At 34.5% G+C, this 56,749-nt stretch carries 60 protein-coding genes (1 of these 60 cut by a window edge); 33 read left to right on the forward strand and 27 right to left on the reverse strand.

Going from position 1 to position 56,749, the window contains the following annotated elements; genetic code table 11:
* Nucleotides 1-52: 52 nt before the first annotated feature.
* Together Q4500_RS09395 and Q4500_RS09400 are read right to left on the reverse strand one after the other, a co-directional pair.
* Nucleotides 53-1,522 (reverse strand): S41 family peptidase, encoded by a 1,470-nt coding sequence (locus Q4500_RS09395; protein ID WP_303599429.1) that lies wholly within the window; start codon nucleotides 1,520-1,522, stop codon nucleotides 53-55.
* 27 nt (nucleotides 1,523-1,549) lie between these two features.
* Nucleotides 1,550-3,067, reverse strand: a complete 1,518-nt coding sequence (locus Q4500_RS09400; protein WP_303599430.1) for a S41 family peptidase — start codon at nucleotides 3,065-3,067, stop codon at nucleotides 1,550-1,552.
* Nucleotides 3,068-3,287: 220 nt separating this feature from the next.
* On the opposite strand from Q4500_RS09400, the gene Q4500_RS09405 reads away from it, so the two are divergent.
* The 6 genes from Q4500_RS09405 to Q4500_RS09430 all read left to right on the forward strand — a co-directional run bounded on the left by Q4500_RS09405 (nucleotide 3,288) and on the right by Q4500_RS09430 (nucleotide 7,000).
* Complete coding sequence (locus Q4500_RS09405) at nucleotides 3,288-3,797, forward strand: RNA polymerase sigma factor (protein ID WP_303599431.1); 510 nt, start codon at nucleotides 3,288-3,290, stop codon at nucleotides 3,795-3,797.
* A complete protein-coding gene (locus Q4500_RS09410) occupies nucleotides 3,784-4,221 on the forward strand; it encodes a hypothetical protein (RefSeq protein ID WP_303599432.1) in 438 nt (145 codons plus the stop codon). Before Q4500_RS09405 ends, Q4500_RS09410 begins: the two co-directional genes overlap by 14 nt.
* 1 nt (nucleotide 4,222) lies before the next feature.
* Nucleotides 4,223-4,777, forward strand: a complete 555-nt coding sequence (locus Q4500_RS09415) for a DUF4252 domain-containing protein (protein WP_299799997.1) — start codon at nucleotides 4,223-4,225, stop codon at nucleotides 4,775-4,777.
* Nucleotides 4,778-4,882: 105 nt separating this feature from the next.
* On the forward strand, nucleotides 4,883-5,425 hold the full coding sequence (locus tag Q4500_RS09420; protein ID WP_303599433.1) for a DUF4252 domain-containing protein: 543 nt from the start codon (nucleotides 4,883-4,885) through the stop codon (nucleotides 5,423-5,425).
* A gap of 63 nt (nucleotides 5,426-5,488) precedes the next feature.
* The gene (locus tag Q4500_RS09425; RefSeq protein WP_303599434.1) at nucleotides 5,489-6,028 is read left to right on the forward strand and encodes a DUF4252 domain-containing protein; all 540 of its coding nucleotides are present in this window, start codon (nucleotides 5,489-5,491) and stop codon (nucleotides 6,026-6,028) included.
* Nucleotides 6,029-6,190: 162 nt separating this feature from the next.
* The gene (locus Q4500_RS09430) at nucleotides 6,191-7,000 is read left to right on the forward strand and encodes a mechanosensitive ion channel family protein (RefSeq protein ID WP_303599435.1); all 810 of its coding nucleotides are present in this window, start codon (nucleotides 6,191-6,193) and stop codon (nucleotides 6,998-7,000) included.
* Nucleotides 7,001-7,246: 246 nt separating this feature from the next.
* On the opposite strand, the gene Q4500_RS18670 is transcribed toward Q4500_RS09430, so the two are convergent.
* The 4 genes from Q4500_RS18670 to Q4500_RS09445 all read right to left on the reverse strand — a co-directional run bounded on the left by Q4500_RS18670 (nucleotide 7,247) and on the right by Q4500_RS09445 (nucleotide 10,164).
* A complete protein-coding gene (locus Q4500_RS18670; RefSeq protein WP_368389744.1) occupies nucleotides 7,247-7,456 on the reverse strand; it encodes a hypothetical protein in 210 nt (69 codons plus the stop codon).
* 66 nt (nucleotides 7,457-7,522) lie between these two features.
* The gene (locus Q4500_RS18675) at nucleotides 7,523-8,002 is read right to left on the reverse strand and encodes a mechanosensitive ion channel family protein (RefSeq protein ID WP_368389745.1); all 480 of its coding nucleotides are present in this window, start codon (nucleotides 8,000-8,002) and stop codon (nucleotides 7,523-7,525) included.
* A gap of 126 nt (nucleotides 8,003-8,128) precedes the next feature.
* Nucleotides 8,129-9,472, reverse strand: a complete 1,344-nt coding sequence (gene purB, locus Q4500_RS09440) for an adenylosuccinate lyase (RefSeq protein WP_303599436.1) — start codon at nucleotides 9,470-9,472, stop codon at nucleotides 8,129-8,131.
* Between the two features lie 116 nt (nucleotides 9,473-9,588).
* Nucleotides 9,589-10,164 (reverse strand): adenylosuccinate lyase, encoded by a 576-nt coding sequence (locus Q4500_RS09445; RefSeq protein ID WP_303599437.1) that lies wholly within the window; start codon nucleotides 10,162-10,164, stop codon nucleotides 9,589-9,591.
* A gap of 34 nt (nucleotides 10,165-10,198) precedes the next feature.
* Here Q4500_RS09445 and Q4500_RS09450 point away from each other — a divergent pair, with 34 nt between their 5' ends.
* Nucleotides 10,199-10,672, forward strand: coding sequence for a heme-binding domain-containing protein (locus Q4500_RS09450; protein ID WP_303599438.1), 474 nt, complete (start codon nucleotides 10,199-10,201; stop codon nucleotides 10,670-10,672).
* Here Q4500_RS09450 and Q4500_RS09455 read toward each other — a convergent pair.
* A complete protein-coding gene (locus tag Q4500_RS09455) occupies nucleotides 10,641-11,327 on the reverse strand; it encodes an NAD-dependent deacylase (protein ID WP_303599439.1) in 687 nt (228 codons plus the stop codon). The genes Q4500_RS09450 and Q4500_RS09455 overlap by 32 nt on opposite strands.
* Before the next feature lie 48 nt (nucleotides 11,328-11,375).
* Here Q4500_RS09455 and Q4500_RS09460 point away from each other — a divergent pair, with 48 nt between their 5' ends.
* The 3 genes from Q4500_RS09460 to Q4500_RS09470 are packed head-to-tail and all read left to right on the forward strand — an operon-like array spanning nucleotide 11,376 to nucleotide 12,969.
* The gene (locus tag Q4500_RS09460) at nucleotides 11,376-12,032 is read left to right on the forward strand and encodes an RNA methyltransferase (RefSeq protein ID WP_303599440.1); all 657 of its coding nucleotides are present in this window, start codon (nucleotides 11,376-11,378) and stop codon (nucleotides 12,030-12,032) included.
* A 41-nt stretch (nucleotides 12,033-12,073) separates the two neighbouring features.
* Nucleotides 12,074-12,601 (forward strand): SRPBCC family protein, encoded by a 528-nt coding sequence (locus Q4500_RS09465; protein ID WP_303599441.1) that lies wholly within the window; start codon nucleotides 12,074-12,076, stop codon nucleotides 12,599-12,601.
* A 2-nt stretch (nucleotides 12,602-12,603) separates the two neighbouring features.
* Nucleotides 12,604-12,969, forward strand: coding sequence for a VOC family protein (locus Q4500_RS09470; RefSeq protein ID WP_303599442.1), 366 nt, complete (start codon nucleotides 12,604-12,606; stop codon nucleotides 12,967-12,969).
* Nucleotides 12,970-12,983: 14 nt separating this feature from the next.
* On the opposite strand, the gene Q4500_RS09475 is transcribed toward Q4500_RS09470, so the two are convergent.
* The 5 genes from Q4500_RS09475 to Q4500_RS09495 all read right to left on the reverse strand — a co-directional run bounded on the left by Q4500_RS09475 (nucleotide 12,984) and on the right by Q4500_RS09495 (nucleotide 18,775).
* Entirely contained in the window at nucleotides 12,984-14,675 is a 1,692-nt protein-coding gene (locus tag Q4500_RS09475) for an alpha-amylase family glycosyl hydrolase (RefSeq protein ID WP_303599443.1), read from the reverse strand.
* A 51-nt stretch (nucleotides 14,676-14,726) separates the two neighbouring features.
* Complete coding sequence (locus tag Q4500_RS09480; RefSeq protein WP_303599444.1) at nucleotides 14,727-15,497, reverse strand: carboxypeptidase-like regulatory domain-containing protein; 771 nt, start codon at nucleotides 15,495-15,497, stop codon at nucleotides 14,727-14,729.
* A gap of 74 nt (nucleotides 15,498-15,571) precedes the next feature.
* Entirely contained in the window at nucleotides 15,572-17,398 is a 1,827-nt protein-coding gene (locus tag Q4500_RS09485; RefSeq protein ID WP_303599445.1) for a DEAD/DEAH box helicase, read from the reverse strand.
* A 158-nt stretch (nucleotides 17,399-17,556) separates the two neighbouring features.
* Nucleotides 17,557-18,201 carry a DUF4337 domain-containing protein gene (locus Q4500_RS09490; protein ID WP_303599446.1) on the reverse strand — a complete coding sequence of 215 codons (645 nt, stop codon included), beginning with the start codon at nucleotides 18,199-18,201 and terminating at the stop codon, nucleotides 17,557-17,559.
* On the reverse strand, nucleotides 18,191-18,775 hold the full coding sequence (locus tag Q4500_RS09495) for a non-canonical purine NTP diphosphatase (RefSeq protein ID WP_303599447.1): 585 nt from the start codon (nucleotides 18,773-18,775) through the stop codon (nucleotides 18,191-18,193). Before Q4500_RS09495 ends, Q4500_RS09490 begins: the two co-directional genes overlap by 11 nt.
* Nucleotides 18,776-18,834: 59 nt before the next feature.
* Here Q4500_RS09495 and Q4500_RS09500 point away from each other — a divergent pair, with 59 nt between their 5' ends.
* From Q4500_RS09500 to Q4500_RS09525, 6 genes are all read left to right on the forward strand, one after another.
* Nucleotides 18,835-19,287, forward strand: a complete 453-nt coding sequence (locus tag Q4500_RS09500; RefSeq protein WP_303599448.1) for an isoprenylcysteine carboxylmethyltransferase family protein — start codon at nucleotides 18,835-18,837, stop codon at nucleotides 19,285-19,287.
* Nucleotides 19,288-19,384: 97 nt separating this feature from the next.
* The gene (locus Q4500_RS09505) at nucleotides 19,385-19,990 is read left to right on the forward strand and encodes a SatD family protein (protein WP_303599449.1); all 606 of its coding nucleotides are present in this window, start codon (nucleotides 19,385-19,387) and stop codon (nucleotides 19,988-19,990) included.
* A 2-nt stretch (nucleotides 19,991-19,992) separates the two neighbouring features.
* Nucleotides 19,993-20,688 (forward strand): DUF3307 domain-containing protein, encoded by a 696-nt coding sequence (locus Q4500_RS09510; protein WP_303599450.1) that lies wholly within the window; start codon nucleotides 19,993-19,995, stop codon nucleotides 20,686-20,688.
* 11 nt (nucleotides 20,689-20,699) lie between these two features.
* Nucleotides 20,700-21,488, forward strand: a complete 789-nt coding sequence (locus Q4500_RS09515; RefSeq protein ID WP_303599451.1) for an alpha/beta fold hydrolase — start codon at nucleotides 20,700-20,702, stop codon at nucleotides 21,486-21,488.
* A gap of 140 nt (nucleotides 21,489-21,628) precedes the next feature.
* Nucleotides 21,629-23,521: a phosphoglycerate dehydrogenase gene (gene serA / locus Q4500_RS09520; protein WP_303599452.1), complete on the forward strand. Its 1,893-nt coding sequence runs from the start codon at nucleotides 21,629-21,631 to the stop codon at nucleotides 23,519-23,521.
* 172 nt (nucleotides 23,522-23,693) lie between these two features.
* A complete protein-coding gene (locus tag Q4500_RS09525; RefSeq protein WP_303599453.1) occupies nucleotides 23,694-24,512 on the forward strand; it encodes a type IV pili methyl-accepting chemotaxis transducer N-terminal domain-containing protein in 819 nt (272 codons plus the stop codon).
* Nucleotides 24,513-24,536: 24 nt separating this feature from the next.
* Here Q4500_RS09525 and rlmH read toward each other — a convergent pair whose 3' ends face one another.
* A complete protein-coding gene (gene rlmH, locus Q4500_RS09530) occupies nucleotides 24,537-25,010 on the reverse strand; it encodes a 23S rRNA (pseudouridine(1915)-N(3))-methyltransferase RlmH (RefSeq protein ID WP_303599454.1) in 474 nt (157 codons plus the stop codon).
* 65 nt (nucleotides 25,011-25,075) lie between these two features.
* Here rlmH and nadC point away from each other — a divergent pair, with 65 nt between their 5' ends.
* The 4 genes from nadC to priA are packed head-to-tail and all read left to right on the forward strand — an operon-like array spanning nucleotide 25,076 to nucleotide 29,797.
* Nucleotides 25,076-25,933, forward strand: a complete 858-nt coding sequence (gene nadC / locus Q4500_RS09535) for a carboxylating nicotinate-nucleotide diphosphorylase (protein WP_303599455.1) — start codon at nucleotides 25,076-25,078, stop codon at nucleotides 25,931-25,933.
* On the forward strand, nucleotides 25,934-26,908 hold the full coding sequence (locus Q4500_RS09540; protein ID WP_303599456.1) for a YihY/virulence factor BrkB family protein: 975 nt from the start codon (nucleotides 25,934-25,936) through the stop codon (nucleotides 26,906-26,908).
* Nucleotides 26,898-27,338 (forward strand): DUF2147 domain-containing protein, encoded by a 441-nt coding sequence (locus tag Q4500_RS09545; protein ID WP_303599457.1) that lies wholly within the window; start codon nucleotides 26,898-26,900, stop codon nucleotides 27,336-27,338. Before Q4500_RS09540 ends, Q4500_RS09545 begins: the two co-directional genes overlap by 11 nt.
* A gap of 2 nt (nucleotides 27,339-27,340) precedes the next feature.
* Nucleotides 27,341-29,797 carry a primosomal protein N' gene (gene priA / locus Q4500_RS09550; RefSeq protein ID WP_303599609.1) on the forward strand — a complete coding sequence of 819 codons (2,457 nt, stop codon included), beginning with the start codon at nucleotides 27,341-27,343 and terminating at the stop codon, nucleotides 29,795-29,797.
* Nucleotides 29,798-29,852: 55 nt separating this feature from the next.
* Here the strand turns inward: priA and Q4500_RS09555 are convergent, their stop codons facing one another.
* Entirely contained in the window at nucleotides 29,853-30,545 is a 693-nt protein-coding gene (locus Q4500_RS09555; protein ID WP_027067302.1) for a LytTR family DNA-binding domain-containing protein, read from the reverse strand.
* Between the two features lie 230 nt (nucleotides 30,546-30,775).
* Between Q4500_RS09555 and rpsF the strand changes: the two genes are divergently transcribed.
* The 8 genes from rpsF to Q4500_RS09595 all read left to right on the forward strand — a co-directional run bounded on the left by rpsF (nucleotide 30,776) and on the right by Q4500_RS09595 (nucleotide 38,516).
* Nucleotides 30,776-31,117, forward strand: a complete 342-nt coding sequence (gene rpsF / locus Q4500_RS09560) for a 30S ribosomal protein S6 (protein ID WP_073244828.1) — start codon at nucleotides 30,776-30,778, stop codon at nucleotides 31,115-31,117.
* A 5-nt stretch (nucleotides 31,118-31,122) separates the two neighbouring features.
* Nucleotides 31,123-31,419 carry a 30S ribosomal protein S18 gene (rpsR, locus tag Q4500_RS09565; protein ID WP_027067300.1) on the forward strand — a complete coding sequence of 99 codons (297 nt, stop codon included), beginning with the start codon at nucleotides 31,123-31,125 and terminating at the stop codon, nucleotides 31,417-31,419.
* 12 nt (nucleotides 31,420-31,431) lie between these two features.
* Entirely contained in the window at nucleotides 31,432-31,884 is a 453-nt protein-coding gene (gene rplI, locus Q4500_RS09570) for a 50S ribosomal protein L9 (RefSeq protein WP_073244826.1), read from the forward strand.
* Nucleotides 31,885-31,987: 103 nt separating this feature from the next.
* The gene (locus Q4500_RS09575) at nucleotides 31,988-35,095 is read left to right on the forward strand and encodes a carboxypeptidase regulatory-like domain-containing protein (RefSeq protein WP_303599458.1); all 3,108 of its coding nucleotides are present in this window, start codon (nucleotides 31,988-31,990) and stop codon (nucleotides 35,093-35,095) included.
* 61 nt (nucleotides 35,096-35,156) lie between these two features.
* Entirely contained in the window at nucleotides 35,157-35,633 is a 477-nt protein-coding gene (locus Q4500_RS09580; RefSeq protein ID WP_303599459.1) for a DUF6495 family protein, read from the forward strand.
* An 82-nt stretch (nucleotides 35,634-35,715) separates the two neighbouring features.
* Nucleotides 35,716-37,095: a histidine--tRNA ligase gene (gene hisS, locus Q4500_RS09585; protein ID WP_303599460.1), complete on the forward strand. Its 1,380-nt coding sequence runs from the start codon at nucleotides 35,716-35,718 to the stop codon at nucleotides 37,093-37,095.
* 136 nt (nucleotides 37,096-37,231) lie between these two features.
* Nucleotides 37,232-38,002 carry an SDR family NAD(P)-dependent oxidoreductase gene (locus Q4500_RS09590; protein ID WP_303599461.1) on the forward strand — a complete coding sequence of 257 codons (771 nt, stop codon included), beginning with the start codon at nucleotides 37,232-37,234 and terminating at the stop codon, nucleotides 38,000-38,002.
* Between the two features lie 79 nt (nucleotides 38,003-38,081).
* Nucleotides 38,082-38,516, forward strand: a complete 435-nt coding sequence (locus tag Q4500_RS09595) for an RbsD/FucU family protein (protein WP_303599462.1) — start codon at nucleotides 38,082-38,084, stop codon at nucleotides 38,514-38,516.
* Between the two features lie 31 nt (nucleotides 38,517-38,547).
* Here Q4500_RS09595 and Q4500_RS09600 read toward each other — a convergent pair whose 3' ends face one another.
* Nucleotides 38,548-39,063: an NUDIX domain-containing protein gene (locus Q4500_RS09600; protein WP_303599463.1), complete on the reverse strand. Its 516-nt coding sequence runs from the start codon at nucleotides 39,061-39,063 to the stop codon at nucleotides 38,548-38,550.
* A gap of 80 nt (nucleotides 39,064-39,143) precedes the next feature.
* Nucleotides 39,144-40,232 carry a M42 family metallopeptidase gene (locus tag Q4500_RS09605; RefSeq protein WP_303599464.1) on the reverse strand — a complete coding sequence of 363 codons (1,089 nt, stop codon included), beginning with the start codon at nucleotides 40,230-40,232 and terminating at the stop codon, nucleotides 39,144-39,146.
* Between the two features lie 104 nt (nucleotides 40,233-40,336).
* On the opposite strand from Q4500_RS09605, the gene Q4500_RS09610 reads away from it, so the two are divergent.
* Nucleotides 40,337-41,029 (forward strand): DUF4294 domain-containing protein, encoded by a 693-nt coding sequence (locus Q4500_RS09610; RefSeq protein ID WP_303599465.1) that lies wholly within the window; start codon nucleotides 40,337-40,339, stop codon nucleotides 41,027-41,029.
* Here Q4500_RS09610 and Q4500_RS09615 read toward each other — a convergent pair.
* From Q4500_RS09615 to Q4500_RS09660, 10 genes are all read right to left on the reverse strand, one after another.
* Nucleotides 41,026-41,265: a DUF6095 family protein gene (locus Q4500_RS09615; protein ID WP_303599466.1), complete on the reverse strand. Its 240-nt coding sequence runs from the start codon at nucleotides 41,263-41,265 to the stop codon at nucleotides 41,026-41,028. The genes Q4500_RS09610 and Q4500_RS09615 overlap by 4 nt on opposite strands.
* A complete protein-coding gene (locus tag Q4500_RS09620; RefSeq protein WP_303599467.1) occupies nucleotides 41,252-42,175 on the reverse strand; it encodes a DUF4249 family protein in 924 nt (307 codons plus the stop codon). The genes Q4500_RS09615 and Q4500_RS09620 overlap by 14 nt, the downstream gene beginning before the upstream one ends.
* Nucleotides 42,176-42,178: 3 nt before the next feature.
* Nucleotides 42,179-44,578, reverse strand: coding sequence for a TonB-dependent receptor (locus tag Q4500_RS09625; protein ID WP_303599468.1), 2,400 nt, complete (start codon nucleotides 44,576-44,578; stop codon nucleotides 42,179-42,181).
* Between the two features lie 113 nt (nucleotides 44,579-44,691).
* Nucleotides 44,692-46,908 (reverse strand): NADP-dependent isocitrate dehydrogenase, encoded by a 2,217-nt coding sequence (locus Q4500_RS09630; protein WP_303599469.1) that lies wholly within the window; start codon nucleotides 46,906-46,908, stop codon nucleotides 44,692-44,694.
* A gap of 643 nt (nucleotides 46,909-47,551) precedes the next feature.
* The gene (rplS, locus tag Q4500_RS09635; RefSeq protein WP_027067287.1) at nucleotides 47,552-47,902 is read right to left on the reverse strand and encodes a 50S ribosomal protein L19; all 351 of its coding nucleotides are present in this window, start codon (nucleotides 47,900-47,902) and stop codon (nucleotides 47,552-47,554) included.
* A 136-nt stretch (nucleotides 47,903-48,038) separates the two neighbouring features.
* The gene (gene trmD, locus Q4500_RS09640; protein WP_303599470.1) at nucleotides 48,039-48,713 is read right to left on the reverse strand and encodes a tRNA (guanosine(37)-N1)-methyltransferase TrmD; all 675 of its coding nucleotides are present in this window, start codon (nucleotides 48,711-48,713) and stop codon (nucleotides 48,039-48,041) included.
* Nucleotides 48,714-48,730: 17 nt separating this feature from the next.
* Nucleotides 48,731-49,174: a GNAT family N-acetyltransferase gene (locus Q4500_RS09645; RefSeq protein ID WP_303599471.1), complete on the reverse strand. Its 444-nt coding sequence runs from the start codon at nucleotides 49,172-49,174 to the stop codon at nucleotides 48,731-48,733.
* 32 nt (nucleotides 49,175-49,206) lie between these two features.
* Nucleotides 49,207-49,830 carry a tRNA (guanine-N1)-methyltransferase gene (locus Q4500_RS09650; RefSeq protein WP_303599472.1) on the reverse strand — a complete coding sequence of 208 codons (624 nt, stop codon included), beginning with the start codon at nucleotides 49,828-49,830 and terminating at the stop codon, nucleotides 49,207-49,209.
* 145 nt (nucleotides 49,831-49,975) lie between these two features.
* Nucleotides 49,976-51,424, reverse strand: a complete 1,449-nt coding sequence (locus Q4500_RS09655; RefSeq protein WP_303599473.1) for a glyceraldehyde-3-phosphate dehydrogenase — start codon at nucleotides 51,422-51,424, stop codon at nucleotides 49,976-49,978.
* A gap of 116 nt (nucleotides 51,425-51,540) precedes the next feature.
* Complete coding sequence (locus Q4500_RS09660; protein ID WP_303599474.1) at nucleotides 51,541-52,932, reverse strand: S1C family serine protease; 1,392 nt, start codon at nucleotides 52,930-52,932, stop codon at nucleotides 51,541-51,543.
* A gap of 127 nt (nucleotides 52,933-53,059) precedes the next feature.
* Here Q4500_RS09660 and dapF point away from each other — a divergent pair, with 127 nt between their 5' ends.
* From dapF to Q4500_RS09680, 4 genes are all read left to right on the forward strand, one after another.
* Nucleotides 53,060-53,836 carry a diaminopimelate epimerase gene (dapF, locus tag Q4500_RS09665; protein WP_303599475.1) on the forward strand — a complete coding sequence of 259 codons (777 nt, stop codon included), beginning with the start codon at nucleotides 53,060-53,062 and terminating at the stop codon, nucleotides 53,834-53,836.
* A complete protein-coding gene (locus Q4500_RS09670; protein WP_303599476.1) occupies nucleotides 53,830-54,354 on the forward strand; it encodes a GNAT family N-acetyltransferase in 525 nt (174 codons plus the stop codon). Before dapF ends, Q4500_RS09670 begins: the two co-directional genes overlap by 7 nt.
* The gene (gene mltG, locus Q4500_RS09675; protein WP_303599477.1) at nucleotides 54,354-55,397 is read left to right on the forward strand and encodes an endolytic transglycosylase MltG; all 1,044 of its coding nucleotides are present in this window, start codon (nucleotides 54,354-54,356) and stop codon (nucleotides 55,395-55,397) included. Before Q4500_RS09670 ends, mltG begins: the two co-directional genes overlap by 1 nt.
* Before the next feature lie 147 nt (nucleotides 55,398-55,544).
* On the forward strand, nucleotides 55,545-56,174 hold the full coding sequence (locus Q4500_RS09680; protein WP_303599478.1) for a hypothetical protein: 630 nt from the start codon (nucleotides 55,545-55,547) through the stop codon (nucleotides 56,172-56,174).
* Between the two features lie 55 nt (nucleotides 56,175-56,229).
* Here Q4500_RS09680 and Q4500_RS09685 read toward each other — a convergent pair whose 3' ends face one another.
* Nucleotides 56,230-56,749, reverse strand: the 3' portion of a protein-coding gene (locus tag Q4500_RS09685; protein WP_303599479.1) for an SAM-dependent methyltransferase. Its footprint extends 203 nt past the window's final position; 520 of the gene's 723 nt are visible here — the last part of the coding sequence; its start codon lies beyond the right edge, outside the window; its stop codon occupies nucleotides 56,230-56,232.

Genomic DNA, 56,749 nt, shown 5'->3' on the forward strand with positions numbered 1-56,749 from the left:
AAAAAAGGACAGCCAATTGGCTGTCCTTTTTTCTTTTACGATTAGGTGTGTTTTAAAACTCCAAATCATAAACAGTATCATCTACCATTTTATCGCTCATCAAACTATTTTCTTTAGAGCTGCTTATAATATTTATAGGGTATTTAACAGTGAAATCGCGTTTACCTGTAGCGCCGGTTATCAATTCTATTGCTTTTGCTAGTAATGGCTCATTTTCTTCACCTAAAATACCAAGGTTGCTATAATCTTCTTTCAACTCGTAATCTGGCTGTAGACCGCTTGTAAAGTCGAAAAAACCATCGGCATTTTCGTTTCTACCTATTAAGGGTTGAATAGCCCATTGATTATCTGGATTAATATTGTTTACCCTTGATGGAGTATATAAATAAGAATTATCGCGATCATCAACTAGCGTTGTGGAGAATTCATTTTTTCCTCTAGTAACATCACCAATTTGAATTACATCCATATAAGGTTCTAGGCTATTAATCAATAATTCACTTGCAGAGGCAGAACTAGAAGAAGTCAAAACATATAATTTAGTCAATCCTAAAGTATTGATATTTTTTCCATTAACCTTATCTGCAAAATTAATTTCTAATTGGCTGTCATTAAATTGCTCTTGAAGTTTATCGTTATAACGCTTTCTTAAAAATAAATCAGACGTATTAGTACCATAAATCATACTGGCCAATAAACGCGTTGTGTTTACAGATCCACCAGGGTTGTAACGTAAATCCATTACAAGATTGGTAATTCCTGCAGATTTCAAATCTTCAACCGCTGAATACAAATCATCATCGTATTCATTTGTAAACTGGTTATACATGATGTATCCAATATTTTCACCTGCAATTGTAAAGGACTTAGCTATAAATACCGGATTTTCAGCAAGACCTTCTTGTTTGGTAAGCGGAACTTCAACATCATTCGGTGTTATATTACCATTGTCAAAATCTGCCATATTCAAGATGTAGGTATCGTTCTCACCAAAAAGCAAATCTATATAGTTAGATGTGGTTAATGTTTGCCCATTAACACCGGTAAAAAGATTACCACGTTGAATTTCTACTGTTGACGCATTTGAGTTAGGCACAATATAACGAACGAATCCAAAAATATCTTCGCTGTCTTGAAAACGTACGAGTCCGAATTCCAACCCGTTGCTTTTTGAAATACCAGCAAGCGAATTTGTAAGCTCTCTATAATCTTCATTATAAAAACTAAAACGATCTTCGATGTACTGTAATTTATTTTCAAAAAATACAGCAGGATCATCTTCAGAGTCAAGAAACGCAGTATATTCAGCTCTACCTTCTTCGGTGCTTTCAAAACGGTCGTCTGCTAAATCATCTACATTTGCCTGCCAGAAATACCAAAAGTTCATGGCTTTCCACATAAAGTCTTGGACTTCGACATCTGCAGAGCCATCTGGATCAACCGTATTCGGTAAAGATAAATCATCATCTTTAGAACACGAGAATGCAACTGCAGCAACTAATAATACTAATATCTTCTTCATAAATAGGGAAACTGAAATGTTTTAGATTTATTTCTTTTCAGCAACAGGAATTTTAGAAACAGGAATACTATTGTTTAATAACAGTACTGTATTTCTAGGATTATAAAGCTTAGAACTAGAAACCACGTTTGCAGGCATAAGCACGTCAAAATTTCTTTTGCCGCTGACACCTGTAATTTCTTGAATAGCTCTAGCGAATAAAGGTTCGTTAGCATTACCAAGTACACCTAGGTTGGTAACATCTTCAGAAAGTTCAATATCAGGCACTAAACCATCTACATAATCAGTAAATCCTGCGCTATTTTCAACTTGACTAATAATAGGCTGTAATCCCCATTGTACATTTGGGTTGATATTTTCAATTCTCTCAGCATCATAAACATTACCGCCTTCTGGATCATCGACAAATAAAACCGAGCCTTGATTTTTACCAACAGTAGTACCACCGATATGAACAACGTTCATATAAGGTGCCAAACCGACCATTACTAACTCACTAGCAGAAGCAGAACTTTCTGTAGCAATGATATAAACAGTGCTAAGGTTTAAGGTGTTTAATGGTGCATCAGAATTTCCGTCAAAAGCTCCAGTTGTGCTAACAAAATAATTTTCTGTAGAACTACCGAACTCTGCTTGTAATTTTGTGTTATAAACAGTTTTGTAAAGTAAGTCTGATGTATTTGTACCTTTTATTAAACTGGAAAGAACAGCAGCTGTAGAACCTCTTCCGCCTGGGTTATATCTTAAATCTAATACCAAGTCATTAACGCCTTGTGCAATAAAATCAGCAAATATGGCATTCAGAGCATCTTCAGAACCAGAAACAAATTGATTATACATTAAATATCCAATTTTTTTATCACCAGAAGAAATCACATTACTTACGTGAATAGGGTCTTCAACCAAGCCTTCAGCTTTGGTCAATGTAACTTTTCTGTCGCTAGCACTAATACCGCCCTCTACAATTTCGGCCATATTTAAGGCATAGGTGTCATTATCGCCAAAGAGTAAACTAATATAATTATCTACGGTTAAGGTTTGTCCATCAACACCAATAAACAGGTCGCCTCTTTTTATATCTTGACCAGATGCATTAGAATTTTTAACAACATATTCCACAAAGCCAAATAAATCGTCAGTACCTGTAATACGACCTAGACCAAATTGTAGACCGTTACTTTTAGAAACACCAGCAGAACTATTTACAAGTTGGGTATAATCTTCATTGTAAAAAGTGAATCGGTCTTCAGAGAATAATAATTTATTTTCTAAAAAGTCTATAGGCTCAGAGTTTTCAGTTAAATATTCTTCATAGGCAGTTTGTGTATCAAAACGATCATCTGCTAAATCTGGGACATCACCTTGCCAGAAATAATAAAGATTAAGTGTTTGCCAAAAAAAGTTTTGGACTTCAATATCTACTATGACAGGTACTTCTTCTTCGGGTGTTTCAACTACTTCTTCTTCAATAACAGTATCATCATCATTATTACAAGAGGTAATAACAAATCCTAAACATAGGAGGGACAAGAAAAATTTTTTCATAGCTTCTTTTAAATTATAATGTATACTAATGAATGTTCTAATATTAGAACATTCATTAGTATACCAAAAATAAACATTTAAGTAAGTACGTATATAATTAGTATAAGGATGTTAAATTTACTTACAAGTCAATTAAATAAAAATTAATTGTAACAAAAATCGTTGTACATCGTCTTCTTTTTGTAAACCGATAAGAAAGTTTACGAACAGCCAAACCAAAATGAAGCAAGCGGAGTTTTTAAATACTGTATTACCATTTAAGGATAAGTTGTTCCGTATGGCCAAAAGATTGTTGGTGTCTACAGAAGAAGCTGAAGACGCAACGCAAGAGATATTAATTAAGTTGTGGTCCAAGAAGAATAAAATGGATAGCTATAACAATGTAGAAGCTTTTGCTATGACAATGACCAAAAACTTTTGTTTGGATAGATTAAAATCTAAGCAGGCCGGTAATTTGAAATTGGTACATACTAATTATACAGATGCTAGTACTTCGTTACAAAACGAATTAGAGGCAAAAGATAGTATTAGTTGGGTAGAACGTATAATGGAAGAATTACCAGAGCAGCAAAAAATGGTATTACAATTGCGAGATGTAGAACAATACGAATATGAAGAAATAGAGAAATTACTGGATATGAAACCCACAGCCATACGTGTTGCTTTGTCCAGAGCACGAAAAACCGTAAGGAAAAAATTAATGGAAAAGCATAATTATGGAATTGCATAATATAGAAAAATTAATAGAAAAGTATTTTGAAGCGACCACTACGGTTGCCGAAGAAGAAAAGCTGAGAAAGTATTTTTCAGAAGATGAAGTTGCCCCTCATTTAGAGCAGCATGCACCTTTGTTCAATTACTTTACAAAAGCAAAAGAAGAACGCTTTACAAAGCAGGTACCATTAAAACCTAGAAGAAATTATTTGAAATGGGTATCCGTTGCTGCGATAGCAGTCTTTATGGTCGGGCTTTATTTTTATCAGCCTACACCACCTCCCGTTACTTTAGCAGATGAGTATACACCAGAGGAAATAGAATCTGCAAAAGAGGCTTTGGCCTTATTAGCAATGAATTTTAATAAAGGTACAGAGCAATTGTATTATTTAGAGGAATTTGAGAAAACAACAAATAAATTTTTAACGAAAAATAATTAAAATGAAAAAGATACTTGTATTAACGCTTTTGGTGTTAGCCCCCGTAATAATCAACGCTCAAGATATTTTTGAGAAGTATGAAGATAACGATAAGGTAACCTTTGTTGCCATGCAGCCTAAAATGTTTCAAATGCTGGGTAAAATGAGCGTAAGTTCAGATGATCCCGAAGCAAAAGAGTTTTTTGAGTTGGTTAATTCTATTACCAGTTTTAAGGTTATTACCACAGAAGATGCAGCAATTTCTAAAGATGTAGATAGCTGGGTAACAAACAGACTTAACAGCTCTTCTTTTGAAGAACTAATGAGGGTGCGTGATGGTAGCTCTAATGTGAAATTTTACGTAAAAGAGGGTAAAGATAGCGACCATGTAAAAGAACTATTAATGTTTGTAACCGGTATGAAAGATATGGATATAGACATCAATGGTAAAAAGTTAGAAACTGTTCTTTTGTCTTTGACTGGAGATATTAACTTACGATCAGTTTCGAAATTGACTGATAAAATGGATTTACCAGGTGGTGATCAATTAGGCAAAGCAGCTAAGAAGGGAAACTAAACAGTATTTAAAAGTGTTGACCCTTTAGTTTCAGCACTTTTTCGAAAATAATTATTCATCAATCGCCAAAACCTAAATAGGGTAGCGGCACTAAAAACAACAATCATGAAAAAAGTAGCAGTAGTATTTTTAATGGCAATTTTACCCGTATTGGGTTTTTCACAATCTGTATTTGATAAATATGAAAATATGGATAATGTAGGGTCTGTAATTGTAAACAAAGGAATGATCGACCTCGTTTCTAAATTAGGCGGCATGAGCGACGACGCAGAGGCGAAGGAATTTATGGATATAGCAAGCGGATTAAGAAATGTAAAGGTGTTCATGACAGAAGATGCTTCGGTTTCTATAGATATGGCTTCAACCGTAAAGAAATATCTTAAGTCTTCGAAGTTAGAAGAGTTAATGCGCGTAAAAGATCAAGACGTAAATGTTAAGTTTTATGTGAAAGACGGTAAAAAGAAAAATCACGTATCAGAATTATTAATGTTCGTTAGTGGTTTGGAAAATGTAGAAGTTGGGCATAATGGTCGAAAACTAGAAACGGTTTTGGTTAGCCTTACCGGTGATTTAGACTTAAATAAAATAGGTACATTAACTAATAAAATGGATTTGCCTAAAGATTTAAATAAAGCATCGGGTAAATAACATATTTTAAAAAAGGTCTTCCATTTAACAGGGGACCTTTTTTTGTAATTTAAAAAGAATAGTATGAAAAAAGTATATTTAATGGTGATGTTGGTACTAGGTTTTACCATTTCATCATGCTCGTCAGAACAGAGTTTACAAGAGTATTATATTTCTAGTGCAGAGAACCCCAATTTTATGTCTTTAGATTTGCCTTCTAGTCTTTTAGATTTAGAAAAGGCAAATTTGAGTGACTCTGAGATTGAAGCTGCCTCATCACTTAAAAAGTTGAATGTATTAGCATTTCAGAAGAAGGCTGATAACGAAGCCGATTATCAGGCTCAAAAAGCAATGATTAAGTCGATTTTAAAAGACGATGATTATAGTGAGCTCATGAAGATAAATACTGCAATGGGTAATGCGACCTTACAGTTAAAAGGTGATGATGATTCCATAGATGAGTTAATAATTTATGGAGATAATGATGAAAAAGGGCTTATTCTTGTTCGAGTATTAGGTGATGATATGAACCCAGCTAGTTTTGTTCAATTAATTCAAGCTATGGAAAAATCTGATTTTAATGGAGAGGGTCTCGAAAAACTTGGAGATTTAATAAAAGGTTAAGTTTATGATTTAATTATTTTAAAAACAGCCCGTTACGTAATTGTAACGGGTTTTTTATTTGTTCTAATTTTGGTTAACTTCTATTTTTATTGTGACCAATCAAGAAAATTGGTGTCATAATAAGTGAGAATATATACAAACAACCTAAAGAAACATTTAAAAATGGAAAACGCACAAGTATGGATTGACAAAGGAATTGGAATGGCAATGGAATATGGACCAAAGGTTCTGATGGCCATTTTAATATATATAATCGGTTCTTGGGTTATAAAAAAGTTGATCGGTGTCACTAGAAAAGGGATGACCAAACAACAATATGATGAATCGCTTCAGAAATTTTTATTGAGCTTAGTAAAATGGGCGCTTACAATATTTCTGATTATTACGGTTATTTCAACCTTAGGTGTTGAGACTACAAGTTTTGCAGCAGTAATTGCAGCAGCTGGTTTAGCAATTGGTCTTGCTTTGCAAGGTTCTCTTTCTAATTTCGCTGGTGGTGTATTGCTAATAATTTTCAAGCCTTATAAAATTGGAGATTTAATAGAAGCACAAGGTGTATTAGGTAATGTAAAAGAAATTGAGATTTTTACAACTAAGTTGGTGACACCAGAAAATAAGTTAGCAATTGTTCCTAATGGTGCAATGGCAAACGGTAACATAGTAAATTATACTGCAGAAGGTAAAATAAGAGTTGACACAACTGTAGGTGTAGCTTATGATTCTGATTTACAAAAAACAAAAGATGTGTTATTGGCAATGTTAAAGGCAAATCCTCTAGTGTTACAAGATCCAGCTCCTTCAGTAAATGTATCTGAATTGGCAGATAGTTCTGTAAATCTTGCAGTGCGTCCTTTCTGTAAGCCAGAAGATTTTTGGGATGTTTACTTTGCAACAATTGAAGGTACTAAGAAAGCATTAGATACTGCAGGTATTGAAATTCCTTACCCGCACGAAGTTCAAATCAATAAATAATATTTAGTCTAGTTAGTTAGTTAGTTAGTTAGTAAAAGCCCGTTGAACTTGCTCAACGGGCTTTTTTAATTTTACTCGTTAATCGAAGTTTTAATACTCTGAGGCTTTCTTCGAAGTATTTTACTCTTTTGCAATTTGTAGATTGTTTTTCCCAAAGTCCAATGTTCTAATTGGAAACGGAATATTGATATCGCGATCATCAAAGTGTTTCTTGATGATTTTAATGGCTTTATGTCGTGCGGCATTTTACTGTTTCACATTAACACAGGCTGCCCAAAAACGAACCATAAAGTTGATAGAGCTATCGCCAAACTCTGTAAAAAAGAACTCCACATCTTCGTCATCATTCTGTTTAAAATTATCAGCTATAACTTTAACTGTTAAGTCTTCCACCATCTGTAAGTCACTTTCATAACCCACACCACAGTTTACAAAAATTCTATTTCTTTTGTTCATGGAGTAATTAGTAAAAGATCCATCTATAAATTTAGAATTAGGTATAACCACTACATTATTATCTGGCTATTTAAGAATGATGTTTCGTAGACTTATCTCGGTAACAAAACCTGACACGCCATCTGCATTAATAAAATCATTGATTTTAAGCTGTGGCATAAAAGAAAGTATAAGACCGCCAAAGGTATTGCTAAGTGTTCCTTGTAATGCCAAACCTACTGCCAAACCAACAACACCTGCACCTGCCAATATACTTGTTAATACCTTGTCAAGGTCTAAAACACCTAGGGCTATAAAAAAGCCAATTAAAATAATAACCACAAATACTACTTTGGCGATTATTTCTTGAATAGAGACTTGTGATATTTTTCTAAGAATGGTTCGTTTAAGTAATTTACGTATTCCTCTTGCTAGAAAGTAAAATAAGAACATTACCAAAACTGCCATGGCTAAATTTGGTAATTTCAAGATGATTGATTCTAGCCAACCGCCTAATTTATCCCATAAATTACTTACTGATTTTTCAACTGAGAAATTTGCTTGCATACAATTTTAGTTTTGTGTTTACCCGAAATATATATGTTGTGAGCCACAATCTAAAATGCAAATCGCCCTAAACGGGCGATATGAAGTATATGAACTAAAGAAAAGTTTTAATGCATTAAAACAGTCCTAAATACCTGTATAATTACTAGGTGAAATTTGTTTCAGTTCTTTTTTAATTTCGTCAGATACTTCTAAGGTATCTATGAAGTTTGCAATAGAATCTTTGTTGATTTTCTCGTTGGTACGTGTAAGTCCTTTTAACGCTTCGTAAGGGTTAGGATAGCTTTCACGTCTTAATATAGTTTGAATAGCTTCTGCAACAACAGCCCAGTTATTCTCTAAATCTTGCTCAAACTTCACTTTGTTTAAAAGCAGTTTGTTCAATCCTTTTAATGTGGATTGAAAAGCGATAATTGTATGTGCAAAAGGAACACCAACATTTCTAAGAACTGTACTGTCGGTTAAATCTCTTTGCAGTCTAGAAACTGGGAGCTTAGCCGACAAGTGCTCAAAAATGGCATTTGCAATACCAAGGTTGCCTTCAGAGTTTTCAAAATCTATAGGGTTAACTTTATGTGGCATAGCTGATGAGCCAACTTCGCCAGCTTTTATTTTTTGTTTGAAATAATCCATAGACACATATGTCCAGAAATCGCGGTCTAGGTCTAAAATAATAGTGTTGATTCGCTTAAGACCATCAAACAAAGCAGCCAAATGATCGTAATGTTCTATTTGAGTAGTAGGGAATGAATGTTGAAGTCCTAATTTCTCTTGCACGAATTCTTGACCAAAAGCTCTCCAATCTATCGAAGGGTAAGCCACTAAATGAGCATTGAAATTTCCGGTAGCTCCACCAAATTTTGCAGCACTTGGTATATCGTTCAATAAATTAAATTGCTCTTTTAAACGAACAACGAAAACCATAATTTCTTTTCCTAGGCGAGTAGGTGAAGCAGGTTGACCGTGTGTTCTTGCTAACATAGGTATATCTGACCATTCTAAAGTTAATACATCTAACTTTTCAAGTAACTCAAAATATTGAGGTACATATACCTCGTTCATTGCCTCTTTAATTGAAAGTGGAATGGCAGTATTGTTGATATCTTGAGAAGTTAATCCGAAATGGATAAACTCTTTGTATTGCGATAAATTTAAAGCATCGAAAGCTTTTTTAATAAAGTACTCAACCGCCTTAACATCATGATTGGTAGTTCTCTCTATCTCTTTAATTTCTTCAGCATTTTCAGTAGAAAAGTCAAGATAAATATTTCTAAGGGTATCAAATTTTGATGTATCAAAAGAAGAAAGTTGCGGCAAAGGAATTTCACAAAGTGCAATAAAGTACTCAATTTCTACTCTAACTCTATATTTAATTAGTGCTTCTTCAGAGAAGTAAGCAGATAAAGATTTGGTTTTAGAGCTATAACGACCGTCAATTGGTGAAATGGCATTTAGTGCATTAAGAGACATAATGAATGGTTAAATTAATAAGGGGCAAATATACCTAATCGTATCAAAGTTTAAAACCATTAGTACTTTAAGTTATGGTCAAATACAATGATTTAATGAACATTTATAGAAGGTTCTTAAATGCGCTGCTTTTTTTCTAGAACTTTTAAGGTCATTCTTGCTCTTGCCTTATATGCAGCACTGCCGCTCTCGTAGTTTTGTTTTAGTATTTGTTGCAATTCTGGATGGATCCACTTTATTCTTCTTCCTATGAGTAGAAGTGTGGTCATGGAATATGCTTTTGGAGCAACTTTATAATTACCAATTAGCCAATCAAAAGCAGCTTCAGTTATAAAATTTAAATGATTTGTGGTTAAATTTTGTTTTGGTTTTTCTGGCTTTTTTGAAAATTCGTTTATCACTAATAGCTGACAAATTTTTGAAGCCGGACGAACAGAAGATTCTAATGAAATATGTGTTAACGATTCGGTAAATACATCAATATGTATTAAAATATAATGCAAATTTACTTTGGCAATACTTTCTAAAACCCAGCCAGCCTTGCATGATATGGGATCTTTATCTTCTTTAATTATTTCAATAAGAATAGGAATTAAATGAAGATTACCTTCAATTTTAGATGCCATTTTAGTGCGATTTTCTCTTGAAGCACTTACATAATTCAATGCTTCATAAAGTTCTTCCTTAGTCATAAAATTGTATCTTTAATTTTCATTTCCCCCAAATATGAAATTACTAAAAAAAATTAGCCTAGGTGTCTTTGTTGTGTTTGTAGCCATGCAGTTTTTCAGTCCTACAAAAAATATAACTGCCGGCAAGCATACAGAAGCTTTTATAAAGCAGACGAACCCTTCGCCTGAACTTAAAAGTCTATTTGAAACTTCTTGTTATGATTGTCATAGCAACAATACAGAGTACCCGTGGTATAATAATATTGCCCCGATTTCATTTTTGCTGGCAGATCACGTTAAGGAAGGTAAAGAACATTTAAATTTTTCTGAATGGGAAAATTATTCTTTAGATAAAAAAGATCATTTGCTAGAAGAGATAGAAGAAGAAGTGGTTAATGGCAATATGCCATTAACTCAATACACCTTATTTCATAAAGACACAGAGCTTACAGCCAATGAAGTTAATAAATTGGTAGAGTGGGTAAGGCAGACTCGAATTATTTATCAATTAGGGAAGCAACCAAAGTAGGAGTTCCGGTTACTGCAGTTTTGGGAATAATAGTCAATTTATTTTTTTGAGAATTTGTTATAGTAGGCTTTGGGTCGATAAAATATATTGGCGTAGATAAATGTACAAAATCGATTAAGCTTGCAGCCGGGTATACTTGCATAGATGTACCAATTATAATTAAATAATCGGCTTCTTCGGTAATAGCTATGGCTTCTTCTAATAATGGTACAGCCTCTCCGAACCAAACAATGTGAGGTCTCATTTGATATCCATTTTTGCAGGTATCACCTAATAAAATATCTTGCTTACAATTAAATATTTCATTTGTAGAATTAGTACTTCTTGATTTTAGTAATTCGCCATGAAGATGTAGAACTTGAGCACTACCGGCACGTTCATGTAAATCATCTACATTTTGCGTGATAATATTAACGTTGAAGTATTTTTCTAGATCAACCAATGCCTGGTGTGCAGCATTGGGTTCAACGGTTAGCAATTGCCTTCTTCTTTGATTGTAAAACTCCAACACCAATTCGGGATTGTTTTGAAATCCTTCAGGTGTTGCAACCTCCATAACATCATGTCCTTCCCATAGGCCATCAGCATCTCTAAACGTTTTTAATCCGCTTTCAGCAGAAATTCCGGCACCTGTTAACACAACAATGTTTTTCATGAGCTTTTGATAATATGTATAAAAATATACTTTTCTTATCTTGGGGGCATGATTGATTTGAAGCTTTTAGGGTATTTAGAAGAATTTATTTCAGAAAATAGAAAACAGCGTTTTGTTGATATTTTAGCTGAACGAACAAATTACTTGACCGTTGCGGTAGAAGATGTATTTCAAATGCACAATACCAGTGCAGTTGTAAGAAGCTGCGAATCATTCGGTGTACAGACTGCTCATTTGATAGAAGATAGAAATGGTCAACATTTAGATGAAGAAATTGCCATGGGAGCACAGAAATGGGTAGATATTAAACGGTATCAAAATTCAAAACAAGTAATTGATTCGTTGCGAGAAAAAGGATATAAAATTGTAGCTACTAGTCCGCATGCAGATAGTTCATTATTACAAGATTTTAAGTTAGATGGTAAAACAGCATTGTTTTTTGGCACAGAGAAAAGTGGGTTAAGCGATTATGTGCTAGAAAATGCGGATGCCTATTTAAAAATACCGATGGTAGGTTTTACTGAGAGTCTTAATATTTCTGTTTCTGCTGCTATCATTCTACAACATTTAACATCGCAATTAAAAGCTTCAGATGCTGAATGGAGACTAACAGAAGAAGAAATGTTGGAAAGACGGCTAGATTGGACAAAAAAGTCTATTAAGAGTATTGACGACATTTTAGAAAGATATAAGTCTGATAATTAATTTTTGTTTAACTTGTTCATCAACAACTAATTAACTAAAAGATGTATACCGTATTAATAATTCTAGGAGTAATTGTGGTATTGATTATTTTACTGGCATTAATAGCTCCCAAAAGTTATCAAGTTTCTAGAAGTATAGAATTAGAACATCCACCGGAACAAGTATGGAGTCATTTAAAGTTTTTAAAGAAACAGCAAGAATGGTCGCCATGGGCTAAAAAAGACCCAAATATGAAGCTTAGTTTTACTGGAGTTGATGGCGAGGTAGGTGCTACTAGCCACTGGAACGGTAATAAGGATGTAGGTGAAGGGGAACAAGAGATAACGAGAATTGTAGAAGGTGTGCGTATTGAACAAGATTTACGGTTTTTAAAGCCCTATAAGTCTCAATCGGATTGTTATATGACTCTTGAAGAACATGAAGTAAATAAAAGTAAAGTTACATGGGGTTTTACCGGAAAGAATAAGTTCCCAATGAGTATAATGATGTTGTTCATGTCAATGGATAAAATGGTAGGGAAGGATTTTGAAGCGGGACTGGAGAATCTGAAAACTAATTTAAATAAATAGTTATGATAGCATGGTTTGAAATTCCAGTAGCAAGTATGGAGCGAGCACAAAAGTTCTATGAATCTATATTAGATGTTACTATTACAGTTAATAATTTCGGAGAATTTGTAATGGGCCTATTTCCAGATAAACAAGTTATTGGTCAGGCAAATGGCGCCTTGGTTCGGCATGAGCAATACAAGCCTAGTGTGGACGATGGGGTACTGGTGTACTTGGTATGTGATGATGCTGCGGTAGTTTTGGGTAAGGTTGAAAAAGCCGGCGGACAAGTATTGCAGCCCAAAACCGAAATTGGTGACGGACACGGATTTATGGGGCTTTTAAAAGATACCGAAGGAAATAGAATTGCAGTGCATTCTAATGCCTGATATAAATAAAAGTTCTAATTTCGAAGTTCTAACAAGACAACTTCAAAGTCATTATCTAATATAATTTTATTTTTGTCGACCGTTACTTCAGTTTCAGAAAAGCGATCGTATAATTTTGTACCATCACCAAAAATACCTTTTACTGAAATAGATTTTTTCCCTTTCGGTGCATCTAATGCGATAACCACTTTATCAACATAATCACCTTTAGTAAAGTATCTGCTAAATACATACGGGGCTTTTGAAATACTTTTATGGATGCCAGCGCCTATTGAAGGATGGTCATTTCTAAAAGTTCCTAATTTCTGCCAATAGGCTAAGGTTTCTTTTGTTTTTGGTAGGCTGTCTAACTGATCCCAATTCATAAACGAACGTAAGGTAGCGTCACCTTGCGTACCTTCAATTATTAGACTACGCGCTGTTTCGTCTCCGTAATAAATCTGAGAAGCGCCAGGAGTAAGTAATAATACATTTGCAGCTCTTTTTGAATCATTTCTTTCTTGGTCGAAAGGTTTACTGTCGTCATGAGAAGTAAGGTAGTTTAAAACACTTTTGTCTTTGAAAGTAGTATGTAGTAGTTTGCTGTACTTGGTGAAAATGGTTTCATAATCCTTTTTTGCATCCGTCTTTAATTCGAAATTTATAAGACTTTTGAATCCGTTATCGAAATAGTTTACTTGTTTGTCACCAAGGTCAAATTCTTGTCCGCCAGAAATTCCGTAATTATAAACTTCACCAACCATGTAGAAAGGGTTGTTGTCTAATACTTTGTCGTTATTTTTCTTTTTCCAAAGTTCAAAAGCAATAGATGCTTCTTTGTATAATTCTGCCCATGAGTTTTCGTTGGCATGTTTAACTGTATCAACTCTAAATCCGTCAACACCATATTTATTAACGTAGTCGGTTAGCCATTTAATAATATAAAAGCGAGGTGCTCTGGGGTAGCCAGTACGGTCAAAAAATAATTCTAGTTCATCTAATTCTTGACTAAGTCTACCTTCGGTTTTCCACTTTGCTAGAAGGGCATCAGGTAAATTTACTGTAGCATCAGATTCGGTTAAAATATCAGGTAGATTCGCAACCAATGTGCAGGCAGTAGTATTCTCGTATGTAGTAAATTTGCAAGTAGGAGAGGTGCGCACCCATTCTTCTGGCCAAACAGGATCTTTTTCGGTTATAGGACCTGTATGGTTTAAAACAACATCTAATAAAATTCGAATTCCATTTTCATGGGCGGTCTTTATTAGTGTATCTAAGTCTTTATCGGTTCCAAAATTAGGATCAAGAGCTGTCCAGTCTTTTGCCCAATACCCATGATAGCCATACGTATTACCAGTACCTTCATCTGTAGCGCCATGAATTTGTTCAACAACGGGAGTGAACCAAATAGCATTTACGCCAAGGTCTGTGAAATATCCGTCTTTAATTTTTTCTGTAATACCTTGAATGTCTCCGCCTAAAAAACCTCTGAGCTCTCCGGTTTCTTCGTCACGCTCAAAATTTAGATCGTTAGCTGTATTTCCGTTATTGAATCGGTCTGTGAGAAGAAAATAAACGGTAGCGGCTTCCCATTGAAAATTGGAGTTCTTTTTAGGGGTTTCAACTGAATCATTAATTACAGCAATAGTTTCTGATTTTTCTTTGCTCTTTGGTTGGCAAGAAATCAATGCTATAGATAATAGCCCTAATAAGAATACGTTTTTCATTTCCTTGTTATTTGCTATAAAATTATAACAAGGATTCCACTTTAAGAAATATTATTTCTTTCTATTTAAAACTTTATATTCTTCATAACAGCTGCTAATGGCGTCAAGTATCTGAAGATCATTAGCTGTAGTGATAAAGGATTTGGAGTAATTGCAGTTATTTAGAATATCTTGAATATCTACTTTTTCTAATTGAAGGAATTCTGTAAGTGTTTCTCTATCAAATTTAGAAGCGAGAAGATTACGAATATCATCGTCTTCTCTCATTTGCCTAAGCTTACGCATTTGCGCAGGTTTTTTACCAAAGAGGTTACGCAATAGATCTGCGGGGTTTAGAATGGCACCCAATACTTTTGTAACAGCGCTAGGATTTTTATTACCGCCTTCATAGCTAACGCCTAAGCCTGATATGCTGTATTGGTAAGCATTGTTGATTGGAAGGTTTTTTACGTCGATTTCTAAGTACCCAGTTAGCTGATAAGGTCTAACAATAACTTCTTCTAGAGCATAGGCAAGCTCTGTTAGTGCTATTTCGGTATTTTCAAATTTGAACATATCGTTCGTTACCCTAATTTTCTGTGATTTAAAACCAAGAAATGAAAAGTAAAGGGTGTCGTTTACTGCAGCAGTAATTGAAAACTCACCTTTTTCATTTGTAATTGTTCCGAAAACTTGGTTCAAGTTAACAACGTGTACGCTTTCAAGGGGTTCATCAGATTGTGCGTTTATGACAACGGCACTAAGGCGTTGACCTTCTTTCGTTTCTTGTGAGAAACCTATGAGTGAAATAAAAATAAGAGTAAGCGATAAAAAGTATTTCATTGTACTGACAGCATAATTAGGTTGCAAACAAAACAAAAAAAATACGCCGAAGCGTATTTTTAATATACAATTAACTAAAAGAAATCTCCTTTTCTTTTTGTGCTGCGTCTTTTTCCGGAGTTAGGACTGCTAGATTCACTACGGTCGCGTCTTCTACCTTTAGACTCGCCACCGCCATCTCTTCTGCCTCTTCCGCCACGGTCATCATCTCTTCTGCCGCCACTTCTTTTTCCTCTGAAGCCACCGCCGCTTCCACCGCTTCTGCGATTTCCGCCACCACCGGGGTTTTTAGAAACTTCTACATTAACAAATCTTCCATCAACTTTAAATTCAGTGAATTTTTCAAGAATTTGTTGGGTAGATTCACTTTCAGTATTAAAAAATGAAAAACTTTCCTTTACATCAACTTTAAAGACATCTTCTTGTCCAAGTCCTACTGTATCTCTAATAAAATCTTTAAGAGACATCCAGTCATAACCATCTTTTTCACCAACGTTTATGAAATAACGAACAGCGCCACTAGTTGGTATTTCGCCACCTCTTCGACCGTCACTTCTTTCTCTATCTCTACCGCTGTCAGAAGAATTTAAATCTTTAGACTTACTATAGTAGTTAGAGAACCTTGTAAATTCGGCAGATATTAATTTCTTTATTAATTCCTCACGATCAATACCTTCTAAAATCTCATTGATTTCAGGTAAATAAGGATCAACATCAGAATTAGTCTCAGTATCTTTTATTTTATTGGCTAAGTGATGTAATTGAATACCACAAATTTCCATTCCCGAAGGAACTTTTTTCAATTCAAACTTTTGATTGATTTTGTTCTCTATAGCTCTAATCTTACGTTGTTCGCCACGAGTAACAAGAACCATAGATATACCAGATTTACCAGCTCTACCAGTTCTACCACTACGGTGTGTATAGGTTTCGATTTCATCTGGTAATTGGTAATTGATAACATGTGTGATGTCATCAACATCAATACCACGTGCAGCAACATCAGTTGCTACAAGCATTTGAATTTGTCTTTTACGAAAAGAGTTCATCACCAGATCTCTTTGGTTCTGACTTAAATCTCCATGTAATGCTCCTGCGTTATAACCGTCTTCAATTAAATTTTCGGCAACCTTTTGTGTATCACGTTTTGTTCTACAGAAAATAACTGCAAATATATCTGGGTTTGTATCAGCTAATCTTTTTAAAGCTGGGTAACGATCTCTTCCACCAACAACATAATATTCATGTTGTACGGTTGATGCTCCAGAGTTTTTTGCACCTACTGTAATTTCTTGTGGAGAATGCATGAATTTTTTAGCAATAGTAGCTACTTCTCTAGGCATAGTTGCAGAGAACAACCATGTAGATTTTTCATCGGGCGTACCAGAAAGAATATCTTTGATGTCTTCCATGAAGCCCATGTTCAGCATTTCATCAGCTTCATCAAGAATACAATAGTCTATGCTAGAGATATCTACAAGACGTCTGCTAATCATATCTTTCATTCGACCAGGGGTAGCAACAATAATTTGTGCACCACGTTTAATTTGTCTTGCTTGGTCTGTAATACTTGCACCACCATATATAGCGACTACATTGATATTACGTTCGTATTTTGAATACGCTTGCATTTCTTTCGTGATCTGTAAGCATAGCTCACGAGTTGGTGATAATATTAAACCTTGTGTTGTTCTACTATTACTATCAATTTTTTGAATTAATGGAAAACCGAATGCGGCAGTTTTACCTGTACCTGTTTGCGCTAGGGCAACTAGATCGGTTTCACTTTCCAGTAAAATTGGAATTGCTTTTTCTTGTACTTCTGAAGGGGTTTCAAAACCCATATCAGTAATAGCATCTAATAAGGACTTCTGCAGTCCCAGTGCTTCAAACTTTGTCATAAATATGTATACTAAATCGCAAATATGAATGTTGCATAGAGCGATTATCGTATATAACCTATTTAGACTCAGGGCAACACATGCTATACCAGCGGCGTTAATTAAGCGGCAAAGGTACTGCTAATAATTGAATCAGTATAATTTATTAGAAAGTAATACTACGGAGCTAGCGTATAGCCATATATAGATAGGAAAGTGCCCGTAATACCAAAGATAATCATAAGCACAATTAACCCTTTTTGTAGCGTTGGGCTATCATAAATAATGATACATACGGCGCCAAGTACTATACAAATTTGATAAAATAGTAATGCATAGTCGAATTTTTTGGTTGCGTAATCATAGGTTTTGGTCAATTTTTCCCACTGTTTAACTCCGGTAATAATACCCATTTCACCCTCTATGTCTTGAACCCAGTTTTCTTCGCCTACTTGTTCTGATCCTAGTAGAATTTCTGTTTTTTCTGATTCGTACTTTACTATTTTATCTTTTACAATAGCTATTCTTTGTTCAATTACCGGTCTGTTTTCTTCTGTAACAATACCGCTTTCAATTAAAGTGCTTAAGTAGTCAAGTTCACTTTCTTTCAAACTTTCTTTAATACTTTTAGATTGGTACCAACTAGAATAGCTCACTACATTGTTGTGGGCAATCATCATTTCTTCTTCTAATTCGCCATTCACCATTTGTGATATTGCCATAAGTGCGGCAAATAAAGCAATGAGTACACCGCCAATAGCTTCTGCTCGTTCTGATGCAACTGATACAACTACAGTTTCGCCGTTGTCTTTTTTATTTATCATGAATACTATTTAAATAGGTAATCAATTTTTTAAACGCTAGTGCTCTATGGCTTATTTTGTTTTTAATGGATAATGGCAATTGCGCAAAAGTTTCTTCATAACCGTTTGGTAAAAAGATAGGATCGTAACCAAATCCGTTATCTCCTTTTTTTGTTTCTATTATTTCGCCGTGTATGCTTCCATCAAATATATGGGTTTTACCATTTAAGTTTAAGGCAATTACAGTGTTGAAGTAAGCGTTTCGATTTTGTTTATCACTTAAGTTGGCTAATAGTTTGTCCATATTAGCGTTTGAATCATTTTCGGCACCTGCATATCTTGCTGAATATACGCCTGGTTCACCATTTAGAGAATCTACAATGAGGCCAGTGTCATCTGCAAAGCAAGGTAGTTGATACGTATTTGTTATAAAATCTGCTTTTATTCTTGCATTACCCTCTAGGGTGGTAGCAGTTTCAGGTATATCGGTAGTACAACCAATCATATCTAAACTAACCAGCTCGATATATGATGGTACCAATTGCTGAATCTCTTTTAATTTGTTTGCGTTGTGAGTGGCGAATACAAGCTTCATGGGAACATTTTGAAATCTAGTTTGTCAATTTACATCAGCAAAAGTAGTAATTTTATAAAATGGAGTTAAAAGTACCACCGGCTTTAGTGTTTTTGTGTTTCGGATTGATGATGTATCTATTGGCAGAATTTTTACCGATAGGTTATTTTGATTTTTCTGGAAGAATTTTGCTTACCAAAATTTTAGTGGGTATTGGTGTTTTAATTGGTGTACTGGCATTGTTTCAGTTTAAAAGAGCAAGTACGACCATAGATCCAACAAAACCTGATAAAGCTTCTAATTTAGTTGTTGGCGGAATTTTTAAGTTTTCTCGAAATCCTATGTATTTGGCACTGCTTCTTGTGCTATTGGCTTTAGGTGCTTTTTTAGGAAATGCTTTCAATACACTGATCGCTGCGGGGTTTGTAGGGTATATGAATCGATTTCAAATTATACCAGAAGAACGAATTCTCTTAGAAAAATTTGGGCGTTCCTTTAAAGATTATTGTATATTAACAAGGCGTTGGTTTTAAGTAGTTTTTATTGATTTATATTAATCACTGCGTTAATATCGATAAATATTAATCAATTAGCTTATAATTTAATATATTAGCGTTTTAACTAATAGTCATGATAGCCATAATTACCGGAGATATTATTAATTCTGAAAAGCATCCTAGTTCGCAATGGATCGATTTGTTGAAGAATTACTTTAACCAATTTGGTGCTTCGCCAATGAATTGGGAGATATACCGTGGCGATGAGTTTCAGTTAAAAGTCACCGAGAGAAATGCACTATTTACTGCCATTCGAATAAAAGCAATGCTAAAAACCATAAAAGGTTTAGATGTAAGAATGGGGATTGGTATAGGTTTAGAAACCTATATTGGTACAGGAGTAACCGAATCTAACGGACCTGCATACCAACGATCTGGGCGTAACTTCGAAACACTTAAAGAGAGCAAAATAAATCTTAGTATTGCAACAGGAGAAATTAAAAATGATCGAACTTTAAATTTAATGCTACGCTTAGCATTAGATTTTATGGATGATTGGAGTGTGGTTTCTGCAGAAATAGTAACATTGTCATTAGATTACCCGCATTATTCACAAAAAGAAATTGCACAACAATTAGGTATTAAACAGTCTGCTGTAAGTCAGCGTTTAAAAAGAGCAAGATTAGATTTGGTTTTAGATGTATTGTCATATTATAAAGAATTAATTACCAGTAAATAAGTATGTTGATTTTTATAAAACTAGTATTAGCTCATTTAATCGGAGATTTTGTTTTACAACCTACAAGATGGGTACTTCACAAGCAATCGAATAAGATAAAATCTAAATTCCTCTACCTGCATGTACTATTGCATTTTGCTTTGTACATGCTTTTTCTTTGGGATTTTTCGCTCTGGAAAATTGCCTTAATAGTAACCATAGCTCATTTTGTCATTGATGTAATGAAATTATATTCAAATGATTTATTTAAGAGTAAAAGCATTCCGTTTTTTATCGATCAGATTTTGCATATACTAGTCATATATTGCTGCGCTTTTTACACAGATCTATACGCCCATACCATATCGTTATTCGAAAATTTAGACTGGTATTTAGTTACTGCCATTGTTTTTGTGACCTATCCCGCAGCAATTATCATGGGTATGATTTTAGAGGGAATGTCTAATCAGATTGAGACAGATCATAAATCGTTGCCAAATGCGGGTAAGTATATTGGCATGATAGAGAGACTATTCGTTTTAATTTTTATAGTAATAGGCAGGTGGGAAGTTATTGGCTTGTTGATAGCTGCTAAATCTGTTTTTAGATTCAATGATCTTAAAGAGCGCAATAATAGAAAGCTAACGGAGTATATTTTAATAGGTACTTTAGTAAGTTTTGGCTTAGCAATCTTGGCGGGTCTTCTGTATATCTCATAAATAAAAGCATAATGGCATCACGTTATTTTTTACTCTGTTTGTTGCTAATGACCTTATCTCAGGCAGTTAGTTCTCAATCAGGCAAATTCGAATCTTTTGATGGCACACAAATCGCATATACCGATGAGGGTAGTGGAGAGACGATATTATTACTACACGGATTTATAAATTCTAGAAAATCTTGGGATAAAACTGCTTTAAAGAAAGATTTGCTAAATGCTGGTTATCGCGTAATCATTCCAGATTTGCGTGGTAACGGAGATTCAGATAAACCTCAAACTGAAGAAGCGTATCAAGACAATGCCGAAGTAAAAGATGTGTTATTATTGATGAATCATTTAAATATTGAGAAATACAAAGCTGTCGGTTATTCAAGAGGAAGTATTGTTTTGGCAAAATTACTGACAGAAGATGATAGCATAAAGAAAGCAGTTTTAGGAGGTATGGGTATAGATTTTACCAATGCCGATTGGGATAGAAGAATCATGTTCGCAAAAGCCTTTGATGGCGAAGTAAATGAGGAGACAAAAGGTGCGGTAGATTACGCAAAATCTATTCATGCAGATTTACGCTCATTGCATTTGCAACAAAAATTTCAACCTGTAACCTCGGTAAGCGAATTAAATAAAATAGCGATAGGTGTATTAGTGATTTGTGGTGATGAAGATAATGACAACGGAAATGCGCAAGAATTAAGTATTGCATTTAAAAATGGTAGCTTAAAAAGAGTGCCTGGTGATCATAATGGAACGTATAAAACTATAGGCTTTTCATTATCTGTTCTTCAATTTTTAGATTAAATGATTGTCATTTTGTCAATTTGCATCATAACATAACCTTTTTGTTTTATTTACAGGATATCATTTATCAGGATAAATTAAATTTTTACTTTTGCTTCTTATTTTAATAACAAAAATTCTTATCCAACCAAAATAGAACAATGGTAGAAGTTAGTAGAAAATACGTTTTTGATTTCGATAGTACGTTGACTAGGGTAGAAGCGCTAGATGTTCTTGCTGAAATGACTTTAGAAGGAAGATCTAACAAAGACGAGGTTATTAAAGAAATACAGGAAATCACCAATTTAGGTATAGATGGTGATATTTCGTTTACCGAGTCTTTAGAGCGTCGAATTAAGTTGTTACATGCTAAAAAAGAAGATTTAGACGGATTGGTTGATAACCTTAGAAATAAAATATCTAAGTCTATAGCTGCGAATAAAGATTTTTTTGAAAAGTATGCAGATGATATTTATGTAATATCCTGCGGTTTTAAAGAGTTTATTGATCCTATTGTAAAAGAATACAATATACCATCTGATCGAGTGTATGCAAATACGTTTAAATTCGATGAAGAAGGTAATATCATCGGTTTCGATGAAAAGAATGTGCTATCTCAGCATAATGGCAAAATTGATTGCTTAAAGCAAATGAATTTGGACGGAGAAGTTCAGGTGATTGGAGATGGTTACAGTGATTATGTAATGCGCGAAGCAGGTATAGCACATAAGTTTTTTGCATATACCGAAAACGTGCATAGAGAAAAAGCCGCTAACAATGCGGATTATGTTACACCAAGTTTAGATGAATTTTTATTTGTGAACAAATTGCCAAGAAATATCTCGTACCCAAAGAATAGAATTAAGGTTCTATTATTAGAAAATGTGCACACAGCTGCATTCGATAATTTATCAGAAGACGGTTTCTCCGTTGAATTGATTAAACATAGCTTGTCTGAAGAAGAGCTGCTAGAAAAAATCAAGGGCGTTCACGTGCTTGGTATCCGCTCTAAAACACAGGTGACACAAACTGTTTTGGATGCTGCCGATAAATTGTTGGTGGTAGGTGCATTTTGTATCGGTACTACCCAAATAGATTTAGAGACTGCCAAAAAGAAAGGTGTCGTAGTTTTTAATGCCCCATATAGTAATACAAGGTCTGTAGTAGAATTGGCTATAGGTGAGATTATTATGTTAATGCGCAGTGTGTTTGATCGTAGTAGAGAAATTCATGAAGGGCAATGGCAGAAAACAGCTGCAGGATCAAGAGAAGTTCGTGGTAAAAACTTGGGTATTGTTGGTTATGGTAATATTGGTAAGCAATTATCTGTTTTGGCAGAAGCCATGGGTATGCGTGTTTATTACTATGATGTAGATGATAAATTAGCTTTGGGTAATGCGGTAAAATGTAATTCGTTAGAAGATTTATTAAATGTATCTGATGTGGTTACACTGCACATAGATGATAATAAAGCAAACAAAAACTTCATAGGTGCCCGTGAAATAAAGCAAATGAAGAAAGGTGCTATGTTAATTAACCTTTCTAGAGGTTTTGTAGTGGATATTGACGCCCTTGCAGAAGGATTAAAGGATGGTCATGTTGGTGGTGCGGCAATAGATGTTTATCCAGATGAGCCTGCTAGTAATGGAGATTTCCATACAAAATTACAAGGCTTTGCCAATGTGATTTTGACTCCGCATGTTGGTGGTAGTACGGAAGAGGCGCAGCGAGATATAGCAGATTTCGTTCCTAATAAAATAATGGATTATATCAATTCTGGTAATACTGTTGATGCCGTTAATTTCCCGAACATTCGTTTGCCAAAACAGAATAAATCTCACCGATTCTTGCATATACATAAGAATGTACCGGGTATTATGGCTAAAATCAATAAGGTGTTAGCTGAGTATGAGTTAAATATCAATAGCCAATATTTGTCTACTGATAATGAAGTAGGTTATGTAATTACAGATTTAGATAAAGAGTATAATAAAGATGTCATTAAGGCTTTGAGGAAAGTTGAAAATACCATCAAATTTAGAGTACTATACTAGGTCTTAAAGAGGCTTTTAAAATCAATAAAAGTAAAATTATTTTACATCTAAAGTGCAAGTTGAAAAACTTGCACTTTTTTTTGACCAATTTTGTGCTATTCATTACAACATTTTAAATTCTACAAGGTTATGGTAATGATACAATTACATTCTGTAGGAAATATCTTTAATTATGTGGAAAAAGGTTTTATCGAAATTAAAATCTGGTAAAAGTTTCAATAACTATTACTTGCTGGTTTTTACTGTGATTGTATTAACGATAGTAATACAGTCAATAATACAGTATTCTCTAGCTAGGCAAAGACAAGATGCGTTGAGAATAAATGTTGCGGGTAGGCAAAGAATGTTGTCACAGTCAATTGTTAAGAGTGTATATGAATGTAGGTATAGTACTTGCGACTACGGACAATTACGTTTGGCAATGACAAAATTTTCTAATGCAAACATTGCTTTACAAGAAGGTAATGATGCAACCGGAATTCCTGTCTTAGACAATGATGAAATTCAAAAAAACTTTGATAAACTAAAACCGCATCTAAATTTCATTTTGGAATCAACAAATGACTTCAACAAGCTAGAATTGATAGACTTAGAGCGATTATCTGCAGAGGCAGATAAATTTCTTGTAGTTATGGATACTATAGTGGATCAATTTCAAAAAGGATCGGAAGAAGATATTAAAACGCTAATGATTATAGAGTTAGAGCTCGCGGTTTTTTCTTTATTGATTTTAATATTGGAGATATTCTTTTTTATCAATCCATCTATCAAAAAAATTACGATTCAAAATCAAAAGTTAAAAGAAATTGCATGGCATCAAACACATGCTTTTAATTCTCACATGAAAAATATAAAGAACTACAATCATGTTCTCAAGATTGAAAAAAATGTAGAGCATAAAGAAGAGCTCATCTCTTTTTTAATGGAAGAGCTTACCGATTTGGAGGGTGTGTCTGAAAATATGGTAAAATCACTTGAAAAGCAGACTTAGCAGCTTTTAAAGGTTCTTATTGATTCATTGATGGTGGTAAGGTTCGTTTTTTAAAATAGTATATGCCCTATAAACTTGCTCGGTTATAAATAAGCGCACCATTTGATGAGAAAAGGTCATTTTCGACAAACTTATTTTTCCAGTCGCTTTAGAGTAGATTTCATTGCTAAAGCCGTAAGGTCCACCAATTAAAAAAACTAATTGTTTAATACCAGAATTCATCTTCTTTTGTAAAAAGGTTGAAAATTCAACAGAAGTATACTGTTTTCCTTTTTCATCAAATAAAATTAAAACATCTGTAGGTGCTAATCTCTTAAGAATAAGTTCACCTTCTTTATCTTTCTGCTGGTCCTCAGATAAGTTTTTGGTCTTTTTTAAATCAGGTATGAGTTCAGTTTCAAAATTGATGTAATGCTGTAATCGTTTTTGATATACCTCAATGAGTTCTTGTAGTTGAGAGCTATCGGTTTTGCCAATAGCTAAAAGTTTTATAGTCATATGCCAAAAGTAAATCAATTTCGCAAATGGATTTGTAAATTAGCAATACAATAGATTTAATACATATGATTTCAGAAGAACAATTTAAAGAAGAGATTACATTAATCATAGCAAATGCCATTCGTGAAGATGTTGGTGATGGTGATCATAGTTCGTTGGCTTGCATTCCTGATACTGCTACTGGTAAGGCAAAATTATTGGTAAAAGATGAAGGAATCATTGCTGGGGTAGATTTTGCTGAGCTTGTGTTTTATTTTGTTGATCCTAAATTGAAGATAGAAGTGCTGATCAAAGATGGTACACCTGTAAGTCACGGCGATATCGTGTTTTATGTAGAAGGTAGTTCTCAGAGCATATTAAAAGCTGAGCGTTTGGTATTAAACGCAATGCAAAGAATGAGTGCTATAGCTACGAAAGCCCATATGTTCGTTAATCTGTTGAAAGGTACTGGTACAAAAATTCTAGATACCAGAAAAACAACACCAGGTATTCGTGCGCTAGAGAAGTGGGCAGTGAAAATTGGTGGTGGAGAAAATCACAGATTCGCATTGTACGATATGATTATGTTAAAGGATAATCATATTGATTTTGCTGGCGGTATTACAAAAGCAATCAATAAGACTAAAAACTATTTAAAAGAAACGGGTCGTGATTTAGAGATTATTGTTGAAGCAAGAAACTTGGACGAAATCAAAGAAATTTTAGAAACAGAAGGGGTGTATCGAATATTGATTGATAATTTCAATTATGAAGATACACGCAAGGCTGTAAAATTAATTGGTAATACGTGTTTAACCGAATCTTCGGGCGGTATTAACGAAAAAACGATTAGAGATTATGCAGAATGCGGTGTAGATTATATTTCTTCGGGTGCATTAACACATTCAGTTTATAATTTAGATTTGAGTTTAAAAGCAGTGTAGATGTCTTTAGAGGTCGAAGAAAAGCTAGAAAAAATTCCTATTGTAAATTGGTTGGTCAGGTTTTTAAAACAAATTAGGCTACCCGGTTTCGAGGGACTTTCTATTTACGACCTTATAGAAATGTATGTGCTTGGTATTCTAAGAGGTACTTTGTCTACGCGAGCCAGTGCTATCGCCTTTAGTCTATTTATGGCACTATTTCCGTTAATCATCTTTATGGTGACCTTGGTACCTTTTTTGGTGTCATATATAAGTATTGAACATGGCGATTTTGATGTACAGTTTCAGTTGTTTTTAGAGTCATTTTTACCTAGTGCCACCGGTGATTATTTTGGAGAAGTGTTTCAGCAAATAAAAGATCAAAAAAGGGGAGGTTTATTGTCATCGGCATTTTTACTTTCTATATTTCTTATTGCGAACGGTGTAAACTCCATTTTTGGAGGTTTTGAAACATCGTATCACATTAATCTTACACGACATTTTTTTAGGCAATATTTATATGCCTTAATGGTAGGTTTAATTTTAGCAGTATTAATTATAGTAGGATTTGTAGCGTATATATATTTTGAATTTTATGTTTTAGGATATTTATCTGAGTTTGCAGCAAAGCAAGGTGGATATATTTTGGGTGAGGATGAAGTAGTAGGCGTGCAAATTGCTAAAGTGTTATTCTTTATAATTCTATCTTATTTTACTACTGCGATACTTTATTATTTTGGTACGAGAGAAGGGAAGCAAGCAAAGTTTTTTTCTTTTGGAGCCCTAATGACAACTACCTTGTTTTTATTAACATCATATCTCTTCGGTATATATGTTGAAAAGTTCGCTAGGTACAATGAATTATATGGTGCGTTAGGAGGATTATTGATTTTAATGGTCTACATATGGCTAAATTCTAATATATTGCTACTTGGGTTCGAACTGAACGCATCGCTGAATACATTACGTAAAATCACAAAAAAGAATGATAAATAAGAGCATACAGTTAACTATTCTATTCACAGTATTTATTACAATGAGCATTTCTGCTCAGTCGGTTTTTGGTAAGTGGAAAACAATTGATGACCGCACAGATTTACCAAAAGGTGTAATTGAAATCTATAAGAAAGAAGGAAAAATGTATGGTAAAGTCGTTAAGATTTTAGAAGAAGGGCAAGAAGGAAGAATTTGTGATAAATGTGATGGAGAATTGAAAGATAAACCTGTAACCGGTATGGAGATTATTACAGACGGCGAGTTGCATGATGATGGAGAATGGAAGGGTAAGCGACTATTTGATCCAGAACAAGCAATGACTTTTCGTTTTAAGATATGGTTAAATCCAGAAAATGAAGATGAGTTAAAAGTGCGCGGGTATTTGGCATTTATTTACAGAACCCAAACATGGATACGTGTGGAGGGATAACTATGGCGAACTTTATTAATGTAATATTACCTATTCCGCTAGAGAAAAGTTTTACGTACAGCGTAACTGAAGAAGAGGCGGCATTGCTGAAACCGGGTATGCGTGTTGCGGTGCCTTTCGGAAAATCAAAAATATATACGGGCGTTGTTCAAAGTATTCATAAGAATCCGCCAAAAGTCTATGAGGCAAAGGAGATTCATGAGCTATTAGACGAATACCCCATTGTAAATGAGACCCAGCTTAAACATTGGGAATGGATAGCTTCTTATTACATGTGTACCTTGGGTGAAGTGGTTCGCAGTGCGTTACCTAGTGCTTTTTTATTGGAGAGTGAAACCTTGGTTCTTAGAAATACGGAATACGAAATAGATGAAAATGAACTTTTAGATGATGAATTTTTGGTGTTTGAAGCGTTGCAACATCAAGCTATACTAAAGGTTCAAGAAGTTTCTTCTATAATAGACCGTAAAAATGTGCTGCCAATTCTTCAGCGATTATTAGAGAAAAAAGTAATTGTTTTAAAAGAAGAAGTATATGATCAATACAAGCCAAAGTTAGTTAGGTATGTTAAATTGGGTGCAGAGCATACATCCGATGAAAAATTAGAAGCGTTATTAAATTCACTTACGAGGGCGCCTAAGCAAAGTCAAGTTGTACTTTCATTATTTCAATTACAGGGGAAAAGTCAAAATCCGATTAAGGTTTCTGAACTTGAAAAATCTAGCAACAGCTCTAAAGCAGTTATAAAGTCGCTGGTCGATAAGGGAATTTTAGAAGAGTATTTTATTAAGACCGATCGAGTCAATTATGATGGTGATCCAGATAATTCTGATACTAAGGATTTAAATGAATATCAAGAAACAGCCTTACTTGATATAAAAGCTTCTTTCGAAGCCAATAAAGTTACCTTGTTAAAAGGGGTAACATCTTCGGGTAAAACAGAGGTTTACGTAAAGCTTATTGAAGAATGTTTAGAAAAAGGGCTGCAGGCATTGTATTTATTGCCAGAAATTGCCTTAACAACGCAGCTTATTAGTAGACTTCAAGAATATTTTGGAGAAAGAATAGCCATATACCATTCTAAATATAATGTTCAAGAGCGTGTAGAAGTTTGGCAAAACGTTTTACAAGCAAAACCTAAGGCACAATTGGTGATAGGTGCACGATCAGCAATGTATTTGCCTTTTAGTAAGTTAGGTTTGGTAATCGTAGATGAGGAACATGAGAGTTCTTTCAAGCAATTTGATCCGGCACCAAGATATCACGCTAGAGATGCTGCTATAGTATTAGGTCATTTTCATAAGGCAGGTATTCTGTTAGGTTCGGCAACACCAAGTGTAGAAAGTTATTACAATGTACAAACGGGTAAATATGGCTATGCGGAGATTACCAGGCGTTATGGTAATGTGCTAATGCCAGAAATGGAGTTGGTAGATATTAAGGAAGCTTCTAGAAAAAGAAAGATGAAAGGTCATTTCTCTGAGCGTCTTTTTATAGAAATGGAAGAAACTCTTAAAGACGGTGCGCAAATCATACTTTTTCAAAATAGAAGGGGTTTTGCGCCATTAATGGAGTGTTTAACATGTGGTCATACACCGCAATGCCCAAACTGCGATGTAAGTTTAACGTATCATCAATATAGAAATCAATTACGTTGTCACTACTGTGGTCATCATACAGCATTACCAGAAATTTGTTTTGCATGCGGTAGTCCAGATTTAGATACCAAAGGTTTTGGTACCGAACAAATAGAGAAAGAGGTTTCAGCGTTATTCCCAGAAGCTAAGGTTGGTCGAATGGATTTAGATACTACTCGGGGCAAACACGGTTATGAAAAGATAATTACGGCTTTCGAGCAACACGAGTTAGATATTTTGGTAGGTACACAGATGATTACTAAAGGTCTCGATTTTAGAAATGTGAATTTGGTAGGAGTTATGAATGCAGATTCATTATTAAATTTTCCTGATTATCGTGCTCATGAAAGAACCTATCAATTATTAACACAAGTATCGGGTAGGGCAGGGCGAACCAAAAAAAGAGGTCGTGTTATTATTCAAACTTATAATCCGTATCATCAGATATTAAAACAAGTAACTACAAGTGATTATGAGGGTATGTATACCGAGCAGCTGTATGAAAGAGAGCAATTTAAATATCCGCCGGTAAATAGAATTATTAAGGTAACTTTTAAACATAAAAATTACAATGTGCTGAATGAAGCTGCAGATTGGTTTGCAGGGGCATTACGTACTAATTTTGGTGGTACTGTTTTAGGGCCTGAATATCCGCCAGTGGCGAGAATTAGAAATCAGTATTTAAAACATATCGTAATTAAAGTTCAGAAAGCACATTCATTGGCACAGACAAAAGCAAATATTAGGCGAATAGAAAAATCGTTTAAAGCAGTTGCAATGTTTAGAAGTGTTAGAGTCATTTATAATGTAGACCATATATAAACTAAAAAAGACCGCTAAGTAGCGGTCTTTTTTGAAAGTAAAATTATACCATATATTATACGTTACTTAGCGCTTCGGCTAGTTCTGTCTTTTTATTTCTACTTAGAGGTATTGATCTACCGCTAACTTCAACGTTTTTACTGTTGAATTTTTCAACCTTTTCAAGGTTGATGATGTATGATTTGTGAATTCTTAAAAACTTATCTTCTGGCAATTGCTTTTCAAAAGACTTCATTGTTGATAAGATTACGATATTAGCTTCATCAGTTACTAGTTTTATGTAGTCACCAAGTGCTTCAATCCACTTAATATCATTTAAAATAACCTTTCTTTTCTTCAGGTTACTCTTCACGAAAATGTGCTCTTCGTCTTCATTGACTCTGTGCAATTGTTCGTAGTTCGCAACAGCTCTTTTCACAGATGCGTCAAAACGTGCCATGGTAATCGGTTTATGTAAATAATCCGTTACGTCATAGTCAAATGCTTTAAGTGCATAATCTGGTTTGCCGGTAATCAAAATTACCTGAGGACTGTTTTCTAGGGACTCGAGTAGGTCAAATCCTGTGATAATTGGCATCTCAACATCAAGAAAAATAAGATCGATCTCATGGTTCTTGATTCCGTTTTTAGCCTCGATAGCATTACTGTATTCAGCTACCATAGTCAAATTCGGATGATTGTTTACCAACTTGGCAACGGCCATCCTTTGCATAGATGAGTCGTCAACGATGATACTTCTTAACTTCATAAGGGTTGATTTGTGGGGTTAAATCATCGACAAAGAACCGAAAAAACATGCTGAACTGCAACAAAAGATGTGAACAATGCACTATTGATCGTGTAATTGGTAATGATGATATATTTAAGATTTGGATTAATTTTTAATGTTGTTACCACTTAATAACGAAGAATATTCGTATTTCTTATAATTATTTTAAAAAAATATCTATTTTTGCACTCTTTAAAAACAAATATAATATGAACCATTACGAAACTGTTTTCATTTTGAATCCCGTTCTATCTGATGTTCAGATAGAGGAAACAGTTAAGAAATTCGAAGATTTCTTAATTAACAATGGCGCCAAAATGGTAGCTAAAGAGAATTGGGGGCTAAAAAAATTAGCTTATCCTATCCAAAACAAAAAGAGTGGCTTTTACCACTTGTTTGAATTTACTAACACTGGTGAGGTAATTACACCTTACGAACAGGAGTTTAGAAGAGATGAACGTGTTATGCGTTTCTTGACCGTTAAGTTGGACAAGCACGCTGTTGCATGGGCAGAAAAAAGAAGAACAAGAAACAAAACCGCTAAAGCTTAAGTATTATGGCAACATTACAACAACAGGCAAAAGGAAAGAAAGATGGAGAGATCAGGTATCTTACTCCATTAAACATTGAAACCAACACTAAGAAGAAGTATTGTCGTTTTAAAAAATCTGGTATTAAGTACGTAGATTATAAGGATGCTGATTTTTTATTGAAGTTGGTAAACGAGCAAGGTAAATTGTTACCTAGAAGACTTACTGGAACTTCATTGAAGTATCAAAGAAAAGTGGCACAAGCCGTAAAAAGAGCTCGTCATTTGGCGTTAATGCCATATGTTGCTGATTTATTAAAATAAAAGAAAAGAATCATGGAGCTTATATTAAAAGAAGACGTACAAAATTTAGGTTTTAAAGACGACGTAGTAAATGTTAAGAACGGTTATGGAAGAAATTTCCTTATACCTCAAGGCTTAGCTGCTATGGCTACTGTTTCTGCTAAAAAAGTTTTAGCTGAGAACTTAAAGCAAAGAGCACATAAAGATAAAAAAGTTGTTGACGCTGCTAAGAAAGTAGAAGAAGCATTGAAAGCTTTAGAATTAAAGATTACTGCTAAAACAGGTACTGCCGATAAATTATTCGGTTCTGTTACTAATGGTGATTTAGCTGCTGCAATTGAAAAAGAAGGTCATGCAATTGACAAAAAATTCATTAGCATTCAAGGTGGTGCAGTTAAAAGAACTGGACCTTACAATGCACAAATTAGATTACACCGTGAGGTCATTGTTGATTTTGGTTTCGAAGTAGTTGCCGAAAAAAAATAATTAACTATCTAAGTTGATAAATTTGAAAGAGCTATGCCTGCATAGCTCTTTTTTTATTGGTATTTTTGTTAAAGAACTCATAAATAACTCAAAACCAATAAAAATGAAAAACAACTTGTTTTTTCAAGTACTGTTGCTGCTTTTTGTAAGCGCAACTTACGGTCAGGTTACCACCTCTAATATTCGAGGTTTAGTGATAGATGACCAAAATCTACCACTATTTGGCGCAAACATTGTCGCCGTCCATACCCCAACAGGTACAAAGTACGGGTCAATTACCAATGAAGATGGTAGATTCAATCTTTTGAACCTTCGTGTTGGTGGTCCTTACAAAGTAGAAATTTCTTATGTAGGTTTTAAACCTTATGAACTTACCGATGTAAATTTATCTTTAGGGCAAACTTTCAATGTTGATATTAAATTAGCAAGTGAAAGTCAAGCATTAGACGAAGTTACTGTAGTATCTGATCGTTCGGGTACTTTTAGTAGCGACCGTACTGGTGCAGAAACAAGTGTAGGTAGAAGAGAATTAACACGTCTACCAACTATTTCACGTTCTGCCGCAGATTTTACACGTTTAGAGCCAACGGCAAGTGGTAATTCATTTGGAGGGCGAAATGATCAGTTCAATAACTTTTCTTTAGATGGAGCCATTTTTAACAACCCTTTTGGATTAGATGCTGCGACACCAGGAGGTCAAACAGATTCACAACCAATATCTTTAGATGCAATTGAGCAAATTCAAGTATCTACAGCGCCATATGATGTTACTCAATCAGGATTTACGGGAGCTTCTGTAAATGCAGTGACTAAAAGTGGTTCTAACGAATTTCACGGTACTGTATATGGTTTCTTTAGAAATGAAGATATGACCGGTGGTAAAATTAAAGGCGATGAGATTGTAAAGCCTAAATTAGACCAAAATCAATACGGTGTTAGTATTGGTGGTCCAATAATAAAGAACAAACTTTTCTTCTTCGCTAATTTTGAAAAAGACGAACGTACAGATTTAGGTACTAATGGTTGGGCGCCTAATACAGGCTCAGGAGCAATAAACGAATCTAGAGTATTAGAAAGCGATTTAATTAATGTGCAAAATCAGTTATTGGCAGCTGGGTATGATCCAGGTGCTTATCAAGGTTTTACACATGACGCAGAATCTACAAAAGGTCTTTTAAAATTAGATTGGAATATAAATGATAACAACCGTTTAGCAATTATTTATAACTTCTTGAATGCATCTAAACAAAAACCAGCTCACCCAACAGCTATACAGTTTAGAGGTCCGAATGCAAACACATTGCAGTTTCAGAATTCAGGATATGAAATAAACAATGAGCTTAAATCTATTCAAGTTGAATTAAACTCAACTTTGTCAGAAACTGCATCTAACAAATTACAAGTTGGCTACACTCATTTTAACGATTTTAGAAATCCGTTTTCTACACCGGCCCCTTCTATAAATATAACAAAAGATGGTTCTAATTATATAATTGCTGGTCACGAGCCATTTTCAGCAAATAACAGATTAGATCAAAAAGTAATTCAAATTACCAACAATCTTAACTTTTATAAAGGTGATCATACGTACACAGTAGGTTTTTCATTAGAAAAATTCATGTTCGATAACTCGTTTAATCTTACTGCTTATGGTTTTGATTTGTTTGGAGGCGTTGATATAGCAAATTTTGATGCGTCAACTTATGATTTTGCCGGTCCTCAAGCAACCTTTAATGCAAATAACGCCTTACCAGATGGTGAGGGTTGGGCTTTGGCCGAAACCAATGTTGGTCAATTGGCATTTTATGTGCAAGATGAATGGAACGTAAACGAAAAATTAAAACTGACATATGGTGTTCGCTTTGATAAGCCTTTATTCTTTGATTCTGCACAAAAAGCACAAGATGTTATTGATAGGGGTTTTGTTATTCCTGATCAACCATATCAAAATCCAAATACAGGTGAAACGGTATTTATAGATAACACGCAAATGCCATCAAATGATTGGTTAATTTCACCAAGGGTAGGTTTTAATTATGATGTTTACAATGATAGGTCATTTCAACTACGTGGTGGCTCTGGCTTATTTACAGGACGTTTTCCTTTTGTTTGGTTAGGTAATCAAATTTCTTCACCCGATGTTTTTTTCTTACAAGCCGTAGATCCAGATTATAAATTTCCACAAGTATGGAGAACCAATTTAGGTGCAGATAAACGATTGGATAATGGTTTAGTTCTTACAGCAGACGTTTCGTATACAAAGGATATAAATGGTCCGCATGTACAACATTGGGGCCTAACATCTCCGTCTGGTAATTTAGTGGGTATTGATAATAGATCTACATATACTGCAGATGATCAATTGAATGGTTTTGGAGTAACTGCAGGACCTTTTGTGTTTACAAATTCTAATAAGGGTAGAATATGGAATACTTCTTTTAAAGCTCAAAAGACATTCGATAAAGGGTTGTATGCTATGTTGGCATATAGCTATTTAGATGCAAAGGATGTAAACTCTATTGAGGCGGAAATTACATCAGATGCATTTGCAGGAAACCCTATAGTTAATGATGCAAATAAAGATGTTTTAGCACCTTCTAAATATGGAGATAAGCATAGATTTATTGGTGTAGCTAGTAAAAACTGGACATACGGTAATGGTAAATGGGGGTCTACTATCTCTACGTTTTTTGAATATGCACAAGGCAGTAGGTTTAATTATACTTACGGTGGAGATATTAATGGTGACGGATCTGGTATCAATGACCTTATTTACGTACCTACATCTGCAGAAATAAATCAAATGCAATTTGCAGGAGCTGGTCAAGGTGCTGCTTTTGATGCTTATATTGCTCAAGATGATTATTTAAGTGATCGTAGAGGACAATATGCAGAGCGCTACGGGGCTTTAGCGCCATGGAGAGGTCGATGGGATGTTAAGTTCTTACAAGATTATAAAATCACTGTATCTGAAGGAAAAACAAATACAATTCAATTTAGTGTTGATGTATTGAATATTGGTAATTTGATCAGTTCTGATTGGGGATTGGTGCAACAACCAAACAATATTCAGCCTGTGGGTGTAACAGTTGATCCAGATTCTAGTATACCAACATACACGTTTAATCCAGAGTTGACAGAAACGTTTGGTTATGATGCTAGTTTGTTATCTAGATGGCAAGCACAAGTAGGATTGAGATATATATTCTAAGTTTTTAAAATTAAGTTGTAAAAGCCCTAACAAATATGTTAGGGCTTTTTATTTTTGCAAAATGAAATATACGAGGCTAACAAAAGAGCAATTAGAGGAATTGCATCCAGAATTTATTAATTTTCTGGCAACACAATCTATTACGGGTGATGAGTGGGATGAAATTAAGAGAGATAAACCTAAAGTAGCAGAAGAAGAACTAGACGTTTTTAGCGATTTGGTTTGGGAAGGAGTGTTGAGCAAGGTTTCTTATTTAGAGAATATTTCAGATAAGCAAATGCACCTATTTCATTTAAGCGATAAAGAGATGAAACTGATATCGGTGAAAGTGATGAATCCAGAAATTGATTTAACTACTCCTGTTGGTTTTGACTGGTTTAAAAGAAACTGGCAATCAGACTTCGTAGAATATTTGACCGCAGCAAAAGCATATACCGATGATAAGAATGTAGATAAATTTTTATTGCTACAACAAGGTGCGGTAATTACTAAGGGCGATTTGTACAAGTGGTTTGAAAAAGTAATCGGTACTGCGTAAAACAATTAAAATCTAATATTCATACTATTGAAATATTGTCTTACTTATTTGAAGGCTATATTTGTAATACAATAAAAAATTAATGGCACAGAAACCATCTATACCAAAAGGAACTCGCGATTTTAATCCATCAGAAATTGCAAAGCGTAATTACATTTTTGATATCATAAAAAAGAACTTTCAAACGTATGGTTTTCAGCCCATAGAAACTCCTTCTTTTGAAAATTCAGATACCTTGTTGGGAAAATATGGAGAAGAAGGTGATCGATTAATTTTTAAGATTTTAAATTCTGGCGATTTTATTAGCAAGGTAGATGATGCCACTTATGCTGATAAAAATTCGAACAGTATTGCACCGAAGATTACAGAAAAGGCATTGCGATACGACTTAACAGTGCCGTTTGCACGTTATGTAGTAATGCATCAAAACGAGTTGGATTTTCCTTTCAAGCGCTATCAAATTCAGCCGGTATGGAGAGCAGATAGACCACAAAAAGGAAGATTTAGAGAATTTTTTCAATGTGATGCCGATGTCGTTGGGTCAGATTCCTTATTACAAGAAGTAGAATTAATTCAGTTGTATGATGCCGTATTTTCCGAATTAAAATTGGAAGGTGTAACCATTAAAATGAATAATAGAAAAATTTTAGCTGGTATAGCTGAAGTTATCGGTGCAAAAGATTTATTGATAGATTTTACCGTTGCTCTAGATAAGTTAGATAAAATAGGGGAAGACGGCGTTAAAAAAGAAATGCTTGCTAAAGGAATTTCTGAAGTAGCTATTGAAAAAGCATCTCCATTATTTTTATCTCAAGGTACTAATGAAGAGCAATTAGAACGTTTAGATGCACTTCTAAAAGATTCTGAAGAAGGTAAAAAAGGACTGGAAGAACTTCGTTTTATCTTAGAAACAATAGCTGTTTTAGATTTGCAATCTGCTAATTTATCGATTGATGTAACTCTTGCACGCGGACTAAATTATTATACAGGAGCCATTTTTGAAGTTGCAGCACCAGAAGGTGTGAAAATGGGATCTATAGGTGGTGGTGGTCGCTATGACGACCTTACCGGTATTTTCGGACTAAAAAATGTAAGCGGAGTAGGTATTTCTTTTGGTCTAGACCGTATTTATTTAGTTTTAGAAGATTTAAATCTTTTCCCTGAAGCGATTGATCAATCGCTTCAGGTATTATGTGTCAATTTTGGTGATAAAGAAGCTATGGCTGCTTTAAAGCTTGTAAGTCAGTTGCGTAAGGCGGATGTTAAAGCAGATATTTATCCATCAAGTGCTAAGATGCAAAAGCAGATGAAATACGCCAATAATCGTAATGTGCCTTATGTTATTTTAATAGGGGAGCAGGAGTTGGACAATAATTCTTTCATCGTTAAAAACATGAACGAAGGCTCACAACAAGAGTATAGTTTAGACAATGTTTCTCAATTTGTAACCTTTTTAAGTTAAGTACTTTAAAATCAGATACTATTTTACTGAATCATTTTTGATTATATTTGGTTAACCAATCTGGTTGTGCAGTTTTCGGCTGTATGATAGAGATGGCGCAAAATCAAAACGAAATCAAGATTTATAATTGAAAATTATGAAGAATAGTAACAAATTATCTGGAAAAAATATACTCATTACTGCTGGTGCACAGGGAATTGGAGAAGCAATTACCAAGCATTTTATCGACAGTGGCGCCAATGTTGCTATTCATTATTTTTCAAGTGCAGATACTGCAAATGAATTGGTGAAATACGCAACAGATAAGGGTTTAAAGGCAATTTCAATAAGTGGGGACCTAACAAAAGAAGAAGACGCCAATGCATTAGTAAAGAAAACAGTTGAGGCTCTAGGTGGTCTTAACATCTTAATCAATAATGCAGGTTCATTGGTTGCGCGTAAAATGCTTAGCGAAATGGAAACTGAATTTTGGCACAAAGTAATGGACATCAATTTAACCTCTATGATGTTTGTAACAAGAGCAGCAGCGCCTTATTTAGCTAAAAATGACAATAGTAGCATTGTCAACTTGGCTTCATTAGCAGGTCGTAAAGGAGGTCACCCAGGATCTTTGGTCTATTCTACAAGTAAAGGCGCTATTTTAACCTACACTAGGGCACTTGCGTCAGAATTAGGTCCACAAGGAACAAGAGTAAATGCTGTTGCACCAGGACTGATTTTAGGTACTTCGTTTCACAATACACATACAACCAAAGAATCTGCTGCAGAAACTACAAAAGGTATTCCTATTCAAAGAGCAGGTAGTGCAGATGATGTAGCTAGAGCTGTGTTGTATTTAGCCTCTGAATATGATGGCTTTATTACTGGAGCTACGCTTGATATTAATGGTGGAGTTTACAACATGTAATACCCGATATATCTATAAAAACCATAGTTTGCTATCTGGCAACTAGGGTTTTATTCTCATTATTCTTAAAAATATAATTATGCTTAAGACTCCGGTTATACACCCTGCAATTATGGAAGCGCTTGGGCGTTCTGGTCATTTTGCGCAAGTGGTCATTGCAGATGGTAATTTACCAGTAGGTGCAATGACAGGACCTAATTCTACAACGGTACATTTAAATTTTCGTCCTGGATTGTTAGATGCACTTACTGTTTTAGAAGGTATTTTGGAAGTTTGCCCGGTACAAGGAGCTATTGTAATGGAAAAACCTGCAGAAGCTAATGCTGAAATTCATGATGCCTATAAAAATTTGCTTGGAGATGTAACTTGGGATGAAATGGAACGTTGGGCTTTCTATGATAAAATAAGAGACCAAAATACGACCTTAATTATACAGACTGGCGAGCAGCGTCGTTTCGCTAATTTAATCTTAACTGTTGGTGTAGTTAAGATGGCTGAAGAATCCGAATTTTAATTAATTCCTTTTCCTTTCGAAGTATTACTTTCTAAATGCTATTTAATCTATTGGATATTTCTTCAAGTATAGTTTCATAATATGAAATGGCATGAGGTACATATTTGTAGTTTGAAGTGTCCCTTAGTGCCTTGCTAAAATGTTTTATCGATTCTAGTTTTAAGGCTTCAACTTCACTATCCTGTTTTTGCAATGCGCTAAATGGTGATTTTAATTCGGCTATAAACGTGTGATGAAATTCATAATCTTTTAAACTTTCAGAATGATTTTTGACGGATTTAAATATTCCAATTTTCTCTATGTCAGCAGGTAAAATTTTTAATCCTATCTCTTCTTGTATTTCGCGCACTGCGGAAGTTAGTATTGATTCGCCTGCGCCAATATGCCCTGCAACAGATACATCCCACAATAACGGATATACATCTTTATGCTTCCCGCGTTGCTGTAGTAAAATTTTTCCATCCGAAGTATAGAACCAAATATGAACAGTTTGGTGAAACCATCCATTTTTATGCGCTTCAGACTTCATGGCAGTCGTGTTAGTCATGTTGCCTTCAGCATCTAAAATGTCAATTAATTCATCCATAACACAAAAAAATCCCTCCGATGAAAGAGGGATTATATAAATTAATCGAAGTAGCTAAAAGTTTCTCCGTCTTTAATTGTTAAGAGTGTTTCGTAAATCAAACGAATTACATTTTCAACATCGTCTTTGTGAACCGTTTCTACCGTTGTGTGCATGTAGCGCAATGGTAAAGAAATAAGCGCAGAAGCAACTCCACCATTACTATAGGCAAAAGCATCTGTATCAGTACCTGTAGATCTAGAGGCAGCCATTCTTTGAAATGGTATCTTGTTATCTTCAGCTGTTTTGATGATACGTTCGCGCAATTTGTTTTGAACTGCAGGAGCATAAGAAATTACAGGACCAGCACCAATTTCTGTATGGCCTTGTACCTCTTTTTTAATCATAGGTGTGGTGGTGTCATGACAAACATCTGTTACGATAGCAACATTTGGCTTGATAGTTTGTGTAATCATTTCTGCACCACGTAAACCTATTTCTTCCTGTACAGAATTAGTGATGTAAAGTCCGAATGGCAATTTCACCTTGTTCTCATACAATAAACGCGCAACTTCAGCAATCATAAAACCGCCAGCTCTGTTGTCTATAGCTCTACAAACATACTTATTCTTGTTTAGAATTTGAAACTCATCTGGGTAAGTGATTACACAACCAACATGAACACCAAGTTTTTCTACTTCTTCCTTATTTGTTGCACCAACATCTACAGTAATATTTTCAATTTTCGGAGTTTCCTCTTTAGGTCCCTTTCTAGTGTGTATTGCTGGCCAGCCAAAAATACCTTTTACAATACCCTTGCTTGTATGAATATTTACCCATTTTGACGGAGCTATTTGATGATCGCTACCACCATTCCTAATAACATGAATTAACCCGTTATCAGTGATATAGTTTACGTACCATGAAATTTCATCAGAATGCCCTTCAATAACTACTTTGTATTTAGCATCAGGATTTATAACGCCTACTGCAGTACCATAGGTATCGGTAATGAATGTATCTACGTAAGGTTTTAGGTAGTCCATCCATATTTTTTGCCCTTCCCATTCATATCCGGTTGGTGCAGCATTATTCAAGTATTTTTCAAAAAAGTCTTGAGACTTTTTGGTGATTATATTTTTATCAGCCATCAATGTAAGTTTAAGATACAAACTTAAGAATATTAGCGTTGTATTAATAATAACCTTCTTTAATAATCGTTAATTTTGGCAAGACTTTTGTTTAGCTCATGGTAATGAAATATAACTTTTTACTTCTTTTTATAATCGTAACCACTTTTTTTATTGGTAATGCTCAGGTTGAAGAACAGGAGCTGGATTCGATAACTGAAAAAATGATTATTATAGCCGGTGATTCTTTGGTGCAAAGTTCAATTGCCTTAGAAGAGGCTTATGTATTCGGTAAGCTTAAGTTTTCATCTTATGACGATAAATTGCGGTATTACATTTTGCGCAGAAAAACGCAGAAGGTATATCCGTATGCAAAGATGGCTGCTGAACGTCTGGTAGAGTTGAACGATAGTTTGGCTGCTATGAAAAATGACAGAAAACGTAAAAAATATACAAAAAAAGTACAGAAGTTTATTGAAGAGGAATTTTCTGAAGAGTTGAAAAAGTTGACACGTACCGAAGGTCAAATTCTAGTGAAGTTAATTTACAGACAAACAGGTACAACTGCTTTTGATTTGGTTAAAGACTTACGTAATGGCTGGCGTGCATTTTGGTACAATACTACCGCGAAGCTTTTTAGCATTAGTATTAAAGAAGAATTTCATCCCGATTTAATAGAAGAAGATTACTTGATAGAAGATATTTTACAACGTGCTTTTGCTAAAGGTAAGTTGGAGCGACAAGAAACCGTTCTCGATTACGATTATGATAAGCTATATAACAAATGGAAGAGAACTACTAAAGTACCTAAAGATTAAGATGATTTTGGTTTCTTACCGAACATAGAATCCATAATAGTCATTATGCCTTTAAACCCCATATAAACCGCGAAGCAGGCTACTATAATACCCAGTATACAAACAGGCCAGAACATAGCATGTTCTTGATTTTTAAATGCTTGCCACAAAATAAGTGGTGCCGTAAACATTAATACCACAGTTATGGCTAGCCATTTTAGACCGGTTACCAGCATGTCTTTATCAGTTCGTCTCATTGTCTGTAATTACTATACTATCCTTATATTCTTCTACTATGGCAAAATAACCCAAGGCAAAATTATCTGAACGTTCTACATTATCAAAAACCTCGTCATTATCGATACCTGTAATATTAATAATATTTCCACGAACAGTTGCTGCAGGCGTTTGAAACGGACCTTGGTCACCACCTGATTGTACAATAATTTGATTCATATAATTAAAGAAAGTCTTGTCTGCCCCTAAAAGACTTATTTCGATTACCGAGCTAGTATTCAAACCTAAGTTATTCTCATAGAAATAGGAGAAGACAAAAGTTTGCCCTTGGTAAAATTTATCTTCTGTAACTAAATATTCACCGAAATCTAAATCTAGAACATAATAATCGTCACTACCGGCGCGGTCGGTAAAGGTTACTATAACTTCAGTTTCGTCGCCTGAAAATAAAGTTTGATCACCTTGCTCCAATGAATCAATTGGAACCGATTTAACATAAGTAGTTGTTGCAAAATATTGTTCATAGTTAGTTTCAATGATAAGTTGAAAAACATCACCTTCGTTGATATTACTAATTCTAATTCTTTGATCGCTGTCAAATGTTGGGTCGGGTACCCATATACCACTGCCTGGTTCTAGTTCTATCAAATTTGATACACCACCACCCTCTAGTATTTCCGGGGCATCTAGATTTGGTGTGCCATAATAAATGATGGCACTTTCTATTGAAGCAATTGTATTTTCTTCAAAAAAGGAACTACTTTCTGTAAACAATATTTCAATAGGTAAGAATTCTTTGGTCTCATCTACACGAATAACTCCGTTAACAATAAGTCTTGGTTCGTTCTCAGGTAATTCAACATCAATAACATCTTCACAAGAAGCGAGAAATATAATACCGGTTATTAAAATCAATATATAGCGATTCATAGCTTATAATTTAAAATTATAGGTTACGGCGGGTACGATGCCGAATATAGATGTCCTAACTGCTTCATTGACACCAGTGTCATTATTTTGTTTAAAACTTATAGATGCCGCATTTCTTCTATTATAAATATTGTATAAACTAAAGACCCATTCTCCTTTTATTTTCTTATTCACTTTTTCTCTCGGAGTTAATGTTGCAGATAGGTCTAAGCGATTATATGTCGGAAGCCTTTGTGAATTTCTAAGACCATAGTATGGAACGGTTAAGTCTAAAAATCCAAATTGACCTATTGGGTAATTGGTGGGCTGCCCGGTTTGGTATGTGAAGTTACTGCTGACGCTCCATTTTTCATTAACATCATAATTTACGAAAAGAGAAACATCGTGAGTTTTGTCATAAGGTGTGTTGTACCAATTACCAAAGTTTATACCTGATTCTAGGTTACTTTGACCATTGTCTGCGGTAACAATTCTGCCTGGTGTGCGTTGTTCGGATTTTGATAAGGTATATGCTAACCAACCTTGAAATTTACCTTCATTTTTACGTAATAAGAATTCTAAACCATAGGCACGGGCTTCTCCATTTAAAATAACTTGTTCTATGGCGTTGTTGGCAATTAAATTAGCACCATTTATGTAGTCTATTCTGTTTTGAATGTCTTTGTAAAAAGCTTCTGTTTCAAACGAGTAATCACCTTCATTTATATTTTTAAAGTAACCTAACGCGTATTGATCTAGTAACTGTGGTTCGGTAAACGGTCCGCTAGGTGTCCAAACATCTAAAGGAGTAGGGGAGCTAGTGTTAGATAGAAGATGTAGATATTGTGCTAATCTAGTATAACTAGCTTTAATAGAACTAGCTTCGTTTAGAGTATATGATAATGAGAATCTAGGTTCTAAGTTAGTAAAAGTAGATAAAGTTTCACCTCTACCAGGATTGATTACTTCAATAGGATCTGCTCCTTCATAAATCAACAACAAGGGATTGAAATATACAGGATTGTTATCTGCATAAACATTCAATTCATCTTGTCCTAAACGCATAAAATGACTAAACCGTAATCCATAACCAAGACTTAGGTTGTCTGTAATTCGATGTTCTAAATCCACATAAGCTGCAAACTCATTGGCGTATTTTCTAATTAGTTGTTCTTCAATTATTCCAGATTCTGGATTACTAGGTTCGATTTTACCTGGGTTAAATTGATAATAAATATTATTTATACCATAATTTATTTGTAATTTATCTGTAGCATAGTGTTTTAAGTCATACTTAACGTTGAAATTTCTTATTCCAGAATTCCAGTTGAATCCTACAAAATCTAATTTTAATCCATAATAATAATCTGAATAAATTAAAGATAAATTGGAGAAAATTTTATCAGAGAACAAATGGTTCCATCTAAAATTTCCAACGGTATTTCCATAGGTATTCACAAAATTATCGCTAATTCCAAAAACATCCCTACCAAAATATCCGGATAGAAAAATATTATTCCTCTCGTTTATCCTGTAGTTCAATTTCGTATTTAGGTCGTAGAAATATGCAGTATTGTCTATATCAAAAAGAGGAAGAAAAAGATGTGCATAAGAAGCTCTACCTCCAATTAAAAATGCTGCTTTGTCTTTTTTGATGGGGCCTTCTATTAATATTCTACTGGCAACGGCTCCTATGCCTCCGTTCATTTTATACTCTTTACTATTTCCCTCTTTTTGAAAAATATCTAAAACAGATGAAAGTCTACCTCCGTAGCGAGCAGGAATACCACCTTTATATAATTTTACATCTTTAATGGCGTCTGGATTAAATACAGAAAAAAAACCGAATAAGTGTGATGAATTAAAGATAATAGCTTCATCTAAAAGAATAAGGTTTTGATCAGCTGCACCACCACGAACATTAAAACCAGAAGCGCCTTCACCTGCATTTGTAACCCCAGGAAGCAACAGAATAGATTTAATAACATCAGCTTCACCAAGAATTACCGGTATTTTTTTAATGGTACCAACCGATAGTGTATTAATGCTCATTTGTGGTTTTCTAATATCCATCTTTTCCACATTCTCGGTAACGACAACTTCTTCTAATTGTTCAGCTTCTTCTTTAAGTGAATAATCGATACGCCTATTTTCGGTAAGGGTTATTTTTTGTAGAATATCTTCAAAACCTAAATAACTAATTAGAATAGTGTACGTGCCTTCTGGTAATGTAATGGAGTAAAAACCATACTCATTAGTAGTAACACCAGTGCTTAATTCAGGTATCGCAACAGTAACTCCAATAAGTGTTTCGTTACTGCTAGATTCAGCTATAGAGCCACTTAAAGTAAATTTTTGTTGACCCCTTGATGAAAAAGAGAAGCATAGCAGCGATATAAGAATAAATGGTAAATATCTATTCATCAATTTTTTTTGTAAAAATACTTAGAAATAGGGGATACTCCTACAACTAATTAATGGTCAAAAAAAATACCCTCAATTTTCATTGAGGGTATTTCTTAATTCAATTTGTATAATTAAATGGAGTCTAAAATACCATTTAAGGTTGTGCTTGGTCTCATAGCTTTTTCAACTAGAATAGAGTCTGGTTTATAATAACCACCAATATCTTGTTTAGAACCTTGAGCATCGATTAATTCAGTAAGAATCTGAGCTTCATTTTCATTAATTTCAGTACTTACTTTTGAAAATATCGATTTCAATTCAGCATTGTCATCTTGTGATGCTAATGCTTCAGCCCAATATTTAGCTAAGAAGAAGTGACTACCTCTTGTATCAATCTCTTTTACTTTTCTAGAAGGTGACTTATCATTTAGTAGAAATTTCTCAGTTGCGCTATCTAAGCTATCGCCTAGAACTTTAGCTGCTGGATTGGAATTTTTCTCACCGAAAAATTCTAATGAAACCCCTAATGCCAAAAACTCACCTAAAGAATCCCATCTAAGATGACCTTCTTCTATAAATTGCTCTACGTGTTTTGGAGCAGAACCACCAGCACCAGTTTCAAAAAGTCCGCCACCATTCATTAAAGGAACGATCGACAACATTTTTGCACTAGTACCTACTTCTAAAATAGGAAATAAGTCAGTTAGGTAATCACGTAATACGTTACCAGATACAGAAATAGTATCCTTACCAGCTTTCATTCTTTTTAAAGTAAACTCAGTAGCCTTAAGAGGTGACATTATTTGAATGTCTAAACCTTTAGTGTCTTCTTGAGCTAAGTAAGTATTTACTTTTTTCATCAGCTCGGCATCGTGTGCTCTATTTTTATCTAACCAAAATATAGTAGGATCATTAGTAGCCTTAGCTCTTGATACAGCTAATTTTACCCAGTCTTGAATAGGAGCATCTTTTACTTGGCACATACGCCAAATATCACCCTCGCTTACAGGGTGCTCAATCAAAATTTTACCCGTTTCTTGGTCTATAACTTGAACTTTTCCGCTTTTTTTAATTTCAAAAGTTTTATCATGAGATCCGTATTCCTCAGCTTTTTGAGCCATAAGACCAACATTTGGTACCGTACCCATAGTTGTAGGGTCAAAAGCACCGTGTTCTTTACAGAATTCTATAGTAGCTGAGTAAATACCAGCATAGCTGCTATCTGGTATAACGGCTTTTGTATCTTGAGCTTTTCCTTCTTTATTCCACATTTGACCAGAATTTCTAATCATAGCTGGCATAGAAGCGTCAATAATAATATCGCTAGGTACATGAAGGTTGGTAATTCCTTTATCAGAATTTACCATAGCTAAATCAGGTCCGTTCTCAAGTGCTGCATCTAAATCTTTTTTGATAACATCTTTTTCACTCGCAGGAAGCTCTTCAATTTTTTGATATAAACTAGCTAAACCATCATTTGGGCTAATGCCTAATTTATCAAATGTATCAGCGTATTTGTCAAAAACCGATTTTAAGAAAGTTTCAACGACTAGTCCAAAAATAATCGGATCAGAAACTTTCATCATTGTAGCTTTTAAGTGCACAGAAAAAAGAACTCCTTGGTCTTTAGCATCTTTAATTTCTTTTCGTAAGAAATCAAGTAAAGCTGTTTTGCTCATTACAGTGGCGTCAATAATTTCACCCTTTAATAAAGCTAATTTATCTTTTAAGATAGTTTCAGAGTCTTCTGAAACTAATTTTATTTGAACAGCTGTGGCATCGTTCAAGGTTAATGATTTTTCATTAGCTTGAAAATCACCATCACCCATCGTTGCTACATGAGTTTTAGAGCTAGAGCTCCAAGCACCCATACTGTGCGGATTCTGTTTTGCGTAATTCTTTACGGCTCTAGGTGCTCTACGGTCAGAGTTACCTTCACGCAGTACCGGGTTTACTGCGCTACCTTTTATCTTATCGTATTTCGCCTTAATTTCTTTCTCCTCATCATTCTTAGGCTCATCTGGGTAGCTAGGTAACTTATAACCTTTAGACTGTAATTCTTTTATAGCTTCGTTCAATTGAGGAACAGAAGCACTGATGTTAGGTAGTTTGATAATGTTCGCTTCTGGCTGTTTTGCCATATTCCCCAATTCTTCCAAATCGTTGGAAACCTGTTGTTCTTTCGTTAAAAACTCGGGAAAAGTAGCGGCTATTCTGCCAGCTAAAGAGATATCTTTAGTTTCAATTTCAATTCCTGATGATTTTGTGAACGCTTTTACGATCGGTAAAAAAGACGCTGTAGCCAATGCCGGCGCTTCGTCTGTTTTGGTATAAAAAATTTTGGACATTTGCGGTTTGTTTTAATTTAAGCGGAACAAATATACGATTTTCTAAAAGTTTGAAAGCGGGGAGTGGCCTTTATATTTAAGACTAAGAAGGAAGATTTGTTAAATAACAAAAGCCATATCAATGTACGCATACAATGATATGGCTTTTTAGAAAAAGTTTACGGACAGTTTGTTCTAATTTTTCATTAAAACGGCAACCCTTGATTGCACCCGCTTCACTAATTCAACGTTTAAAATGTTTTTCGATTCTCAGGTACGTAACCTAACATCTACACATCATTTCTTTTTTATTGTCTTCATTAAAGATTAAAAACCTAGTATATAGTTTTTTTAAAATTCAATTAATTTTAAGTTTTATGAGCGACAGCAAATAAGCTTAAAATTTACCTCATTTAATTATCATTAAATGAATCGGTCAAACAATAATACGATAGAACGTAAACTTCGTAGTAGCAACAAAATGAATAATTTCTCATTTTCATTTCTTAACCACACCCTAATTTACAAAAAAAAGTAATTCAAATCTTATTTTTATAAACTTTTATTAATCAACACATTATGAACAAGGGTTGTTAACTTTTGTTCATAAAAAAAGCACCGTATCAAAATGAAACGGTGCTTTGTATTATATTGAAAGAGAAATTTATCCTCTTATCTCTTTAATTCTAGCTTTCTTACCAGTTAATTCACGGAAATAGTAAATTCTAGATCTACGTACTTTACCACGTTTGTTAACTTCGATTTTTTGAAGTGCAGGTAAGTTAATTGGGAAGATACGCTCAACACCAACAGTACCTGACATTTTACGGATAGTAAAAGTTTCTGTTGAACCAGAACCTCTACGTTGTATTACAACTCCTTTAAAGAACTGAGTTCTCGTTTTTTCACCTTCCTTAATTTCGTAGTACACAGTAATTGTGTCACCAGAAGAAAATTTTGGAAATTCTTTTTTAGTTACGAACTCGTCTTGTACAAATTTTATTAATGATTCCATTGTATAGTTAATTGGAATTAAATTAAAGCAACATTCACGATTATCGTCAGAGGTTATTCTAACAGGGTGCAAAAATAATATTTAAATTAAAACACACAAGCATTTATATGGTTTTTCTTTAATATTCAAAATTAGGCTACTCAAGTAAGTCCGGTCGTAGTTTTTCTGTGCGCTCGTACGCCTTATCTTCGCGCCATTGTTCAATCTTACCGAAATTGCCGCTTAATAGAATTTCGGGTACATTCATACCTTTGTATTTCGCAGGTCTCGTATATACAGGTGGTGCTAATAATCCATCTTGGAATGTATCTGTTAGTGCAGAAGTTTCATCGTTCAATACTCCTGGTAACAATCTAATAATAGAATCGCAAAGTACTGCAGCGCCTAATTCTCCGCCAGAAAGCACATAGTCGCCAATAGATATTTCTTTGGTAATAAAAGCATCTCTTACACGCTGGTCAACACCTTTGTAATGACCGCAGAGAATAATAATGTTTTCTACCAATGACATTGTATTGGCCATTTTTTGGTTCAAGGTAGTACCATCGGGAGTCATATATATAACCTCGTCATATTCACGTTGCGATTTTAGATCGGTAATACATTTATCTATTGGTTCAATCATGAGGACCATTCCCGCTCCGCCACCAAACTGATAATCATCAACATTTCGGTACTTCGTTTCGGTGTAATCTCTAAGATTGTGAAAGTGTACTTCTACCAATCCTTTCTCTATGGCTCTCTTTAATATAGAAGCTTCAAAGGGGCTGGTAAGTAATTCGGGTAATACAGTAATAATATCTATTCGCATCTTTTGAATTTGCATCATCATTTAACCTGCCAAAAGTAATGAAAAGCGTGGTAATCTTTCACCCATCCTAATTTCTCATATAATTTTTGCGCCGGATTGTCAATGGCGGTTTCTAATGCGAGTCCTTTGAAATTATTCTTCTTGCAAAATTCTTGTGCTTTCAGCAGTAATTGTTCTCCAACAGACGCTCCTCGGTAATTAGCATCAACAAACAAATCATTTAGAACAAGAGACTTTTGTAGGCTGACAGAAGAGAAGGTGTAATACAGCTGTACAAAACCAATAGCCTTGTTGCCTTCATATGCCGCGAATATGATAGATTCTTCTTTTGTAATTCTGTCATTTAAAAATTTGGCGGCAGCATCGGTATCTGATTCCATCTTATAAAATACCCGGTACCCATCAAAAAGAGTAATTATATCGGTAATCTCGGTGGCTGTAATTCTACGTATACTTTTCATATCAAAAAAAAGCTCCGTTAAGGAGCTTTTAATTATTTAGTTTTCTTCTGCTTATTTATCTCATCTTGTAGTTGCCTACTAACTTTTTGCTCGCGCTCTAGAGATCTTCTTCTATGATCTTCATATTCAACTTCTAGTTCAGAAAGGTTTTGTTTTGCTTCTTGCGTCAAAATATTACTATTTCTAAACTTATAGATGAACAAACCAAGGGTTAGGAACAATCCGCCAATAATCGTCCAAAGAACAAAATTATATGTTCCTTTAGAAACAGGTAGGCCTAGAAAAAACATACTATCTTTTTCTTCGGTTACTGCACCTAAATTAGTTGTCGTTTCCTCTAACTTATTATTTAAAGATGTAATAGTTGTTTCGTGTTCTGCAATTGTTGACTTAAGCTCGCCAGTTTTTTTATTCATGGCGGCTATAGAATCTAAAACATTCTTACGAATCTTAAAAAGATTGGTTTCTTTTACCACTTCATATCTAATACCATCAGCTCTATAATTACCTGAGGCCTTAGCAATAAAATCGAATTGATTACTAATAGGACCTTCGTCTAAAGATAGTTTATCGTCCTTTTCTTCAGTGTCTTGCGCAAATTGTGTATTACTAGCTAAAAGCAATGCCAGTAGTAAAAGTATTCTATAGAACTTCATGTAATAGATTCTTAGGTTAATTTGAATAATTTAGAGTTGACTAAAGTACTTTATAATTGTCGAACTATAAAATAAAGCACAAAGCTAAAAAACCTTTATTTAACTACGTAGCATATTAATAAATAGATGTTATAATTTAAAAAAATTAATAATAAGTGAAACGACGAACTTTGGCGATATACTTTGCCAAGCGAATTACCTGATGCGAATAGCCATATTCATTGTCATACCAGATGTAAAGAATAATATTTTTCCCGCTTTCTGATACAATTGTTGCCATACTATCATAAATAGATGGGGCAGAGGTACCTACGATATCAGAGGATACCAGCTCCTTATCTAACGAATATTTTATTTGTTCTACCAAATCACCTTCAAGAGCGTATTTTTTAATCATGCTGTTTACTCCTTCAAGAGAAGTTTTTTGGTTTACATCAAGATTTAAAATAGCCAAAGAACCATTAGGTACAGGAACTCGAATAGCGTTAGATGTCAATTTGCCTTTTAAAGATGGTAAAGCTTTAGTTACAGCTTTTCCTGCTCCTGTCTCAGTAATTACCATGTTTAAAGCAGCTGCACGACCTCTTCGATATTTACCATGCATGTTATCGACCAAATTTTGGTCGTTAGTATATGCGTGTATAGTTTCTAAGTGACCTTTTTCGATTCCTAAAGTTTCTTCAATGGCTTTAAGAATAGGGGTGATGGCATTTGTGGTACATGAGGCAGCTGAAAATATTTCAGTTTCATCAGGACTATATTCTAAATGATTTACGCCGTGTACGATGTTCGCAACTTCTTTACCTGGTGCCGTTAATAGCACTTTTGATGCTCCTTTTGCTTGTAAGTGTCTTTCTAATTGTTCTTTGGTTCTGAATGCACCAGTATTATCAATGACCAAAGCGTTGTTGATGCCATATTCGGTATAGTCGATTTCTTCTGGCATGTTCGCGTAAATAACATGTACCGTAGTGCCGTTTATAATAAGTTTAAGGTTAGCGTAATCTACTTTTACTGTACCGTTAAAAATACCATGAACAGAATCTGTTCTTAATAAACTGGCTCTTTTTTCAAGATTTTCTATGCTTGGCTTGCCTCTTACTACAATAGCTCTTAATCGTAATTGATTTCCTTTGCCGGTTTTAGACATTAATTCTCTGGCAACTAATCTGCCAATACGTCCAAATCCGTATAACACAACATCTTTCGGTTCAATGCTTTTGAAATCTTGTGCAGATTGTAATTTATCAATTACAAAAGATTTTACATTGTTTAAGATGTTTGTGTCAGAATGATATTCATATGTTAATTTACCGATATCTAGTTTAGAAGGTGGTAAAAGCATGTCTGAGATAGCACGTAAAATTTCAACCGAATCAAAAATTGATATTGGTTTTTGTACGAATTCACCAGCATACTCGTGTAAATGAATAATGTCACTTACATTTTTGTCAATAACCTGATTTTTAAAAAGGACAATTTCAATAGATTTATCATACCATAAATCGCTTACGATTTTGATAAATTCAGTCGTAGCTTTTCTACGGTCTGCTTGAAATGCCAGCTCTTTTTCAAATGTGGTCTGTGGAGCCATAATTATTTGATTATTTTTATAATTCGCACAAAACTAGAAAAATTAACCACTTAAAATAAATATTTTTCAAAAAAAAGCCTTCGTTTTTGCGAAGGCTGTATTTTTTACACTTTGTTTTATTGAAAGATTAATCGGTCTCGCTCTCCGTTTGAGCCTACCATAACGATAACTGTTTTTCCATATTTAGAAATACTACTAAAGGCAGTGTAGGCATCGTCAATATTTCCTATCTCATGATCATCTACTTTAATGATTACTTTTTCAGATAAACCATAACCTCTGTATCTTTCAGGTACGCCGGTGATTTTTACTCCCGATGTTGTTTTGTACACCTTCTTGTCATGTTCGGTAAGGTTTCTTACTTCTAAGCCCATTTCAGGTACAACTAAGGCTTGTCTTTCTTTTAAAACTAACGGTAGTGTTAGTAGTTCTTTGTCTCTATCAATAATAAAAGCTAAGGTGTCTCCAGGTCTTTTCGTGGAAAGATATCCAGTTAAATCAGGATATTTATGCACATCTATTTCATCGACTTTTTTAATAATATCACCGACAACAATTCCTGCTTCTTGTGCTGCAGACTCTTCTTCGACCAATTCAATAAAGACTCCGTCAATATTATTGATTCCTTTTTCAATAGCATCTCTCGTGTTTACCGGTGCGGGACTAATCCCCATAAAACCTTTCTGAACATTACCGTATTCTAAAATATCTTGGACTACTTTTTTGGCAATATTACTAGGTACGGCAAAAGAATACCCAACATAAGATCCGGTTTGTGATGTAATAGCGGTATTAATACCTACTAAATCTCCGTTAGTATTAACTAGTGCGCCACCTGAGTTACCAGGGTTTACAGCGGCATCAGTTTGTATGAAAGATTGATTTTTACCAAGATTACGTGCTTTGGCACTTACAATGCCTGCAGTAACTGTCGATGTAAGGTTGAATGGGTTGCCTACAGCTAAGACCCACTCGCCAATTTTAGTATGGTCAGAATCGCCAAAGGCTAAATAAGGCAGCTTTTCATTTGGATCAATCTTTATAAGCGCAATGTCAGAATTTGGATCGGTACCAATAAGCTCTGCATTATACGTTCTGTTATTGTTTAGGGTAACCTGTAATTGAGTAGCTTTATTAATTACATGGTTGTTGGTTACGATATATCCATCTGAAGAAATGATGACTCCCGATCCGGTGCCAACTTGTGGTACGGCAGTTCTACCTGTACCATAAAAAACGTCAAATATAGTTGTGGGTCCTTTGCTAAGGGTAATGTTTTTAACGTGTACTACGGCATTAACTGTATTTTCTGCAGCAGTTGTAAAATCAACTTCATTTATACCTGCACCTCTTGCAGACGTTGGGGTGTAGCTCGCATTTATAACACCACCATTATTTTCTTGACTAATAATGGTGAAATTTTCTTTCTCAAAAAACAGTTTATAAGCACCCAATGTAATTGCACCGGCAAAAACAGATACGAACAAGAGACTTGCTAATCTTTTCATATTCATTAAAGTTTTAACGTATTCTGCACAAAATTACTTGTTTTTATGCTATTCCATAAGCGTTTAACTACTTTTTAACTACCAAACAAAACCTAATTATGTGCTATCTTTGAGTCTTTATTATCTCATGGAAAACACATTTTATAAATATCAAGGAACAGGAAACGATTTTGTGATGATTGACAATCGCAAAGGGCAATTCCCTAAAGGCGATACAGAATTAATCGCTAAAATCTGTCATAGGAGATTCGGAGTGGGTTCTGACGGACTTATTTTGTTAGAGAACGACCAGGCTAACGATTTTAGAATGGTATATTATAATGCCGATGGAAATGAAGGAAGCATGTGTGGCAATGGCGGTAGATGTATTGTAGCTTTTGCTCATTTTCTTGATATTATAAAAAAGGATACAACATTTATAGCTGTAGATGGTTTGCATGAAGCAATGATTGTTGGTGACGCTGTAAGTCTTAAAATGACAGACGTTAGTGAGATAAAAGAGAAATCTAGTGCGCTTTTTATGAATACGGGTTCGCCACACCATGTTCAAATGGTGAAGGAATTAAAGTCTTTTAATGTTGTCAAAGAAGGAGCGCGTATGCGTTATGGTATCTACGGAGAAAAAGGAAGTAATATTAATTTTGTGGAAGCAAATGCTGAAGGCGGATTTGATATTAGAACTTACGAACGTGGTGTTGAAGATGAAACTTTATCATGTGGTACAGGGGTAACGGCAGTTGCTTTAAGTATGTATCATTTAGGGAATACGAAGAATAAAACTATTACGGTAAATGCACTTGGGGGTAATCTTGAAGTAACTTTTGAAGAAAATCAAGGGGTTTATAGTAATATCTATTTAAAAGGTGAAGCAAAACAAGTATTTAAAGGAGAACTAACGTGGTAACATTAAAAGGAGAGCAGATTTATCTAAGGGCTTTAGAACAAAAAGACCTCGATTTTCTGTATGCACTTGAGAATGATACCGATGTATGGGAAGTAAGCGGTACGGTAACGCCGTATTCTAAAGATGTGCTGCAACTTTATTTAGATAGTGCTCATCGAGACATTTATGATGTCAAGCAATTACGTTTGGTTATATGTTCGCAAGAGCACCAAGCTATAGGTTTAATAGATGTTTTTGATTTTGAACCTAATCATAAGCGTGCGGGTATTGGCATTATCATACTTGATGAAAATCAAAGAAATAAAGGGGTAGGGGCGGAAGCAATAACATTGCTGTGCAATTACTTATTTGAAGTTTTAGGTTTAAGGCAGGTTTATGCCAATATTTTAGAGGAAAATGCCCCAAGCTTACATTTGTTTAAAAAGTTGGGTTTTCAAGAAATTGGAATAAAGAAAGATTGGGTACGATTTAAGGATACCTATAAGAATGAAATATTATTGCAAAAGATAAATAGTTAATGAACATTAAGCGTATTTTATTGGGAGTAATACTCTTAGGTATAATTGGAGGTGGAATTTTTGGGTACACATTTTATGGTACTTTTTTTACTCCTAATACTAGTTTTGACAATGAAGAGGCGATCGTTTATATTCCTACCGATGCCACAATAGATGATTTAAAAGAAGGGCTTTCTACTGTGTTAGTAGATTTTGATTCTTTTGAGGCTGCTGCAGATAGAAAAGGGTATTTATCCAATATAAAAGCAGGTAAATATAAGATAGGTAAAGGAATGAATAACAATGAGGTAGTAAACTCATTGCGAAGCGGAAATATACCAGTAAAAGTATCTTTCAACAATCAAGAAAGTATTAATGATCTGGCAGGTAGAATTGCAAGTCAGATCGAAGCTGATAGCGTATCCCTTGTTGCTGCTTTCGATGATCAAGAGTTCTTGAAGGCTAACGGATTTGACGATGCTAATAAAATATCACTGTATATACCAAATAGTTATGAGTTCTTTTGGAACACATCTGCAGCGTCTTTTAGAGGTAAAATGTTGAAAGAATACAATCGTTTCTGGACCGATACCCGTAAAGAGAAAGCTAGTGCACTTGGTTTAAAGCCGAATGAAGTAATTGCCTTGGCGTCAATTGTACATAAAGAAACAGCAAAGGTAGATGAAAGACCTACTGTTGCTGGTGTGTATTTAAATAGATTGAAAAAGGGAATGTTATTACAGGCAGATCCTACTGTTATTTATGCTATAAAGAAAGAGACCGGAAATTTTGATACCGTTATAAAAAGAGTTTTGTATAAAGACTTAGAGATGGATTCTCCTTACAATACTTATAAATATGCTGGTTTGCCACCAGGACCAATTGCAATGCCCGATATTACGGCAATAGATGCTATTTTAAATCCTAAAAAGCATAATTACTACTACTTTGTAGCAAATGTTGAAAAGTTCGGTTATCATATGTTTGCAGAGAATTTAACGCAACACAACCGAAATAAAGCACAGTACATCCGATGGATTAACGCTCAGAAAATCAATAGGTAAGCTTTCATCCGAATTTTAGAACTTCTTAACTAAATCTGTATTCTTTTAACAGAACCTTCTTAAACTCTTATAATTTCAGGTCTACCTTTGCCGCAGAAATTTAAGCAAGCAAATAGTAATCGCTGTAAGTCTTAAGAAATATATGATATGAGAAGATGGATATTAGCAAGTTGTCCTCTTATTGCGATTTTTATTTTATCTGGTTATGGGTTTAAATCTTTTACGGTTGAAGTACCTAAGCAGTTAAAAGTGAAGGAATCTATTTTGGTTTCTTATCCTCAAGAAGAGGCTATATTGGCAAATTATCAAATCGCTCCCCCCTTTCTTGGTAGTCAATTTATAGGCTTTAAAGAAGCGTTAGCTTTTAAAGAATCTCAAGGCAATTATTTTGTCATTAATACTTACGGGTATTTAGGAAAATATCAATTTGGTCTAGGTACGCTAGAGTTAGTAGGTGTTTATGACGGTAATCGGTTTTTGAAAAATCCAGTGTTACAAGAAAAAGTATTTCAAGTTAACACATCTCGAAACAAGTGGATTTTAAGAAGAGATATTAAGCGTTATGTTGGTGTACGAATGAATGGTATTCAGGTAACGGAATCTGGTATTTTAGCAGCAGCACATTTAGCAGGGCCTGGTAACGTAAAACTATATCTAAGGTCTCACGGTCGAATGGAGATTTCAGATGGTTACGGTACTAGTATTTCAAACTATATGAAAAAATTTGCTGGTTTTGATGTCTCTATGATTGAGGCAAAACGAAATCCAAGAATTTAAGATTTTAAGTAGATATGAAAATGGGAAACCTTGGCATTTGTTTGTCAAGGTTTTTTTATGCTTGAATTATGAAAATAGCAGGTCTTTTATGTAGATCTACATTTTCTTTTTTCCAATTTATGGCAGTTTTTGTTTTTATATATTCTGTTGGTAATGTAATATCTGCTGCCACGCAAATTCTTGTACTAGGGGCTAATGTTTTAATAAGCTCTTCTAGCATTTTATTGTTACGGTACGGAGTTTCAATAAAAACCTGCGATTGATTGTCTTCTTTCGATTTACGTTCTAGGCTTTTAATATATTTTTTTCGCTCAGAACCGTCAATGGGTAAGTAGCCATTAAAAGCAAAGTTTTGACCGTTCATGCCACTTGCCATTAATGCCAAAAGAATAGAAGAAGGACCAACTAACGGTACAACTTGAATATTCTTGTCATGGGCTATTTTAACTACAGCGGCACCAGGATCTGCAATGCCTGGGCAACCAGCTTCAGAAAGTATACCAACATCAAAACCTTCTAAACAAGGATTTAGAAAGCTAGGGATTTCAGCTGCTTCTGTAAACTTGTTTAAAGCA

The sequence above is a fragment of the Maribacter sp. 1_MG-2023 genome, assembly GCF_030547005.1.
Lineage (GTDB): Bacteria > Bacteroidota > Bacteroidia > Flavobacteriales > Flavobacteriaceae > Maribacter.

Excerpts from the sequence above, each read along its gene's own strand:
- nadC (WP_303599455.1), top strand. The coding sequence starts at position 25,076 with ATGATTTCAGAAGAACAATTTAAAGAAGAGATTACATTAATCATAGCA.
- Q4500_RS09610 (WP_303599465.1), top strand. The coding sequence starts at position 40,337 with ATGAAATATAACTTTTTACTTCTTTTTATAATCGTAACCACTTTTTTT.
- Q4500_RS09605 (WP_303599464.1), bottom strand. The coding sequence starts at position 40,232 with ATGGCTGATAAAAATATAATCACCAAAAAGTCTCAAGACTTTTTTGAA.
- Q4500_RS09420 (WP_303599433.1), top strand. The coding sequence starts at position 4,883 with ATGAAAAAAGTAGCAGTAGTATTTTTAATGGCAATTTTACCCGTATTG.
- Q4500_RS09555 (WP_027067302.1), bottom strand. The coding sequence starts at position 30,545 with ATGAAGTTAAGAAGTATCATCGTTGACGACTCATCTATGCAAAGGATG.
- Q4500_RS09445 (WP_303599437.1), bottom strand. The coding sequence starts at position 10,164 with ATGACTAAGGAAGAACTTTATGAAGCATTGAATTATGTAAGTGCTTCA.
- Q4500_RS09480 (WP_303599444.1), bottom strand. The coding sequence starts at position 15,497 with ATGAAATACTTTTTATCGCTTACTCTTATTTTTATTTCACTCATAGGT.
- Q4500_RS09625 (WP_303599468.1), bottom strand. The coding sequence starts at position 44,578 with ATGAATAGATATTTACCATTTATTCTTATATCGCTGCTATGCTTCTCT.
- serA (WP_303599452.1), top strand. The coding sequence starts at position 21,629 with ATGGTAGAAGTTAGTAGAAAATACGTTTTTGATTTCGATAGTACGTTG.
- rplI (WP_073244826.1), top strand. The coding sequence starts at position 31,432 with ATGGAGCTTATATTAAAAGAAGACGTACAAAATTTAGGTTTTAAAGAC.
- Q4500_RS18670 (WP_368389744.1), bottom strand. The coding sequence starts at position 7,456 with ATGAACAAAAGAAATAGAATTTTTGTAAACTGTGGTGTGGGTTATGAA.
- Q4500_RS09680 (WP_303599478.1), top strand. The coding sequence starts at position 55,545 with ATGAGAAGATGGATATTAGCAAGTTGTCCTCTTATTGCGATTTTTATT.
- Q4500_RS09660 (WP_303599474.1), bottom strand. The coding sequence starts at position 52,932 with ATGAAAAGATTAGCAAGTCTCTTGTTCGTATCTGTTTTTGCCGGTGCA.
- Q4500_RS09450 (WP_303599438.1), top strand. The coding sequence starts at position 10,199 with ATGAAATTACTAAAAAAAATTAGCCTAGGTGTCTTTGTTGTGTTTGTA.
- Q4500_RS09655 (WP_303599473.1), bottom strand. The coding sequence starts at position 51,424 with ATGGCTCCACAGACCACATTTGAAAAAGAGCTGGCATTTCAAGCAGAC.
- Q4500_RS09460 (WP_303599440.1), top strand. The coding sequence starts at position 11,376 with ATGATTGATTTGAAGCTTTTAGGGTATTTAGAAGAATTTATTTCAGAA.
- Q4500_RS09410 (WP_303599432.1), top strand. The coding sequence starts at position 3,784 with ATGGAATTGCATAATATAGAAAAATTAATAGAAAAGTATTTTGAAGCG.
- Q4500_RS09540 (WP_303599456.1), top strand. The coding sequence starts at position 25,934 with ATGTCTTTAGAGGTCGAAGAAAAGCTAGAAAAAATTCCTATTGTAAAT.
- Q4500_RS09580 (WP_303599459.1), top strand. The coding sequence starts at position 35,157 with ATGAAATATACGAGGCTAACAAAAGAGCAATTAGAGGAATTGCATCCA.
- mltG (WP_303599477.1), top strand. The coding sequence starts at position 54,354 with ATGAACATTAAGCGTATTTTATTGGGAGTAATACTCTTAGGTATAATT.
- Q4500_RS09415 (WP_299799997.1), top strand. The coding sequence starts at position 4,223 with ATGAAAAAGATACTTGTATTAACGCTTTTGGTGTTAGCCCCCGTAATA.
- hisS (WP_303599460.1), top strand. The coding sequence starts at position 35,716 with ATGGCACAGAAACCATCTATACCAAAAGGAACTCGCGATTTTAATCCA.
- rpsR (WP_027067300.1), top strand. The coding sequence starts at position 31,123 with ATGGCAACATTACAACAACAGGCAAAAGGAAAGAAAGATGGAGAGATC.
- Q4500_RS09500 (WP_303599448.1), top strand. The coding sequence starts at position 18,835 with ATGGAGTTAAAAGTACCACCGGCTTTAGTGTTTTTGTGTTTCGGATTG.
- Q4500_RS09510 (WP_303599450.1), top strand. The coding sequence starts at position 19,993 with ATGTTGATTTTTATAAAACTAGTATTAGCTCATTTAATCGGAGATTTT.
- Q4500_RS09490 (WP_303599446.1), bottom strand. The coding sequence starts at position 18,201 with ATGATAAATAAAAAAGACAACGGCGAAACTGTAGTTGTATCAGTTGCA.
- Q4500_RS09470 (WP_303599442.1), top strand. The coding sequence starts at position 12,604 with ATGATAGCATGGTTTGAAATTCCAGTAGCAAGTATGGAGCGAGCACAA.
- Q4500_RS09430 (WP_303599435.1), top strand. The coding sequence starts at position 6,191 with ATGGAAAACGCACAAGTATGGATTGACAAAGGAATTGGAATGGCAATG.
- Q4500_RS09465 (WP_303599441.1), top strand. The coding sequence starts at position 12,074 with ATGTATACCGTATTAATAATTCTAGGAGTAATTGTGGTATTGATTATT.
- purB (WP_303599436.1), bottom strand. The coding sequence starts at position 9,472 with ATGTCTCTTAATGCACTAAATGCCATTTCACCAATTGACGGTCGTTAT.
- Q4500_RS09615 (WP_303599466.1), bottom strand. The coding sequence starts at position 41,265 with ATGAGACGAACTGATAAAGACATGCTGGTAACCGGTCTAAAATGGCTA.
- rpsF (WP_073244828.1), top strand. The coding sequence starts at position 30,776 with ATGAACCATTACGAAACTGTTTTCATTTTGAATCCCGTTCTATCTGAT.
- Q4500_RS09455 (WP_303599439.1), bottom strand. The coding sequence starts at position 11,327 with ATGAAAAACATTGTTGTGTTAACAGGTGCCGGAATTTCTGCTGAAAGC.
- Q4500_RS18675 (WP_368389745.1), bottom strand. The coding sequence starts at position 8,002 with ATGCAAGCAAATTTCTCAGTTGAAAAATCAGTAAGTAATTTATGGGAT.
- Q4500_RS09600 (WP_303599463.1), bottom strand. The coding sequence starts at position 39,063 with ATGACTAACACGACTGCCATGAAGTCTGAAGCGCATAAAAATGGATGG.
- Q4500_RS09545 (WP_303599457.1), top strand. The coding sequence starts at position 26,898 with ATGATAAATAAGAGCATACAGTTAACTATTCTATTCACAGTATTTATT.
- priA (WP_303599609.1), top strand. The coding sequence starts at position 27,341 with ATGGCGAACTTTATTAATGTAATATTACCTATTCCGCTAGAGAAAAGT.
- Q4500_RS09575 (WP_303599458.1), top strand. The coding sequence starts at position 31,988 with ATGAAAAACAACTTGTTTTTTCAAGTACTGTTGCTGCTTTTTGTAAGC.
- Q4500_RS09405 (WP_303599431.1), top strand. The coding sequence starts at position 3,288 with ATGAAGCAAGCGGAGTTTTTAAATACTGTATTACCATTTAAGGATAAG.
- Q4500_RS09425 (WP_303599434.1), top strand. The coding sequence starts at position 5,489 with ATGAAAAAAGTATATTTAATGGTGATGTTGGTACTAGGTTTTACCATT.
- Q4500_RS09590 (WP_303599461.1), top strand. The coding sequence starts at position 37,232 with ATGAAGAATAGTAACAAATTATCTGGAAAAAATATACTCATTACTGCT.
- rplS (WP_027067287.1), bottom strand. The coding sequence starts at position 47,902 with ATGGAATCATTAATAAAATTTGTACAAGACGAGTTCGTAACTAAAAAA.
- Q4500_RS09515 (WP_303599451.1), top strand. The coding sequence starts at position 20,700 with ATGGCATCACGTTATTTTTTACTCTGTTTGTTGCTAATGACCTTATCT.
- Q4500_RS09650 (WP_303599472.1), bottom strand. The coding sequence starts at position 49,830 with ATGAAGTTCTATAGAATACTTTTACTACTGGCATTGCTTTTAGCTAGT.
- Q4500_RS09595 (WP_303599462.1), top strand. The coding sequence starts at position 38,082 with ATGCTTAAGACTCCGGTTATACACCCTGCAATTATGGAAGCGCTTGGG.
- Q4500_RS09400 (WP_303599430.1), bottom strand. The coding sequence starts at position 3,067 with ATGAAAAAATTTTTCTTGTCCCTCCTATGTTTAGGATTTGTTATTACC.
- Q4500_RS09395 (WP_303599429.1), bottom strand. The coding sequence starts at position 1,522 with ATGAAGAAGATATTAGTATTATTAGTTGCTGCAGTTGCATTCTCGTGT.
- Q4500_RS09475 (WP_303599443.1), bottom strand. The coding sequence starts at position 14,675 with ATGAAAAACGTATTCTTATTAGGGCTATTATCTATAGCATTGATTTCT.
- Q4500_RS09485 (WP_303599445.1), bottom strand. The coding sequence starts at position 17,398 with ATGACAAAGTTTGAAGCACTGGGACTGCAGAAGTCCTTATTAGATGCT.
- Q4500_RS09620 (WP_303599467.1), bottom strand. The coding sequence starts at position 42,175 with ATGAATCGCTATATATTGATTTTAATAACCGGTATTATATTTCTCGCT.
- rlmH (WP_303599454.1), bottom strand. The coding sequence starts at position 25,010 with ATGACTATAAAACTTTTAGCTATTGGCAAAACCGATAGCTCTCAACTA.
- Q4500_RS09645 (WP_303599471.1), bottom strand. The coding sequence starts at position 49,174 with ATGAAAAGTATACGTAGAATTACAGCCACCGAGATTACCGATATAATT.
- Q4500_RS09505 (WP_303599449.1), top strand. The coding sequence starts at position 19,385 with ATGATAGCCATAATTACCGGAGATATTATTAATTCTGAAAAGCATCCT.
- dapF (WP_303599475.1), top strand. The coding sequence starts at position 53,060 with ATGGAAAACACATTTTATAAATATCAAGGAACAGGAAACGATTTTGTG.
- Q4500_RS09525 (WP_303599453.1), top strand. The coding sequence starts at position 23,694 with ATGTGGAAAAAGGTTTTATCGAAATTAAAATCTGGTAAAAGTTTCAAT.
- trmD (WP_303599470.1), bottom strand. The coding sequence starts at position 48,713 with ATGCGAATAGATATTATTACTGTATTACCCGAATTACTTACCAGCCCC.
- Q4500_RS09495 (WP_303599447.1), bottom strand. The coding sequence starts at position 18,775 with ATGAAGCTTGTATTCGCCACTCACAACGCAAACAAATTAAAAGAGATT.
- Q4500_RS09630 (WP_303599469.1), bottom strand. The coding sequence starts at position 46,908 with ATGTCCAAAATTTTTTATACCAAAACAGACGAAGCGCCGGCATTGGCT.